We start from the raw sequence: 57,671 nt of genomic DNA, 5'->3' as shown, positions 1-57,671 counted from the left end.
TATAACAGGGATAATATCTTCCAGTGAATCAAACTCTTTAGTAAACATGTTTTGTTCATGTACCTTCATCCAGTTGAGATTACCTTTTAATGTATTTATTTCACCATTGTGTGCAACTGTCCTAAATGGTTGAGCTAGATCCCAACTTGGAGCAGTATTTGTTGAAAATCTTTGATGAAATATGGCATATCTTGATTCAAATTTTTTATTTTTTAAATCTGGGTAAAAACTAGTTAGAAATTTTGCTAGAAACATCCCTTTATAAATTATTGACTTTGAGCTAAATGAGCATATATATAGATCTTTTAGGTGTTTAGATAAAGCTATTTTTTCAATTTTTCTTCTACATGCATAAAGCTTTTTTTCTAGAGTTTTATCTTGGGTTCTCTTATCTTTGTGTGAAAATAAGATTTGTGTAATTTCTGGCTTTACTCTTTCTGCTTTTTCACCTAAGACAGAAATGTCTACTGGTACGTGTCTCCAACCATAAATATTAAAATGGTTCTTAGTTAAAACACTCTCAACAATAGTTCTACAGTTTTCTTGTGCAGCATAATCATTTCTTGGAAGAAAAATCATACCAACACATATATCAGTATTTGTAGGTTTATGTCCCATAGCTTGGACTTTTTCAATGAAAAAGTTCTGTGGGATTTCTATATGTATGCCAGCACCATCACCTGTTTTACCATCAGCATCTATTGCGCCTCGGTGCCATACCGCTTTTAGTGCATCTATTGCATATTCAACAACTTGTCTAGATTTTTTGCCATCAATTGTAGCAACTAAACCAATACCACAAGCATCATGTTCCATTTGATCTTGATAAATATTATTGCTTCGTAATAATTCTAAATTTTTATTTCTTAGTTTCACAACTATATGCCTTATTTTCTAATGATTCTAGATAGTTAAGTATTGATATAGCAGCATCTCTGCCATCTTTGATAGCCCATACAACTAGTGAAGACCCTCTAACAATATCTCCTGCTGCAAATACTCCAGGTATCGAGCTTTGCATTGTTTTAGTATCAATTTTTATTGTTCCTTTAGAAGTTACTTGCAGTCTATCTTGGTCAAAAAGCTTAGGTATATCCTCAGGATCAAAACCAAGTGCTTTAATAACCATGTCTGTTTTTAATATGGCTTTTGAATTTTTTATGGCTATAGGTGATCTTCTACCATCTTTGTCAGGTTGTCCTAACTCCATTCTTTCAATAATCAAACCGTTAACATTTTTATCACCCAAAAACTCTTTAGGGTTAGATAACCAAATAAATTCTACACCTTCTTCCATAGCATTAATAACTTCTGTAGAAGACCCAGGCATATTTAAGCGGTCTCTTCGATATATACATTTAACAGATTTTGCCTCTTGTCTAATAGCAGTTCTCAAACAATCCATAGCAGTATCACCACCACCTATTACAACAACGTCTTTATTCTTGGCATTATGCATGCTTTTATTAGAAAACTTATCATCACCCAAGTTTATTTTATTTGAGTTTATTAAGAAATTTAAAGCAGGAATTATACCTTCTAAGTTATTTCCACCTATATCAATATCTTTCGTTTTATAGACTCCTGTTGCTATCAAAACAGCATCATGTTTATTTCTTAGTTCATCAAATCCAATATCAGTACCTATGTTTGTATTATTAATAAATGTTACTCCACTGTTTTCTAAAAGCTTAATCCTTCTTCCAACAACTTCTTTCTCTAACTTAAAGTTTGGTATTCCATAAACTAATAATTCTCCAGAACGATTATATCTATCGTATATTGTTACCTGAAAGCCATGTTTTCTAAGTTCTTCTGCACAAACTAAACCTGAGGGTCCAGCACCAATAATACCAACACTTTGAGATCTTTCTTTAGATACCTTTATTGGTTTTACCCAATTTTTACTCCATGCAGTTTCTGTTATAAATTTTTCTATAGAGCCTATGGTTACTGTACCATGTCCAGATTGTTGGATTACACAGTTGCCTTCACAGAGTCTATCTTGAGGACAAACTCTACCACAGATTTCAGGAAAATTATTTGTTGCTTGAGAGAGTTGGTAAGCTTCTTCTAATCTATCTTCAGCTGCTAATTTTAGCCAGTCTGGGATATTGTTTCCTAGAGGACAGTTAACTTGACAAAAGGGTACACCACATTGAGAACATCTGCTTGCTTGTTCTTGAGCTTTTTTAATTACAAATTCTTTATATATTTCGTTAGAATCTTTTTTTCTCTCTGTACTTTTACGTTTTCTTGGCCATTCTTGATTGATATGAGTAAACTTGAGCATTATAAGTAATTAAACACCTCTCAATGAGATCCATAATTTTAAATAGTATATAAACAAAAAAAATAATGAAAGTGAATTTACTGCAATTAATTTTACTTTTAAATGAAAGTATTTATTTTTATAAAGCCAAAGTGTTCTATAAAATATGTTCACGTTTACAATATTTTTATATTAAATGAAAAATAGCAGAGATACTTTATTTAATTTTTAATTAAAATACTTTAGTATAAAGTAGATTTATAAATCGATGATTAAATTTATGAGGTAATTCTATAGAATGTATAAAATACTAAATTTCTATACTAAAGAAGAAGTTTCTACTGATAACTTTGTTTTTGCTGGAGAAAATGAGCCTTGGGAAATCCAAATGGATATTGATAAAGTAAGTAAAAAAATCAATAAAGATTACTTTACTCAAGCATCTCCATGCTTATCTAAATATATACCATTTATGCCAATCAAGTACCCTTCAAGTTTTGTATCTTTAAGAGAGGCGCCAACGCCATTATTAAGAAGTAAAATTATAGGTAAAGAGTTAGGCATTAATCTTTATTTTAAAGTAGAAGGAAAAAATCCTACAGGATCATTTAAAGATAGAGGATCTGCTGTAGATATTACTGTTGCTAAAGAATTGGGAGCAAAAGGTATAGTTTTAGCTTCAACAGGTAATATGGCAGCTTCTTGCGCTTGTTATGCAGCAGCAGCAAAAATGCCATGTTTCATAATAGTGCCAGAAGGTGTTGCGACTTCTAAGTTAGCTCAAGTAATGTCTTATGGTGGTAAAATAGTTCAGGTAAAAGGAAGTTATAATGATGCAGCAAAATTAGCTTTTGATATTGCAAAATCTAAAGATTTTTTCCTTGCTGGAGATTATGCTTTTAGGGTGGAGGGACAAAAGACTGCTGCTTTTGAATTGGTAGATCAATTACTTTTCCAAGTTCCTGATGAGGTGATAGTGCCAATAGGTTGTGGTACTAATATGACAGCGTACTATAAAGGTTTCTCCGAGTATAAAGAATTAGGTTTCATTAATTCATTACCAAAACTTACAGGTGTTCAATCTACCGGAGCAGACACTCTAGCTAGAGCATATCAGAAAAATCAAAATAGGGTTGAGCCATTAAAAGCGGCTAATACAATTGCTACAGCAATAGCTGTACCATATCCTATAGATGGTGATAAGGCTATAGATGCTATTTATAGTACCGGTGGAGAATCAACAGCTGTTACAGATATGAAAATGCTTGAAGCTCAATACTTATTATCTACAAAAGAGGGACTATTCGTTGAGTTAGCTTCAGCATCAACTATTGCTCATTTACTTAAAAAGCATAAGGAAGGAAAACTTCAAAAAGGTAGCACAGTAATTTGTGTACTTTCAGGAGAAGGACTTAAAGATCCAAGTGTTGTGCTTAAATCAGCAATTCAGCCTCCAATTATTTATCCTACAGAAAATGATTTTGATAGGCTGTATGATAGTCACTTTTTCGATAATAAAACGATGTTGTTTATCGAACAAAATGAAGTGGTGTTTGATAGTTTGCCTTCTCTTGAAGAAGTGAAGAAAACATTAGGTGAGCTATTTGGAGCTAATTATGATGAGGCATTTTTAACTAAAGTTAGAGAGTTGATTGAGAGATTCTTAGTTAAAGGGAAATCTATCAGTATTTCTGATATTCAGGATATTATCCAAGATGCTACAGAGATGGTAGATGCTGTTAGTAAAAACATTCTTGATGTACAATCGTTTAAAGTTAATGTTGAACTTGATCAAAAATCTGTGGCAGAAGTTACAGTTAAAATAGCAGATCAGCTATACTTTGCTTCAAGTTCGGGTGTTGGTCCAGTTGATGCTGTTTTAAATGCTTTATGTAGAGCATGTCCTAGTGATATTGTTTATAATTTAACAGATTATAAAGTTAAGATACGTGGACAAGGTGCTGATGCAGTTGTTTACGTTGAAATGAGTCTAGAAAAAGAAGGGATAAAAAGTATCGGTAAAGCTGTGTCTCCTGATATAATACAGGCGTCTGTTGAAGCATTTATTGATGCATATAATATTGCTTATGCATAATATATCTGAGGTGGAAGATTATGAAAAAAGTATTAAATAAATATAGTAGTCGTCTTACAGAAGATAAGTCTCAAGGTGCTTCTCAAGCTATGCTTTATGGAACAGGCATGGATGATAATGATATGCATAAACCACAAATTGGTATTGCTAGTGTATGGTATGAAGGTAATACATGTAATATGCACTTAAATCAGTTAGCCCAGTTTGTAAAAAATAGTGTTGAGAAAGATAATCTAAAAGGAATGAGATTTAATACTATCGGAGTTAGTGATGGTATTTCAATGGGTACAGATGGTATGAGTTATTCATTACAGTCTAGGGATCTTATCGCAGATTCAATAGAAACTGTAATGTCTGCTCATTGGTATGATGGGCTAGTTTCTATACCAGGTTGTGACAAAAATATGCCAGGATGTATGATGGCTTTAGGCAGACTTAATAGACCTGGATTTGTGATTTATGGTGGTACTATTCAAGCAGGGATTATGCGCGGTAAACCAATTGATATAGTTACAGCATTCCAAAGTTATGGAGCATGTATATCTGGTCAAATCACAGAACAAGAGCGTCAAGAAACTATCAAAAAAGCATGTCCTGGTGCTGGCGCTTGTGGTGGTATGTATACTGCAAATACTATGGCATGTGCTATTGAGGCATTAGGTATGAGTTTGCCATATAGCTCATCAACTCCTGCAACGTCACCAGAAAAAATACAAGAATGTGATAAAGCTGGTGAAACTATTAGAAATCTTTTAGCGTTAGATATTAAACCTAGAGACATTATGGCTCGTAAAGCTTTTGAAAATGCTATGGTATTAATCACGGTTATGGGCGGCTCTACAAATGCGGTACTTCACTTATTAGCTATAGCAAGCTCAGTAGGAGTTGATCTTAGTATAGATGATTTCCAAGAGATAGCTAATAAAACTCCAGTATTAGCAGATTTTAAGCCTAGTGGCAAATATGTGATGGCTGATCTGCATGCTATAGGCGGTACTCCAGCTGTAATGAAAATGTTGCTAAGAGAAGGTATGTTACATGGTGATTGCCTAACAGTTACAGGAAAAACCTTAGCAGAGAATCTTGAGAATTTGGCAGATTTATCAGAAGATAATGCTATTATTCAGAGTTTAGATAATCCTATTAAGAAAACTGGACATTTACAGATTTTAAAGGGTAACGTAGCTCCAGAAGGATCCGTAGCTAAAATTACTGGTAAAGAAGGTGAAATTTTTAAAGGTATTGCAAATGTCTTTGATTCAGAAGAAGAAATGGTTGCTGCAGTAGAAGCTGGTAAAGTTAAAAAAGGTGATGTAATAGTTATTCGTTATGAAGGTCCAAAAGGTGGTCCAGGGATGCCGGAAATGCTAAAACCTACTTCTCTAATAATGGGTGCAGGATTAGGGCAAGACGTTGCTTTGATTACAGATGGCCGTTTTTCTGGTGGATCACATGGTTTTATTGTTGGTCATATTGCCCCAGAGGCTTTTGATGGTGGTATGTTAGCTTTAATCGAAAATGGTGACAAGATCACTATTGATGCGATTGATAATGTTATTGATGTTGATTTATCAGTAGCAGAAATAGCAAAAAGAAAATTAAATTGGCAAAAACCAAAAGAAAAAGCATCTAGAGGAACTCTTAAAAAATACATAAAAACTGTATCATCAGCTTCTACAGGTTGTGTAACTGATTTAGACTAGATTTAGGTTAGTTTTTCATATTATCTATAAAAAACTTCAATAAAATTATTTTTTCTATTTAAATATAGCAGATCCATGACTATAATGGATTAAATATTTAATTTGAATAAGATAAAAATGATATATTGAAAGGAGAGTGCTAAAGTATGAAAATAACTGGCTCTCAAGCCATAGTGAAATCACTTCAAGCAGAAGGCGTAGATTGTATATTTGGATATCCTGGTGGAGCTATTATGCCCACTTATGATGCTCTTCATGAATCAAAAGATCAAGTCCACCATGTTTTAGTTAGACACGAGCAAGGTGCAGTTCATGCTGCAGTAGGTTATGCTAGAGCTACTGAAAAAGTTGGTGTTGCTATTGCAACATCTGGTCCTGGTGCAACAAATCTCATTACTGGTATAGCAGATGCTCAGATAGATTCTGTTCCTATTGTATGTATTACCGGCCAAGTTTTTAGTACACTATTAGGTACAGATGCTTTCCAAGAAGCTGATATCATAGGTATGTCAGTTGCGGCAACTAAATGGAATTATCAAATAACTGATCCTAATGAAATTCCAGAAGTTTTTAAGAAAGCTTTTGAAATAGCTGCAAATGGCAGACCTGGTGCCGTGTTGATTGATGTTACTAAAGATGCTCAAGTAGGTATGATGGATTATAAAGATGCCGTTGGTGATAAGCATGGCAAATGGCTTCATAAACCAACTATAAATATGGATGATATCCTTAAAGCATCTGAGTATATTAATAATGCTAAAAAACCTATAATGATAACTGGTCATGGTGTAATGTTATCAGGAGCAGAAGAAGCAGTTTTAAAAGTTGCTGAAAAGGGTAATATAGCTGTAGTTAGTACTTTATTGGGACTATCAGCATTTCCATATAATCATGAGTTATATAAAGGTATGCTTGGGATGCATGGTAATTATGCAGCGAATATACTTTGTAATGAAGCTGATGTGGTAATTGCTGTTGGAATGAGATTTGATGATAGAGTTACGGGAGATCTTGGTCATTATTTACCAAATGCTAAAATTATACATATTGAAATAGATCCTTCTGAGATCAATAAAAATGTCAAAGCAGATATTGGGATAAATGCTGATGCGAAAGAAGCATTGACTTGTTTATTGCCGTATATAGCAAATAATTCTCATCAAGAATGGCATGATGTATTTACATCTGAGCACCAAAAAGAAGTTAAAGCTATTATTGAAAATGAAACAAATCCAGCTTCTGGTGAAATCAAAATGGCAGAGGTAATAAGTTTACTATCTAAAGCTACAGATGGTAGAGCTATTGTTGTATCTGATGTTGGACAGCATCAAATGATAACAGCAAGATATTATCAGTTCTTAGAAACAAACTCTCATATTAGTTCTGGAGGATTAGGAACTATGGGATTTGCTTTGCCTGCAGCGATTGGGGCAAAAATGGGTGTTCAAGATAAAAGAACAGTTGTCGCGGTAATAGGTGATGGTGGCTTTCAGATGAATATTCAAGAGTTAGCCGTGCTAAACCAAGAAGGGATTAATGTCAAAATTTTAATTTTAAATAACTGTTTCTTGGGAATGGTACGCCAGTGGCAAGAATTATTTTTTGAAAGTAGGTATTCTTATACAGAAATATCTTCACCTGACTTTGTTAAAGTTGCTGAAGCTTATGGTATTGAAGCTGAAAGAGTTAAGGAAAGAAAAGATCTTAAGGATGCTTTAACTAGATTTCTTAATTCAGATAGTTCATACTTACTTGAGGTAATGGTTGAAAATCAAGAAAATGTTTTTCCGATGGTACCTGCTGGAGAATCAATTAGTAATACTAAATTAGGGATAGAGGAGTAGCGCTATGAATGAAAATATATACTTTATAACAATGAATACTGAAAATACCCTTTGCGTGCTACAAAGAATTTCTTCTGTTCTTTCACGTAATCGTGTAAACATTGAGCAGTTAACTGTATTTGAAACAGCTAACAAAGGAATTTCTCATTTTAATCTTGTTGTTCATGGGACTCAAGATAAGATAGAAAAAATAGTTAAAAAGCTAGCTAATGTTATTGAAGTGCTAGATATTAATATAACAAATTGCATACCTATGCAAGGCGCAGTTATTAGTGAAATTCCTCAAAATGTTAAAACAGCAAATCATAGAAAAGCTGCTTAAAACTAAAGTTATATAAAGGTTATTATCTAAAAGGCATATTAAATTTGTAATGTGAACTTAGTCAATCTACTCTTTTCATCAAAACCGTCTTGGCATAACCGATTATCTAGGATAGCTTTATGATGGAATTAATAAATTTCCTATCTAAAATGTAATTTTACATCAGGGACGAGTTTCTGAGGTGACGACTTAAAATCTATATTCTTTTTTAATTATTTCTATCCATTTTTTTGCTGCTCTAGATAAGATACGACTTTTCTTATAATCAATAACTAATGGCATCTTATTTTTATGAGGTTTGCCTATTGTTTTTAATGTATGATCAATTGCTTTTTCTGGTAACAAACTATAACCAAGACCTTCGCTAACAAATTGTCGGATAGTGTCAAAAGATTTTACTTCTTTATCTAATTCTTTATTCAACGAATATTTTTGTAAGCATTCTTTAACAATCTCATCAAAAATAGTTATAGTTTCAGCGCCAATAAACTCAATTTCTCGTAAACTTTTAATAGAGCTAAATTTTTTGGAGATAATGTTTATATTCGAAGATACTACAAAGTATACAAACTCATCTGAAATAACATGAATTTTTAAATCAGGATCAACGATTTTTGGATGAATCATGAGTCCTAGTTCAACATTATTTTTTAAAATTAACTGAGTAACTGATCATACCCTCCTATTTGGGACACTTAGGTGTTAAGAAAAGGAGACAAGATGAGATATACAAAAGAGTTTAAAGATGAAGCTGTTAAATTATGTTTACAACCAGATGCAAATAGACGAGAAATAGCAGATAATTTAGGGGTTAAATATAAAACCATTTGCAGTTGGATATCCAAAGCCATGTCAAACCCTCAGAAAGAAATAAAGATAGATTATAAAACGCAGTACCAGCAACTATCTTTTGAAAATACTGATTTGAAGAAAAAACTCAAACAGGCAGAAACAGAGCGTAAAATACTAAAAAAGGCAGCAGCGTACTTTGCAAAGCAAAATCTGTAAGGTACGCCTTTATTAAGGAGCATTATAAAGTTATGCCAGTAACAACACTATGTAAATCTTTGAATGTGAGCACATCTTCATATTACAGATGGATTCATAAACCTATAGGTAAAAGGCAATATAATGATGCTGAACTAGATGATGCTATTTTAATGAACATAAATCTAGATATGGAAGTATTAGGATATACAAAGAGTAAACTGTCCCTATTATTCAATACCACTTTATAAAATATTTTTATTCCTTGCTTTTATGCAGCATCTAAAATACCAGAATATACTTCATCAGGAGTCATATATCCAATACTAGAATGTAGTCTTTCATTGTTGTAAATATCAATATATTCTTTGATACCTACTTTAGCCTCTTTCATAGTTATATATGATGCCGGATAAACATTTTCATATTTCAGTGTTCTCCAAAATCTCTCAATTGCAATATTATCTATAGATCTTCCTTTAGCATCCATAGATTTATTTATTTTATTATCAGATAATATTTTAATATGCTCTTTTGCTGTATATTGAGTTCCTTGATCAGAGTTAAAGATATCAGGTTTACCATATTTAAATAACGCTTCTTTTAACACACTAGTTGTTAGATGTGTATCCATAGTATTAGAAATCTTCCAAGCTAGTATTTTCTTGCTATGCCAATCTATTATGGCTACTAAATATGCATACCCACATTCTAGTCTAATATACGTGATATCAGCACTCCATACCTTATTAGCTTTATCTATAACAACCTGATTCGTCTCATTTTTAAATACATTAAGTAAGTATGGATATTTCTTGTCTTGCTTATTAATGACAGTTGTCTTTTTTTTAGGATACAATGCCTTAATACCCATGAATTACATAGCACTTTTGATTAGCTTCCTTCCAACTAGAAATCCTAATCTATTTAGCAACTTTACTAGCCTTCTCGTACCATAATATGGATGTTTAGTATGTATCAAATCTATTGCATTTAATAGTCTAATATCATCATTACTACTAAATTTTGATATTGGTGTATAATAGTACACACTCTTAGATACAGATAATAGTTTAAGCTGATTATTTAAAGATAATTCTAGCTTAGTATCTACAGAGTTTACTCTATCATTTGATGATACCAAGCTTTTTAGCTTTCCCATTAAAAAATCCCTCTCTACTATTACCTCGACTAGTTTTTTACTTGTTGCATCTTTATCTTTTCTAAGCTCATCTATTTCCTGCTTATACTCCTTAACAACAGAGCTTTTATCAAATGCTAAGCAAGCATTAGATAAAAATTGCTGCTTCCAATTATGCACGTTTTTAGGAAGTAAATCATACTTACTTGCTATCTCATTAACTGTCATATTGCCTTCTAGCAATTCTATAATTACTTTAGCTTTAAAATCAGCTGTATACGTTACTCTTTTTTTACTCATTTATCTATTTCCTAATTTATCTAGTTAAGATAAACATCTAGGAATAAAAATCTTTCTAAAATCAGTAGCTTTTTCTGGGGACATTATAGAGCTTAAAGATATGGGTTGGAAAGTTACTCAAAAACGTATGAAATTACTTGGTTTACATGCTAAAGCGGCTCGTAAGCATAAGAAAACTACAGATTCTAACCACAACAAACATGTTTATGATAATTTATTAGAACAAAACTTCACTGCTTTATCTGTAAATCATAGGTGGGTTACAGATATAACTTATGTACCTACACAAGAGGGGTGGCTGTATCTTTGTGTGATTATAGATTTATTCTCAAGATCAGTTATTGGTTGGGCAATGGATTCTAGGATGAAAGCGGATTTAGTTTGTAATTCTTTAAATATGGCATTATTTAGAAGAAATTTTCCTAGTGGTGTGATTATACACTCTGATAAAGGGTCACAGTACTTGTAGCAAACAATATCAAGACATTAGCTACTATCAAGTATGAGCTCTAAAGGATGCTGTTACGATAATGCTGCTTGTGAAAGTTTCTTTGGAACTTTAAAAGTAGAGTTAGTACATGATGAAAGCTATAAAACTAGAGAAGAAGCTAAACTATCAATATTTGAATATATTGAAGCTTACTATAATACAAAAAGGAGACATTCTACAATAAATTATATGACTCCATATCAATTTGAATATATAATGGAAAATGACGTAGTAAACTGTCCCAAATTGACGGGGTAGATCATTATAAAGATATAACTTTTTATGGTTCTGTTGAATCTATTAATTAAGCTCTAAAAAAAGCAATAATATAATCTTTAATTATGTGTGATCTGAGTCCATATACATTAAATGATTCATCTTTAGGCTTTATTTTTTACACTCTAAACCAATAAATGACGATATTGTAATATTTGGTAATGGATCTAATACAGAGTTAATTTCAGAAAATAATAAGTTCATGAACCTTTTTAAAAAGTATTACAAAGAAAGTCATTTTTAATTAAATTTATTCTTACTCAAAACTTCTATACTTTTTACCTATGTAAGCTTCAGCAGCCATATATAGAAATCCATAAGTCAGAAGAATCAAGATATGAAATAAATAGAAATATAATAGTTCCAAGTATAGAGCCAAAAATAATAAATATAAACATAGTATTATCAATCTGTAACTAATAGATCTCTTTTAAAAAAAAGTATAATGTAGATGATATTTCACCAATAACTGTCTTAAACTTATTTGTTTTAAGAGCAAGCACGGAAGGTAACCCACTACTAAATAATAGAGCTGATAAAGTTATTAACTTATCTCCGCAGATAGTATTATTTGCTTATTTTAAAGATTATTATAAGAGTACTTGTCTAGCTTACCTTCTTCAAAAAACTTTCAATAAACTCAATTCTTTGCTCAGCAGTTTTAGTAATTTTAGTAATTAATAAATCTTGCTCTTTTGTAAGTCTAAAGTCGGCAGGTTGGGATTGTATTAGTTTTATTATTTTTTGAGGTTCAAATTTTGTCGTATCAGAGAAGCTAATCTTTCCTGAAGTAGAAAACATTTTAATTTGACTGATTCCTAGTGAGATTGCATCGATTTTCATATGTGCAACTTTTAGAAGATATATAACCTCTACAGGTAGCCTACCAAAACGATCTATAAGCTCGATTTTGATATTTATAAGATCTTTATGATCAGCTTTTGAAATACGTTTATAAATATTTAATCGAGAGTTTACATCATAGATATAATAATCAGGAATTAGTATAGGAATATTAAGCTCAACTTCACAAACTGTTGAATTAATTACTTCTTCAATATTGAGTTTTTTGCCAGCTTTTAAATTAGCAATAGTTTTATCTAAGAGATCCATGTAAAGATTTAGACCAATACCATTAATATTACCACTTTGTTCTTTACCTAAAATCTCACCAGCACCACGAATTTCTAAATCATGGTTAGCTAGTGTAAATCCACCACCTAGAGATTCTGTTCTACCGATAGCTTCTAATCTCTTAACCGCATCTCTAGTTATACTAGCTTCATTAGGAATAAGCATATAAGCATAAGCTTGATGGTGAGCTCTGCCAACCCTACCTCTGAGTTGATGAAGTTGTGCTAGACCTAAATTATTTGCATTTTCTATAATTAAAGTATTTGCATTAGGAATATCAATACCTGTCTCAATAATTGTTGTACAAAGTAAAATATGATATTTATTATGCTTAAAATTAAACATTATTTTTTGAATTTCTCTTTCACTCATTTGGCCATGTGCTATAGCTATTCTTAGACGAGGAAATAATTCTTGAAGAATTTCTTTTTTCTTTTGTATGGTTTCAACTTTATTATATAGATAGAATATTTGTCCACCACGAATAGTTTCACGACTTACAGCTTCACGAATAATATTATTATCATATTCTTTGACAAAAGTTTTAACTGATAAACGTTTAGCAGGAGGAGAGGCTATAATTGATAAATCTCTCAAAGCAGAAAATGTCATACTCAAACTACGAGGTATTGGTGTAGCAGACATTGTTAAAATATCTATTTCAGCTTTTAGTGACTTTAGTTTTTCCTTTTGTGCAACACCAAAGCGATGCTCTTCATCTATAATCAGTAAACCTAAGTTTTTAAAATCTATTTTTGATGATATTAGTTTATGTGTACCAATAATTATATCAACATTACCTTTTTTAAGGTTATTAAAAAGTTGTTCTTGAGCTTTGGGTGTTTTTGAGCGAGTTATAACTTCTATATTCACAGCTATATTGGCAAATCTATCTTTGAAGCTATTGTAATGCTGTTGCGCTAAGATAGTCGTAGGTACCAGTATTACAACTTGTTTTTGGTTTTGTGTTGCTAGATATGCTGCTCGCATAGCAATTTCAGTTTTACCAAATCCGACATCGCCACAAATTAATCTATCCATAGGTTTAGCTGAAATCATATCTTTAAAAACATCATTGATTGCTAGGAGTTGATCAGGAGTTTCTTCGTAAGGAAAGTCAGCACAAAATCTTAGATAGTCTTCTTCATCTAGAGAGTTGCTAAAGCCTTGGCGGATCTCTCTTTTAGCATATATTTCTAAAAGGTTTGCTGCAACATCAATAATTTTTTTGATAGTTTTTTCTTTTTGTTTTCTCCATTTATCTGAACCTAGCTTATTTAAAGCTATTTTTTCAGTAAGAGAGGAGTTATAGATTGAGATCAAATTTAGTGATGTTATTGGCACATAAATTTTGGCATCATTTGCATACAAAAGTAGGATAAACTCATCTTTTTTTCTATTTAATTCAATATTCTCCAAACCTTCATATCTACCTATACCATGATCAATATGTACAACATGCATACCAGGTTTTAAATCTGTTAGATCCTTTAGATCAACAGTAGGGTGATGATCGTGTTCAGAGATTTTCACAGTATTTTGAATATGCTCTGGAAATAAATCTGCTTCTGTAATCAAAGCGATTGTATTACCTATAATTACACCTTCTTGAAAAGGTGAAACTATTAAGCAAAATTTATTATCAAGTTTAAGAGCATCATCAAAACTTTTGGCAATTTTTATATTTAAGTGCAATTTATTTAAATGTTCTAAAAGGACTTCAGCACGGCCATTTGAATCAGTAGAAAAAACTATTTTTTCAAACTTAGATCTATTTATGAATTGCTGCAAATCTCTAAATGGGTTAGCAAGCTTATAGTTTGCAGATACCTTATCTAGATGGTTTACTTTTAAAGTTTTTGATTTAGATTTTGTTTGCTGAAACCATTTTATATGTTGGTATTTTTCATAAATATTTTTAATTTCTTTCTGTGAGAAAAAAAGTTCTTGATAGTGCAGTATTGGTCTATCAATATCGTGCTTAAGCTCATCGTATCTAAATCTAACTTCTTCAGTAAAAGCTTCAATAGAGTTACTAATATTATGGATTAAGTGAATATTTGCAGATTTTGGCAGATAATCAAAAATACTTGTAAGTTCGATATAAAATAGCGGCAGATAAAATTCTATACCACTAAAGTATTCTCTATTCTCTATGTATGTTGCAATAGTTGAGTTAATAGCACTCTTACCACAAAATGATTCAAGTTTTTCTAAAGCTAAGTTAGTATTTTGATTATCATATATTAATTCATGCGATGGCATAATGTTGATTGATTTTATCTCTTTACCAGAGCGCTGAGTTTCTGTATCAAGCTCTTTGATAGTATCAATCTCATCATCAAATAAATCTATTCGATAAGCTATCTTTGAACCAACTGGAAATATATCAATAATACTACCACGAATACTAAATTCACTTTTTTCAAATACGTTGTTTACTAGGGTATATCCCGCTTCGGTTAGAAGCATTTTTTGCCTAGTGATATCTAAAACCTGGCCAGTTTTAAGTATAAGACTATGCTCTTTTATAAATTTGGCTGGAGCTAGCTTTCGTAGAGTATTTGAAATACTGGTGATAACAATAGTATTTTTAGGATTTTGTGTAAGTTTATGTAAGATTTCTTGGCGTCTAGATATAATGTCCATAGCTGCTGAGAATCTATCATATGGGAGTATTTCTAGATTAGGAAAATATAAAACTTCTATTTTTGAATTTTTATTTAGATATTTTAACTCGTCATATATCTTATGTGCTTGTTGAGAATCTTCAGCAATTATTAGGTTAAATTCATTATTTTGTTTTAGATATTCATTAAATAAAATACTAAAAGATGATCCATAAGCATTAGATACGATACTATCTTTTGCAGATATCTGATTATTGAACATTAGAGATTAGATTAAAAAAAATATAAGATAAATGATAATATAAATTAGTCCCTATCACCAGCAACTGCACCAAAGATTTGTAATAGAGTTATAAAGATATTAAATAATGAAACATAAAGGTTTACAGTAGCTAGGATATAGTTAGTTTCTTCACCTCTAACAATAGCATTTGTTTGCCATAAGATAAATCCACCGGAGATAAAAGCAAATACTAATGATATTACAAATCCTAAAGCAGGTATTTGTAAGAAAATATTTAAAACCAAAGCAACAATAGCAACAATAGCTCCTATTGCACAGAATGAACCAACCCTGTTAAAGTTTCTAGCTGGACTCATAGAGATAGCTGATAAACCTAAGAATATAAGTCCAGTAGTGCCAAACGCCATCATTATTAACTCAGCACCATTTTTGAACTGTTGGATGTATAAGTTTAGTATTGGACCTAGTGAATATCCTAGTAGTCCTGTTAATGCAAAAGTTAAAACGATACCCCAAGGTGAGTTTTTCGTTGCATTAATGCCAAATAATAGACCAATATAGACTACTAACATTAAAATAGGGTTCATCATTGCAGCACCTGTATGCATAGCAACAAAAGCCGTAAAGGCACTAAACAATAAGGTCATTGATAGTAGCAAATACGTATTTCTAAGAACTTTGTTGGCTCTTAGAGCAGACTCTTGCGATAGTGAGTCTATTACACGAGTATTATTTTCGAAGTTATTCATTTTTTCTCCTTTTAACTTGTCTCTTATCACAGTATAAATAAAATCTAACCAAACATGAATTATATCATAAATCTATAATCTTAAATATGGAGAGTAATAATAATTTTTCAAGTAATTGTTTTTAAATACTAATATAAATGTCGTATAGAAATGATACAAATATTAATGATGAGAATATTAAGTAAAGAAGTGTTGTTGTAATAACTTCATTTTTACCACCAGCTAATATTTTTCCAAGAGAAAAATAAATAGGAACTATTAAGACATTTAAAACTAAAGCCAATAGTGTTGCAAATACAAGCATTAGGTTGCTAATTAATCGATCACCGGCAAAAATACCAATAAAAATCATAAATACTCTAATAATTTCTATATATAGCATGGTCTTAATCAAACGAGTATTGATAATGGATTCTATTTTTAATGTTATAAGATTAAATCTCCAGCCAGCATAGATCAGTAGACACATAAGATACTCTGCAATTAAAAATAGACAAGTGCTTATTGCAGAGTTTAGATATGCGGGATTTATTGAATTTATCAAATTTTCATATTTTAGAAAATTAAGATAAATCACTTTATTTACAATTATAAGGGCTAAGCTAAAATATATATATTTAAGAAGCCGAACTCCATTTTCTTTGTTATTTGAAATTGTCAAAACATGCAAATAGATTAGTGATAATGGTAGTATAATTAGGTTAAAGCCACTAAAGATCTTGAGATTTAGGAACAGGTAAAAAAGTATAAGTGAAAATATGAAAAATATTGTAAGAACACCATAAAAACTGATACTAACTCTTTCAGTTTGGTTTGTCAGAGATGTATTTAATCTATAACTATTTTTTAAAAAAAACACTAATAAAAATATAGCTATAGCTAGGTAAAATATTTTGAAATAGAAAAGGTTTTTAAGGATGATAAAGTATATTGCAGTACCTGTAGCAATACCTAACAGCGCACTTGAGTATATTCCAATAAAACCATATAAGCGACGTAGATCAGTTTTTAGATAAAAAGAGCTGAGGTTAAAGATTAAATTTACTAGAACTGTAGCAATTCCAATCCATAGGGCAGTAGAACTAAAAAGAATCATATTATGAACAAAAGATAATGCAGTGGCAATTATTATGAATTGTAAGCCATGAACTATTGATTTAGTTGAGCCAAAAAAGTAATTACTAATGCAGCCAAAAATTCCAGCAAAAAATATTACAAAAAGGTGATCATTACGATTATAAAAGAAATCAATTTTACCATACTGACTTAGAATTGTTATCGAAGGTGCTATAGCTAAACATAAACAAAAAACCATAAAGGCTATAATATGTAAACCTCCAGGTTGTTTAAAATGAATATTTACTTTTGAAATGTTTATGTTTTTTTTCATATTATTTAAGTAGTAACTTTTGTAGTTTTATCAGGTATTCACTTTCATTAGGGATAGTATTGTATTTTTGAGATTTCCACATCTCTTCAGCTAAATAGTCTATCATAAGATGATGGACTTTATGCTCATTGTTATTATATTTGTTAATTAGTTTTTGATAAGTTTCGTTTATACCTGATGGGCAGTTAGTTTGAATTTGCTCTATAATAGCTAAATGCAGACTTATATGTAAGAAAGGGTTAATCTGTCCTATTTCTGGGGAATAGTCTTTATCAATATTATTAAGACTAATCTCTTTGTGATACTCAGGATGAAGTTCTATTATTCTAGCTATTTGTTCTTCGATTGCTGTTAGAGGTTGTTTACTTTGAAACTTACCCCAGCTGTCAATAAAAAGTTTACGTAGTTGAAGTCTATCTTGAGAAAAAATCATAAGTATTTTTCCTTATCTTTAAACTCACAATATTTATATATAATGCAGTTTCTACATTTTGGTCTTTGAGCTGTACATATATATCTACCATGTAATATTATCCAGTGATGGGCATCTTGAAGATATTCTTTAGGTATTACTCGAAGAAGCCTTTTTTCAACTTCATTAACATTTTTACCTTTTGCAAGAGGAATACGATTTGCTAATCTAAAAATATGAGTGTCAACAGCCATAGTAGGTCTACCAAAGGCAGTATTTAATACTACATTTGCTGTTTTTCTACCAACACCTGCCAAAGAGATTAAATCGTCAAAATCATGAGGAACTTGACTATCAAACTTTTCGATAAGATCTTTACATGTCGCTATAACATTTTTAGCTTTAGTTTTATAAAGTCCGATAGATTTTATATATTTAGCTAGTTTTTGCTCACCTAGAGAATATATTTTCTCGGGAGTATTAGCGATTTTATATAAAATTTCTGTTGCTTTATTAACACTAACATCTGTAGCTTGTGCAGATAAAATTACTGCTATTAAAAGTTCAAAATTACTAGTATATTCAAGCTCTGTAGTTGGGTTTGGATCATTTTGCTTCCAAGTTTCAAAGATTTGGATTCTTTTTTGCTTATTCATCTACACTTGGCTTTTTCTTTTTATTTCTAAATTTAGCTAATGAAGCTGCAATATATGCTTTTTTATCCATTTCTTGAGCTGTGGCAATATTTTTATAAATATCTCGCTGTTTAGATTTTGATTGTTCAATTCGTTGTTTATGAAAGTCATATCGATTACGATAGTAATCTTTTTGAGTATCATATTCATCAACGGATAAGTTTATTGGCTGCTTCTCTTCTGCAATGTTTACTAATGAAATACAATCCATAGGGCATGGCTCAATACATAGTTCACAACCTGTGCATTCTGGTTCAATGACGGTATGCATTAGTTTTTTTGTTCCAGAAATTGCATCAACAGGACAAGCCAGTAAGCATTTTTCACAACCAATACACATTGATTCATCAATCTTTGCAACAGCTCGTGGTTTTTCTTGTCCTAATGAAATATCAAGAGATATTTCAGATTTGTTTAATAGCTTAGATAGTTCTTTTAAAGTTTTTTGTCCACCTGTAATGCACTTATTATGTTTTTCACCATTAGTTATAGCTTTTGCATAACTATAGCAATCTTCATAAGTACATTTTTGGCATTGTGTCTGTGGCAATGCTTTATTAATTGAATTTACTGATATAATCATATTAATATAATTCTATGTTTGTTTTATTTTCTATATTTTTTATGTAATTAGCTATATTACCGGGTATTTCAATAAGTCCCTTCGACATTGTTAAAATGAAAAAAATTGGAAAAATATTAATGTCATCCCAAGAGAAGCTTCCACCATTAATGAAAGGAACTTTTATATAAGAGTCAATTTTTTCTAATAGTCCATTTATAGCTTTAATTGAGTCATGGGGAGGATTTCTTAGTAGAGATTCCATATTCCCAATATATTGAGATTTCTTATTTATAAAGTAATCTTTAGCGCTTTGAGTAGGAAAATCACATTCATTTTTTGGATGATGTGGCATACGAGGGTATACGACTCTACGATAATGAGGTGCTAGATCAGATACATATTTTTTAACAATATTATCTATAGTTGATGCAGTTATTTTAAAATTCTGTAATTTAGCTATGTATTTACAAATATCATCACTTTCTTTAATAAAGCTTCCATCATCTTTTTCCAAGAATGGTACTTGCTTAGAACCAATTCTATCTATATGAGATTTTTCATCATCATTTGCTAGAAATATTATTTCATAGTCTAGTTTGCTTAAATCTGCTACTAATCTTACTTTTATACAATAAGGACAATGATGGTACAAATATATTTTCATAACAAATCATTTGTATATTTTATGTCTAGGAGTAATTATATCATTTATTAAGATGTTTAGGACAACAATACGAAGTTAAAAAAATTAAATTTTGTTAATTTGTGTTTTATTTTTACCTAAAAAAATATTAATATAGAATTTATTATCTTTAGGAAACACTATGTTTAAAGATCTAAAATCTAAACAAAGTTTTACAATCGCAGCTATTACATTTTGGGGTCAGTTTGCAACTTATAGCCTTATATCTATTCTAATATTATATTTGACTAAATCAACAGCGAACTATGGTTTAGGTTTTTCTGAGCATCAAGCTTACTCTTTTCAAGGAGTTAGTCAGGCTATGGGATATGCTATACTTATGATAGGTGGATATATTGCAGATAAGTATTTGGGATTAAGAAGAGCAATACTTGTCGGTAGTTTACTTATGGCATTTAGCTATTTACTTATTTTCTTAAGTGGTTTTTTTGTTAAATATACAAATGAGTTTTTTATTTTCTCTTACGCTCTGATTCCTGCTAGCACATCCTTATTTTTAGGAACATCATCAGGTATGGTATCTAAAATATACAGTACAGATTTTAAAGCAGCTAAAGGAGCTATGACTTCATTTTATATAGCTATAAATCTGGGAAGTTTAATAGCATTTACAGTTTCACCAATACTAATAGGCTATAAATATGGGGCTTTAGCAATTTTAGCGATAGTTTTTGTTGGTAAGACTATAGCTGCTTTAAATTTTTATTATCGTTTTGAGATGTATGATAATATTGTTAATAAGATTGATAAAAGGCCTCTGCCATATAAATCAAAACTTATAGTAATTTCATATTTAGTAGTTGCCTATGTGTTGACACTTATATTTTATCAAATTCCAAATCAGGCTAATGTTATATTAGCTACTATTAGTATTGTTTGTTTATTGGCTTTTTTATTAAGGACAGTAACAGGGTTAAAAGCAGAAGTAAGAATTAAACAAGTTATAGGGTTATTTCTAATTGTAATTGCCGTAGTATTTTTTGTTGTTTATAATCAGATGGGTTCAACATTAATACTTCTAGCTAAAAATAATTCTGACTTGAACCTTTTAGATCTAACAGTAAAACCAGCAAGTTATAACTTAATAAATCCAATTATAATAATATTTGGTGGAATGGCATTAATTAAAATTTATCCACTCATACCAAGATTTTACATACCATATCAATTTGCTGTTGGAGTGTTATTAGCAGCTATTTCTATGCTAATTTTATATTATGCTTTTTATAATACTTCAACAGGTATTATAAACGGTAATTATATAGGACTTACTTTTGTTTTATCTTCAATAGCAGAACTATTTGTAAGTGCTATTGGTTTAAGCATGATTGGAATATATTGTGATTCTAAAACTATGGGATTTGCAATGGGAGCTTGGTATATCGCAATGTCATTATCTAATTCAATAACAGGTTTAGTAAACCAGGTTGTTGCCTTACCAAAAGATGGGGTATCAGTTCTTACAAGCGCCTCAATATATCAAAATTATTTTCTAGATATGGGAACTGTAATATTAGTAATTGGCTTTGTTATATGTGTTATGACATTTGCAATGGTAAAATTTATGAGAAATAGAAATATAGATTTTGTATAAGCTTTTATATAGCTGTAGGAGATTTGAAAGTTCTTTTAGCAGCTTCTTGATCAAGCAAGTATAGGCCGCTATCTTTAACAAGTTTAATTTTATTAATCATATCACAAACAGTAGCTTCTTCTTCCACTTGCTCATCAACAAACCATTGTAGGAAGTTTTTAGTTGAATGTTCTTTTTCTTCTAAAGCAAGATCCATTAAGTCATAAAATTTCTTTGTAACTTCTATTTCATGCTCAAGTGTTTTTTCGAATGCATCAAGTAGAGATTTGAACTCATTTTGAGGCGCTGCGATAGCTCTTATTTTTATACGGCCATTTTTATCATTTACGAATCTCATAATTTTTTTAGCATGAAAAACTTCTTCTTCATACTGAGCCATAAACCAATTAGTAAAACCGCCTAATCCTAGATCTTCAGTATATCCTGCCATAGCTAAATATATATTTGCAGATTCAAGTTCATAGTTAAGTTGTTCATTTAGTGCGTTTAACAATTTTTTTGATATCATAATTACTCGTTCCTTATTTTTGTATATCCATACAAGAGTATAATGATTTTTTATTATATGTTCAAACTTATTGCTGAATAATATTTACTATATAGTATAATATCAAACTAAATATTTATAATTAGTACTTAATATTTTATAATGTACTAAAAATTATAGTCCTATCAAATATTCTGTAAATATTATGAAAGAAATATCTAGTATAAAAATAAAGGTTGAAAGTGGCAATAAGTATACAACTGATCATGGCTTCCACGCTGTAAAAGATGGTATTAGAAATAAAAAAGAAAACTCTGTACAAGTACGTAAGCCAGAATGGTTAAAAGTACAAAGGCAAGATTCTAAAGAATATCAAAAGGTAAAATCTATTACAAAAAAGCATAAATTAGCTACAGTTTGTGAAGAGGCCAAATGTCCTAATATAAATGAGTGTTGGTCACATGGCACAGCAACAATTATGCTAATGGGTGCTGTGTGTACTAGGGCTTGTAAGTTTTGCTCTGTTGATACAGGAAATCCCAAAGGATGGCTTGATAAAGATGAACCTGAAAATACAGCAGAAAGTGTTAAATTAATGAATCTAGAATATGTGGTGCTTACATCAGTAGATCGTGACGATTTAGAAGATGGAGGTGCTGGACACTATGCAGAGACCATTATAGCTATAAAAAATGTTGATGAAAATATTAAAGTAGAAGCTTTGACTCCAGATTTTGCCGGAGTTAAAGAGAATGTTGATAAAATTATCAATACTAAGGTGGATGTGATCGCTCAAAACATAGAGACTGTCGAACGCTTGACTCATCCAGTACGTGACCCTAGAGCTGGATATATGCAGACATTAGACTTTTTGAGATATGTCAAAGAAAAGTCACCTAAAGTTTTAACTAAAACTAGTATTATGGTTGGACTTGGAGAGACTGATGAAGAAATTTATCAAACAATGGATGATGTTAGAAAGGCTGGAGTAGATATAATAACTCTAGGACAATATATGCAGCCAACCAGACATCACTTAAGTGTAGAGAGATTTGTAACTCCACAACAGTTTGAAGAATATCGTAAGATTGGTTTAGAAAAAGGCTTCTTAGAAGTAGCATCTGGACCAATGGTTAGATCAAGTTACAGAGCAGACAGAGTTTTTAAAAGAAATAATCTAGATTTGTAAAATCAAAATAAATAAAGGTGAAATAAAATGGCAAAAGTAGCGGTAGTATTATCTGGATGTGGATATCTTGATGGTTCAGAAATATACGAAACTGTATTGACTATATTAGCTTTAGAAAAAAATGCTTTAGAGTGGCAAGGAGTCGCTTTAAATAAAAATCAAAAACATGTAATTAATCACTTACATCAGTCTGTTGATAATAAAGCATCTCTACGTAACATACTAGAAGAGTCTGCTCGTATAACAAGAGGAAATGTTATAGATATAGCAGAAGCTGATAGTGATGATTATGATGCAGTGATTTTTCCTGGAGGATTTGGGGCTGCAAAGAACATTATGGATTTTGCTTTTGTAGGGGATGAAAGTTATAAGATGGATGAAGAAGTTTTAACTTTTGCAAGAGCATTTTATTTAGCAGATAAGCCCGCAGGTTATATATGTATAGCACCATTGATGATACCTTTGGTATATCCAGAAGGTACAAAAGTTACTGTTGGTACAGATCCAAATACTTTAGCTATTTTAGAGAAAAAAGGTGCTGAGGCTGTACTTATGGATGCAACTGATATTTGTGTTGATGAAGGTGTTAAAGTAATATCAACTCCTGCTTATATGTGTGCTAAAAGTATGTTAGAAGCATCACAAGGTATTGAGAAGTTGGTAGAAAAAATAGTTAGTTATATTTAAGTGTTAATAAAGGTATAAAAATGGCAGGTCATAGTAAATGGGCTAATATTAAGCATAAAAAAGCAAAAGAAGATGCAAAACGAGGCAAAATCTTTACTAAATTAATCAGAGAAATTACTGTTGCAGCAAGACTTGGAGGTGGCGATAAAGATTCTAATCCAAGGCTTAGGGCAGCAATAGCCATGGCTTTGGCAAACAATATGAACAAAGATACTATTGAACGCGCTGTACTTAAAGGTGCTGGCGGTGATGATAGCGATAATGTTGAAGAAGTACGCTACGAAGGGTATGGTCCAAGTGGCGTAGCTATAATGGTTGATTGTATGACAGATAATCGTAATCGTACGGTTGGTGAGGTTCGTCACGCTTTTTCAAAGAGTGGTGGTAATTTAGGTACAGATGGCTCAGTAGCATATATGTTTACTAAAAGAGGTGTTATATCTTTTGCACCAGAAATTGATGAGGATCAGCTTATGGAAGTGGCACTAGAAGTTGGTGCTGAAGATGTTATTACACATGACGATGGCAGTATTGATGTAATCACGGATACTCAAGATTTTTCAGATGTTCAAGAAGCTTTAATTGAGAAAGGTTTTAATTCTGAGAGTGCAGAAGTTACATTTGATGCTGAGACAAAAGCGGAATTAGATGTTGAAACTGCTGAAAAAGTTATGAACTTAATTGATAAATTAGAAGATCTTGATGATGTGCAAAATGTATATTCGAATGCTAATTTCACTCAAAAGTTAATGGAACAACTTAGTTAATTTATGCTTTTTGATAATCTTATTAAAACTAATATTAAGGCTAATTTAATAAGTATTAGAGCTTATCAAGATAGCGATTTTAATGACCTACATAATTGTTTTGATAGTGAACAACTCAAATGGTTTCCTGAAGACTATGTTGATTTTGAGGATTATAAATCACAGAAATTGTCCTTGCAAGAGGATAGGAAATTAATAATGTTAAGCTTAATAGATAATCTAGATGATAAAATCTTTGGTATAACATGTCTATTTAATATTGATGATTTTCATAAGAATCTTGAAGTGGGTATGACTTGGATTGATAAACAATACCAAGGAACAGGATATAATTTATTATTTAAATATTATCTTTTTAAATTTTTAATAGAAGAGATTAAGTTAAATAGAGTTTACTTAAAGACTGATTCAAATAATTTAAAATCTTTTCATGCAATGAATGGTGTTGGGTTAAACTATGAAGTAAAACTACTTTCTCATATGTTAGTAAAAAATGGCACTAGGCTTAGAGATTCAGAACTTTTTAGTGTTACATGTAAAACATGGGAGAATATAAAGAGTTATATGATTAAAAAGTTAGATAAAAAATTTGAAGATTTTGTATGGTAATACTTGGTATTGACCCAGGCTCAAGAATAACAGGGTTTGGGGTTATAAAGGTTCAAGCTAATAAAATATATTATGTTGCTAGTGGTTGTATTCGTATTACAGAAACAGCAACAGCTAGACGACTAAAGCAAATTGCTGATGGTATAACGGGGGTTATAGATATATATGCCCCAACTGAATCAGCAATAGAGCAAATTTTTATGTATCAAAATCCTATGGGAGCTATAAAACTAGGTCAAGCTAGAGGTGTGGCGATGTGTACTTTAGCAATAAATAATTTAGAAGTCAGTGAATATTCGGCAAAACAAATTAAGCAATCGGTTGTTGGAACTGGAGGTGCTGCTAAATCTCAAGTTCAACATATGGTGCAGTCTCTATTAGGACTAAGTAAGAAACCACCTGAAGATGCAGCAGATGCTCTTGCAATTGCAATATGTCACTATCATAGTAGTAGATCTTTAGCAAAAATTTCTGGAGCAAGCAGAGTAGCTCAAAAAAGAATTAAATAAATTGAAAATAAATAGTTGATTCTGACCTAAGGTAATACTTTAACATTTCGATATTATATAGTATTTGAGATTCCGCTGATAGGTGGAAGAGATTACTACACATCAAAAGTCCTAATAAAAAATAAACTAATAAACTAATAAACAAAATATTTGTTTATATACTCTTCAGTGCTTATAATTGCGTTATTAAAATAAAAATTAGTTTATTATGAATTCAAAATATTATCTTAGAGCTTGCACAATATGGCTTATTGGAGCTATGTTTTTCTTTTATGAATTTTTCTTGAGGGTACTGCCAAATTCTTTGCATCAAGATATTGTTAATAGTTTTCATGCTACAGCTTTTAGTTTTTCTTTATTTGGAGGGGCTTTTTATTTATGTTATTCGCTATTACAAGTACCTGTTGGTTTTATTTTTGATAAGTTTGGAATTAAAAAATCATTGTTTTTTGCTGCTATAACCTGTTCACTAGGAGCTTTATTTTTCTCAATTACACCTAACTTAGGTATTGCAATTTTTGCAAGATGCTTAATGGGAGTTGGGGCTGCTTTTGGCTTTTTAGGTCTACTAATAATATCGACACAATGGTTTCCTATGCGATATATAGGAATTCTTTCTGGTTCAACTCAGATATTAGGTACAATGGGGCCAATTTTAGCAGGGGGCCCATTATTATTCTTTGTTAGCTACCTAAATAGCTGGAGACTAGTTATATTTATTGCTGCTGTTATAGGAATCATATTATCAGTCTTGATTATACTTATTGTTAAAGAAAGCCCTAAAAATAGTCAAACTTTAAGTAAAAATGAATTTACAAGTGATATAAAAGATAATTTATTAAACAAAAAATTAAATACTATTTATCTATATGCGTTTTTTGTTTATTGTACTATACCTACTTTAGGTGCTATTTGGGGTGTGACATTATTAGAAAGTAAAGGTCTTAGTGTAACTCAAGCCTCTTATACGATTGCTTTTCTTTGGTTTGGATTAGGGATAGGAAGTCCCGCTTTTGGCTTTATGTATGATAAGCTTAAACACAGGATAAATATTTTAGCAGTAGTTTCTCTACTTGGCTTAATTTGTGTTTCTTTATTGCTTATTTTACAGCTAAATGAGACCTTAAGTATGGTTTTATTATTCTTGATAGGTTGTGCAGCAGCAGGCCAAACACTTTCATTTACAGTTATAGCTAGTTATAGAGCAGAGAAGCCAAAGTCTATATTTTTTGGTATTAATAATACTGTAGTAATGTTGTCAGGCTTTGTTGTACCGATTATTGTTGGTTTATTAGTTCATAGTTTTGATTTAGATATTTCTATGGCATTAATGATTCTTCCAATAGCTTTTTTGATCTCATTAATAGTTAGTTTAAGATTATCAACAGTTAAAAAAGATTAGGGAACAATATCTATGATAAGTTTTATAAAAGGTGTATTGATTGAGAAAGATCCCTCAGCTTTATTGATAGATGTGAATGGAATAGGTTATGAGGTCTTTGTACCTATGACTACATTTTATTCATTAAGTGAAATGGGAACAACTATAAACTTGTATACTCATTTTGTAGTTAGAGAAGATGCTCAGCAGTTGTATGGCTTTAAATCAAAAGTAGATAAGAAAGTTTTTCAAGAATTAATAAAAGTAAGTGGTATAGGGGCTAGAACTGCATTAGCTATTCTTTCAGGAATGGATTCTAAGACTCTTTTACATTGTATCGAAAATAAAGATTATGGACTATTGGCCACTGTACCAGGTATTGGTAAGAAAACAGCAGAACGTTTGGTTGTTGAGATATACGACAAGTTATTAAAAATGGCTAATGAAATCTATGGTCAGTCAGATAACTTCACTACAGCTAATGTTGAGTTACATTCTAATAAAACTCCAACACTGGCAGCTATATCAAACTCTATATTTAATGAGTCTGTTGACGCATTATTAGCTTTAGGGTATAAACAAAAAGATGCTGAAAAAATGATTCGTGGCTCAATTAGCGATGCTAAAACAGCAGCAGAAGCCATTCGTAAAGCTTTACAAGGATCTATTAAATCAAAACGATAATAGAAAAATTAAAAGCCACAGAGATAATATTCAGCTGGAGATATTAAAATGAGATATTTTTTAATTGGTTGGATATATATTATTTATGAATATGCACTTAGGCTATCAGACAGTGTTATTTTAATTAATCTACAAGATGAATATCATTTATCATCTAATCACTTAGCGTCTTTATCATCAGCTTATTATTTTGCGTATATCGGTTTGATGATTCCAGCAAGTATCTTAATTGATCGCTTCGGTTTATTTAAAACATGGGTAGCAGCTATGGGTATTCTAATTATTAGTTGTGTGATGTTTGCTTTTGCTCCTAATTTAGAAATATTAATTATTGCCAGGATTCTTATGGGTATTGGCTCAGCTTTTGCAATAATTGGAATCTTTGCTTTATCTGTTGAGAATGTTAAGCATTCAGGGACTCTTATTGGGTTAACTATGTTGATGGCAATGATCGGTGCATTAATAGGTCAAGGTCCTTGGTTGCAGCTGACGAAGTATTTAGGAGATTGGCGAGAGACATATCTTCTTGCAGCTGTATTTGGCATGGTTTTAGTATGTGTTTGGAGTGTATTTTGTAGGGATGCAAAAAGTTTAACAGAGACAAAGAGTTTATCTAATATTTTGGGAGATCTTAAATGTCTAATAAAATCACCATTATTTTGGATTGTGGCAATATTTATGGGGTGTTTAAGTACGCCACAAACTGCATTTTTGGCATTGTGGGGACCAATATATCTACAAAAAGTTTATGATATTGATGCAACTCAGGCAGCATATTTAGTTTCAATAATTACAATAGGAGGTCTTTTTGGAGCTATATTTTTTGGCTGGTTGAGTGATAAATTAGTAAATATTAAGCACTTATTAGTTTTGTGTGGTTTTGTAACTGCAGGGCTATTTATGCTTTTAATTGATGGGACATTTAGTTCAGAAGTCATTCTCATATTTGTTTTATTTTTAATAGGGGCTATTACAAATGCAAATACTATGATTTTTGCTTTTCTTGGACGTAAGTTTAATAATTTTCCAAAGGCATCTGTACAAGGTTCAGCCAATACTTTGAATATGGGAGGTGGGCCAGTAATGCAGATATTAATTGGTTTAATAATGAGCTTACAAACATCTAATATTACAAATCAACTTAGCCTACCTGTTATGAAAAACTCAATGTACGCTATACCAATAGCATTAGCTATATTTTCGTTAATTCTTATAGTTTTGCCTAAAGAGAAATTCATTACTATTAAATCTTAAAAGTTTCATAAAGTCCTATATATTTATATCTTTCTAAGATATAAAATATTAAAGTTAATATTTTAAGTTTAAATAAGGGTATAAATGGCTTTTCTAATAGGGCTAATAGTATTGGCTATAGTTTTAATTATAGTATTATTTTTGCTTTTGAGTAAAAAATCAAAGCAAGTTGAAGATATTCTCCAGGATTATGAGAAGTATAAAGACTCAACCCAGAATGAATTAATAAAATTGCGTGGTAAAAATGTTACTTTTGATACGCTTTTAGATCAGGAAAAACAAAAAAATTCTGAGTTAAAACAAGATAGTATTTTACGTATAGATGAGCTAAAGCAAGAGATCAAAGAAGAAAGAAAGAAATCTTATAGTTATATAGAAGAAATCAAAAACTATAAGTCACAAGTATCAATGCTTGAAACTCAGCTTAAAGAACAAAATAATGCGATGCAAGATAAGCTGGAGTTGTTACAAAATAGTGAAACTAAGCTAAAAACAGAATTTGAAAATCTAGCAAATAAGATCTTTGAAGATAATTCAAAAAAACTTAATGAGCGTAATCAAGAGAGTCTAAATAGTGTTCTAAATCCTGTACGTGAACAGTTAAAAGATTTCAAACAAAAAGTAGAAGATGTTTATGATAAAGAATCTACGGCTAGAGGAGCTTTACAGAATGAGCTAAAAACTCTTAAAGAGCTAAATCAAAAGATGACCACCGAGGCTCATAACCTAACAAATGCTCTTAGAAGTAGTACAAAGCAGCAGGGTATTTGGGGAGAAATGGTGCTTGAAAATGTTCTTGAGAAATCTGGCCTTAGAGAAGGGCTAGAATATATTCGGGAAAAGCATACTACAGATGAAGAGGGTAAAGCATATCGCCCTGATGTGGTTGTTAAGTTGCCAGATAGTAGAGATATAATTATAGATGCTAAGACTTCGCTATTTGCATACAATGATTATATGGCTGCAGATGAAGAACAAAAACAAGTTCACTTGAAAGCACATATTAGATCTATACGTGAACATATCAAAGGTCTTGCAAATAAAAGCTATGAAAATCTAAAAGATATAAATTCGTTAGATTTTATATTTATGTTTATTCCTATAGAAGGGGCTTTATTATTAGCCTTAGATAATGATACTAATCTTTATGATGAAGCATTTAAGCAGAAGATAATCCTAGTTAGTCCTACAACTTTATTGGTAGCATTAAGAGCTGTTGAGAATACTTGGCGCTATGAGAAGCAAGCACAGAGTATTACGGATATATATAGTAGGGCAGAGGAGCTTTATAAGAAGTTTGTCGGCTTTGTTGATGATTTAGAAAAGGTTGGTAAATCTATAAATGACGCCAATAAATCTTATGAAAATGCTTTTAGTAAGCTAAAAACAGGTCGAGGTAATCTAATTGGTCAGGTTGAAAAACTGAAATTAACCTCAAATATAAAACCTAAAAAAGAGCTTGATAATGATTTGGTTGAGAATGCTATGAGTGATGGTGAGTAGAAAAAATGAAACTTTTAAAAAAACACATTCTTTTATAAAATCATTCTGGGAATATTTAGGCCAATCTCAAGATAAAAACTTTCGTATGCTACATATAGTTGTAGGTATAGCAGTTATTTTTCAGATTATAGATAGTAATTTTATGCATGTTAAATTTGGACTTAATGTCTGGGCATATACACATATGTTTTGTGGATTATCTTTATCCGTTTTAAGTGTGCTTTTAGTTATTATGGCTCTTGATAAAAGGGGATTACGTTATTATTTTCCTTACTTATATAATGATTACTCAGCAATCAAAGTAGATCTATCAGAGTTGTGTAAATTTAGATTACCAAACTCTAGAAGTGGTAGTCTTGCTGCAATAGTACAAGGTCTTGGCTTACTTGCATTAACTTTAGCATGGGTCTCTGGGTTTTTCTGGTTTACAGCTTGGAATTGGCAGTCACCTTATATGCATGATTTAGAAGAGATACATAAGACATTAGTCGATCCTGTAGAAATATATATTTATGCTCATGCATTTATGGGTATTTTACATTATGTTTTACAGAGATATTTTCCAAAATTTATTAGTAATATTAAAGAATAATTTAAATAGAGATTACTTAGCCCAGTAAAAACATCCACATTGGTAGAGTAATTATAGATAGAATAGTTGATACTAGATATAGGCTAGTTGCTTCATCTGGGATTGCACGCCATTGTAATGCAAATATAGTAGCTATTGTTGCCGTTGGCATAGCCACTAGATAGACCAGATCTTTAGCATAGTTTCCAGTGATACCAAATAAGATTACAATTCCCCAGGCAATGAAACCACTAACTAAACTCTTCATTATTATATTAAAAATAAACATTTTACTTAGATGAAGTTTAATCCCATACAGGGCTAAGCCAACTGTAAATAGTGACATAAATACACAAGCCTTTGAAGCATGATCTATAGAATTTGTAACTGGTTTTGGTATTATAGTATATATATTTAATAGGCTAATGATTGCTCCTAAAACAATAGCTAAGAACATAGGTTTTTTAAGAGATTTTGATAAGGCATAAAGTATAATTACTTTTTTTGACTGAGTTGATCCGGAGTAGAGTTCCAAAAGAAATATAGTTAGAGGAATAAGGGTTAGTGATATTACAAAGTTAGCTTTAGCTACAGATATAAGAGCTGTTGAGCCAATTATACTTATAAAGAATGGAATTCCCATACCACCCATATCTGTGAAAGTGTTTATCATAGCTTGCATAACACTATTTTTTTTAGATTCTTTGAAAATTAAAATGCTTGCACTAAAACAAATAGTCCAAATGATAGCAATGGAAATTAGAAAAGCAGACATCCAACTAATATCAAATATTTGTTCTGGTCTTGCTGTAGCTGTTTGCATAAATAGCAAAGCTGGAAATACATATACAGTGACGATTTTTGCACAAGTTTTATGAGCGTTTTCACCAACTAATTTTAAGTAGCCAGTTAGCCAACCAAAAAATATAATAATAAATATAGGTAATATTGAGTCTACAATTTGTACAAGCATTATTTAAAAAGTAAAAGTGTTTAATTTAGTAGATATTAAGCTTTTTAAGATAGAATTGCTACGGTTTTATTGCTATTAATGGCTCTAAAAAATCATCAATAGTACAATGATTCTCTATAGGATGACGTAATCTTTTCTCTTTGTTAATTTCATAGTGATTATTTCTTCCAATTTTTGTAATAGTTAAGTACGCTGTTTCGGTTAGGTCGCTAAGTATATTTAGGACCGCTCTTTCAGTAATCCCAATCTTGATTGCTATATCTCTAATAGTGATATTTGGATTATTATTAATAAGACATAACACGTGTGAGTGGTTTGTTAAAAAAGTCCAACTGTGATTTTTTTTTGTAGTCATTTCAGTAATTATTTATTTATCTTTGTTTATTATACTGGAGTATATGCTAAAGATGAATGGTGAAGTACGATTTATGGTTCACCTTTTTTATTTAGTTTAAATGATATTATCTGGTTTGGTAACATTTTTACCATTAGGTTGGGTTAGGATTAGATACTCGTTACTTACTTCCTAAGTATAAATATTGGTATGTATACTTTAATTTCATGTTTAATATAATCTGCATAATATTTTTGTAAAGTCTTTTCTCAAAAAATATAATATGTTTATAATCTAAGTAAGTATTTAAAATAGTTAGGCAAGTAAATGTTCATATGAATATAATTGATTCACATATACATTTTTGGGATCTTAAAAATGGTTATAATAACTGGGTTAAAGATACAAATCTACCAAATCTAGTAATACCAGAAGATTTAAATGCGGATGCTTTTGTACATATCGAAGCACATAATGAAATATCTGATCCTTTATGTGAGTATAAATGGCTTAAATCAGAATTTATAGATAGAAATATTAAAGTAATTGCTTTTGCTGATTTTACTTTAGATTTACCTAGCTTTGAAAAAAAGATTATAACTTTAAAGAAATATAAAAATATTGTAGGTGTTCGCCAGATTATGTCCAAAACATCTAAATCTAGTTATAGTCCCTTTTGTAAAAATATTCCAGGTGACTTGGGGGATAAATTAAGAGTATTGAAACAAAACAATTTGGTGTTTGAAGCTCAAATGTATCCAGAGCAATTTTTAGCTATTCTAGATAGTGTAGATAGTTCTCAAGTTACAATGTCCATAGAGCATTTTGGCTTACCAATATTCTCAGATAATGAGAGTCTAGATAAATGGTATAATCTAATAAAAGAATGTACAAAAAACAACAATTGGAAACTTAAACTATCAGGGTTTGATTTAAACAATTATTTTTTACATATTAATAAAGCATTAGATTTTGTTTTTGAAAATATAAAGGATACTCAATTATGCTATGGGTCAAATTTCCCAGTTTCGCATCAAAATGATTATAGTTTTTGGCATAATTTTTTATATAAATACATCAATGATGATAAGATATCTGAAAATGTTTTTAAAAATGTAGCACAAGAAGTTTATTTTAATAATAAAGGTTGAATTATGAAAATAGTAGCAGTAGAAATATTTGATATTTATTGTGACAAAAGACCTGCTTGGTCACCAGTATTTATAAAAGTAATTACAGATGAAGGTATTACAGGGGTTGGAGAAGCTGGGCTTGCTTATGATTTAGGGCATTCAGCAGCAGCAAATATGATTAGAGAATTTGCCCAAGAGATGGTGATTGGTATAGATCCATTTGAGAGTGAAAAATTATGGGATAGAATGTTACGTGAGAGTTTCTGGGGACTTGGAGGAGGCCCTGTTATATACGCAGCGATGAGTGCTATTGATATTGCCTTATGGGATATTAAGGGAAAAGCTCTTGGAGTACCTGTATATAAACTACTTGGTGGTAAAACCAATAAGAAGCTTAGAACTTATGCTAGCCAACTTCAGTTTGATTGGGATGAATGTGAGCGTAAGACATTATTTAAACCAGAAGACTATGCTAAAGCTACAGAGAAAGTTGTTGCAGAAGGATATGATGCGATTAAAGTTGACCCTATGATGTTTGATCATAAAGGTGAAACTCTTTATGATTGTACGTTACCATTTCGCAGAGATCATTTAAATTTGATCCGTGAAAGAATGCAGGCTATTCGAGATGTACTTGGTGAGAATGGAGATATCATCTTTGAGTGTCATAGCTTACCTAGTTTAATTTCAGCATTACAATTAGGTGAAATAGCAGAAGATTTTAATTGTTTGTACTTTGAAGAGCCTGTTAATTATCTAAATAGTAAGTTGCATGAACCTCTAAAAGATAAGCTGCGTGTACCAATAGCTGCAGGCGAAAGGCTATATTTAAGGCATGGTGTTAGAGAGTATATAGAGAAGCAAACTATAGATATCTTACAGCCAGATATTGGGCTATGTGGTGGCTTTACAGAAGCTAAGAAAATCTGTGATTATGTAGATATGTACGATGTTAAAGTTCAAGCCCATGTCTGTGGTGGGCCTATAGCTACAGCGGTGAGCTTACATTTAGAGACAGCAATTCCAAATTTTATAATTCATGAACATCATACTTATGCTCTTAAGGATTTTAATAGAGAGCTTTGTGTTCAAGATCTACAACCAATTGATGGATATTTTGAAGCTCCAAATACTCCAGGTCTTGGTATAGAAATAAATGAAAAAGCTCTTTCTAAGAAAACAAATAAAGTAATTGTAAAATAAATCATCTATATCTTTTAGTTATTCTTTTAAATACTTCAAATTCTATGTGGCAAGTATTTATATGTTTAAATTGCTTGGATGTCTTTTGGCAGGTCTCTTGGGGAATTGGTTTGATCTTTTGACCACTAGATAATGTTTTTACTTCTAATTCTATGGATTGCTCGAAATAGTAATGCTTATATATAGCTTTTTCAATTGATTCAGCAGTTGTTATTATCCCATGATTATCAAGTATCATCATTGTATTTTTTGCGCCAAGACTATTTGCAATTGCTTTACCTTCATTATCTAAAGCTAATCCATCGTAGTGATGATATGATATATCATCATAGAATCTTAATGATTGTTGATTAGTAAATTGCATGCCACATTCTAATGATGATAATATAACTCCATATTTACTATGTGTATGAATGATAGCGTTTATATCTTGTCTAGCTTTATATGTTTCCAAGTGGATATTAGCTGCTTGAGGCATTACCTTGTAACCATTATCTGAGATAATTTCTCCATTAGGAGTGACAGTAACTATATTTTTTTTAGTAACTTTATCAAAGGAAATATCATGAGGAGTTATAAGAATATCACCATCAGGTAATCTTGCAGATATATGAGTAGCTAGTAGATCATCCCAACCATAGTTATGAATTACATGGTGACACACAGCGAGTTTTTTTCTTAATTTTTTTTCTATAGACATATGTATTTAAATATTTCTAGTAATTAATTTAGTATAGTCATTAAAATATAAGATATGAAGAAAATAATAATGGCTAAAACTCTTTTTTTAAAATATTTGTTTCTAATATAAAATGCTGAATATTTTATTTTATTATAAAAGCTACCCAGTTAAGAAGAAGAGTGCTTGGATTCCATATGAATAGCGTAGCTATATATAATAACTAGAATGCAAAAAGAATCCCATTAAGATTATACAAATATCATCACGTAAAGAAGTTTTATAATACCCCATGAAATTTTAACAACAATTTTGAGAATTTAGTTCCTAAAGTAGCTAAACTATAAATGAGCAATTTAGGATAAATGTAAATGAGTAATAAGAGAAAAATATATACCGTTGAATTTAAGACTAAAGTTGTCTTGGAAGTATTGGGGAAAGATCAAACAATCACACAGTTATCAGTAAAATATAATATTACGCCCAAAAACATAAATAATTGAAAAACAGCCTTTTTAGAAAATGCTGAGTTGGCAATGGATCCATCCAAATCAGTATCACAATATAAAAAAGACAATGCAAAGCTTCAAACCAAGATAGATCAGTATTCTAAGAAGGTTGGACAACTAACAATTGAGAAGGAATTTCTTGAGGGAAAGCTCGTAAGCTTGGGATTATCTGATAGAAAAGCGATGATTGATCCTAAGCATAAATTATCTGTTGTAAAACAAAGTTGCTTATTAGAAGTTTCTAGAGCTGGTTTATATTACAAGCCTGTGGTTAACGAACATAAAGAAGAAGTAAAAGCAAAGCTTATACAGATACAAGATGAGATATACAAAAGAGTTTAAAGATGAAGCTGTTAAATTATGTTTACAACCAGATGCAAATAGACGAGAAATAGCAGATAACTTAGGGGTTAAATATAAAACCATTTGCAGTTGGATATCCAAAGCCATGTCAAACCCTCAGAAAGAAATAAAGATAGATTATAAAACGCAGTACCAGCAACTATCTTTTGAAAATACTGATTTGAAGAAAAAACTCAAACAGGCAGAAACAGAGCGTGAAATACTAAAAAAGGCAGCAGCGTACTTTGCAAAGCAAAATCTGTAAGGTACGCCTTTATTAAGGAGCATTATAAAGTTATGCCAGTAACAACACTATGTAAACCTTTGAATGTGAGCACATCTTCATATTACAGTTGGATTCATAAACCTATAGGTAAAAGGCAATATAATGATGCTGAACTAGATGATGCTATTTTAATGAACATAAATCTAGATATGGAAGTGTTAGGATATACAAAGAGCTTAAAGATATGGGTTGGAAAGTTACTCAACCTAGAGTATCTAAACGTATGAAATTACTTGGTTTACATGCTAAAGCGGCTCGTAAGCATAAGAAAACTACAGATTCTAACCACAACAAACATGTTTATGATAATTTATTAGAACAAAACTTCACTGCTTTATCTGTAAATCATAGGTGGGTTACAGATATAACTTATGTACCTACACAAGAGGGGTGGCTGTATCTTTGTGTGATTATAGATTTATTCTCAAGATCAGTTATTGGTTGGGCAATGGATTCTAGGATGAAAGCGGATTTAGTTTGTAATTCTTTAAATATGGCATTATTTAGAAGAAATTTTCCTAGTGGTGTGATTATACACTCTGATAAAGGGTCACAGTACTGTAGCAAACAATATCAAGACATTATTAAATAACACTGGCTACTATCAAGTATGAGCTCTAAAGGATGCTGTTACGATAATGCTGCTTGTGAAAGTTTCTTTGGAACTTTAAAAGTAGAGTTAGTACATGATGAAAGCTATAAAACTAGAGAAGAAGCTAAACTATCAATATTTGAATATATTGAAGCTTACTATAATACAAAAAGGAGACATTCTACAATAAATTATATGACTCCATATCAATTTGAATATATAATGGAAAATGAAGTAGTAAACTGTCCTAAATTGACGGGGTAGATCAAAATTCCTTTTATTTCCATTTTGGGTAAAGATGAAGAAATGAGGGTTTTTGCAGCTTTAGTGATCTGCTCTGGTATGGCTACTTTAACAGAGTTACTTGAGTTATCCTCTGCTTTAGGTGCGTTTGTTGGTGGGATGATAGTGGCAACTGTAGAGGAGACTGAGTGGGTAAGTCACAGTTTATCAACAGTTAAAACTATTTTTATGGCGTTGTTCTTCATCTCTATAGGAATGTTGATAGATCTTAAGTTATTTTGGGATCATATCTTAATGTTTTTGCTATTTTTATTATTGATTTTTACACTTAATACAACAATAAATACATTAATTTTTAAGGCTTTAAAACAGAGGTTAGATGAGGCGCTAATAGGAGGTGCAATGCTATCTCAAATTGGAGAGTTTAGTTTTGTACTAATTTCTATGGGATATGTCTCTGGCATATTAGATATAAATATATATCAATATAGCATTACTCTAATATCATTATCTTTATTATTTTGCCCACTATGGATTAGTAGTATAAATTTTTATACGAGAAATTTTATAAAAAGAAGAGAGGATAAATTTTATTTTAGAAGTTCTTTTAATATAATTAGGATGTATCTTTTTTAGTATATAAGTATAATATTTCGCACAATTAACTTTAGGATTAGCTATACATGCTTAGCTAGTATTTTTTATTGGTTAAATTAATTTTGGGAATAATGATGAAAGTTCTTGGTTTTGCAGCATCTAATAGTAAAAACTCAATAAATAATAAGTTAGTAGAATTTATTTTATCAAATATTGATAATGATAAAGAATTACTAAATATTATAGATTATAAAATGCCTATATATTCTATAGATTATGAAACAGATGTAGGTATACCGCCTCAAGCTCAAGACTTTCTCAATAAATTAGCAGAATTTGATTTAATATTAATTTCTCATGCTGAGCATAATGGTAACTATAGTGTTTTTTATAAAAAATTGCTCGATTGGTGTTCTCGTATATCAAGAGATATTTTTCAGAGTAAAGAGCTTGTTTTATTGGCAACATCTCCTGGTGGTATGGGAGGTAAGAATGTTTTAGAAATAGCTAGGAAGTCAGCATTGATATTTAATGGTGAGTTATGTTTTTCAATGTCTATACCTAATTTTTATGAAAATTTTAAAAATGATAAGTTATCAAATAGTGACCTTAAACAGCAACTTTTTAAGAATTTAAAAGATCTAGGAATTAATCTTTTAAGTATTTAGTTTTAAATAATAGTAATTTCTTATATTCTCTTATATAGGTAGATAAATTTATAAAATATATAAAAGAATGAAAGTTACAAAATATAGTTTAGTGGTAGGTTGGAGTATCTGGTCTATTGCAGTAGTTTTTTATGGACTAGATTATTTTCAACATACTGCACCGAGCGTTTTAATAAAACCTATAGCTTCAGATATGGGAGTAGGTATTGAAAATATCGCTTATATAATGAGTATATATTTTCCTATTTATGCTATATCTCAAGTTCCCGCAGGAATTCTTTTAGATAGGTATGGTTCAAGGCTAATGTTATCAGTATCATGTTTGATAATGAGCTTGGGAATTCTTTTATTTGTATACAACCCTAGTTTATACACAATGTTTATTGGTAGAGTTTTTATAGCTATAGGATCAGCAGTAGCTTTTATTGGCACATTAAAAGTAGCTTCAGATGTATTGCCAGAGAAATTCTTTCCTATAGCTGTAGGGCTTACAAATACAATAGGTGTTCTTGGAGGGATATTTGGTCAAGTTTTATTAGTATATTTAGTTGAGGTTTATAAATGGCAATTAGCTCTAGTAGCAATAGGATATTTTGGTATTTTATGGAGCATTATTATTGTGGTTTTTTTAAAATATTCAAGTAATCCTAATGATTCTATCAAGAATAAATCTAAATATTTAAATTTCTCTAGTAGTTTAAAGCTTTTACTAAATAAGAAACTTTGGTTATTAGCAATATATGCAGGTTTAATGGTCGGTATAGTAGTTAACTCATTTTCAGAACTATATGATGTGCTATTTTTAGAACAAGCATACCGATTATCAGAGCATACAGCAGCTCATGTTAGTATGATGTTGTTTGTAGGAATAGCCGTAGGTGGCCCATCTCATGGGTTTATAGCAGGTTTATTTGGTGAGAAAAGAGTATGGATGTTTATTTGTAATATAATTACCATATTAGCATTTTCCTCAATAGTAATTTTCCCAAGACTTATATCTGACGGGTCTCTATATATAATGTTTTTTATAATAGGTTTTTGTGTATCTAGTATGCTGTTAGCATTTTCTGTTGTTGAGGAAATATTTCCTACACAAATAAAAGCAACGGCTTTAGCTATAGTTAATATGGTTATAGGTTTATGTGGAGCAGTGTTTCAGTACCTTATAAGTTATATTAGCGTATATCTAAATGGAGGAGCACTACAAGCAAATATAAATATAAAAGTCTTTGATAAAGCTTTTGTTTATTTAATAGTACCATTGCTATTTAGTACTATTATAATTTTCATCCTTGTCTTAGACAAGTTTAAAACAAGACAAGTTTAAAACAAGACAAGTTTAAAACAAGACAAGTTTAAAACAAGACAAGTTAATTTGGATAATCTTGATGAGGCCTAAGGCTATTTTTTTAAGAAAATAACTTCTTTTATTGAGCGGCAGAATGTTTCTTTTATACAAAATATACTAATTAAAATACCTAAAGCTGTAAAAATAAGTAATAAGCTTAAGCTTGATTGATAGCTCTGTATGGTTATACTTTTACCTTGGTCAGAAAATAGGTCAAAAACTTCACTAATAATCGGTGAACCGATACCTACAGAAAACATAATTAAAAAGTTATTAACTCCAAGAGCAGCAGCTCTATAGTTAGAGTTTGATTGTTCAGCTATAATCGCAAAGCCAATGCTTTGCCCACTAGCACCAATACCTAAACAAATAAATGCTAAATACAATATAAATTTGTTAATCGGGAAGAATATTATTGTCACTAATGATACAAAGGTTAGACAAATTGCAAAAATCATTATAGGCTTTCTTCTTCTAATTCTATCTGATATTGCCCCAAGTCCAGGACAACCAATCCCATAACCAAGCCAAGCTAAAGTAATCAAATAAGATGCGAATTTAAAATCAAAACCATTAAGTTTTAAAAAACTTGTAGTAGCATTTTCAGATAAATACTCTATAGCTAAGTAGGTAGTAGCAGAAAACACTGCTATTAACCAAACTTGCTTGTTAGAAAAGATATTTTTTGTTTCAGTTACGATAGATTTAGGGCTGTCTAAGAAAATAAATCTATTTTTACTTGCACTAATTGCTGGATCATTATTTTTAACAATAAATACTGTCAATATAGCTAGTATTACACCTATAATTGCCAACACGATAAAGACATAACGCCAGTTTATTCCGCTTGCTTGAGATAATGATTCTAAAGGGCCAGCAGCTAACATTGGTCCCATAATTCCAATAAATTGAGAAAGACCTATAAATAGGCCTATGTGTTTATGTGGTAACCAATCATAAACTGCGATAAGTAAACATAAGAATCCAAAAGAAGCACCAAAACCTATCATTACTCTATATATAAGAGCAGTAGTAAAACTATTACATAATCCAAATAGACCAACACCTAGTGCACAGACTAGTATTGCTAAAGTAAGAGCTTTCTTAAGCCCGAGTTTATCCGTTATTATTCCTACTGGTATTTGCATTATTCCATATGTAAGTTGATAGGCTGTAGAACTTAAAATACTAAATGTAAGTATACTAAGATCTAAGTCTGTAATAATTTGATGCTCAAATGTGCCTAAGATAGTTCTAAGTAAAAACTCATACATAAAAAATACAGCACAAGTGAGCCATATGGATAATGCTAAAAAAGATAATTTATTATTCATCACTAAAATTTTCTTTTGTTATCTCTTCCCAATTTTCTATTTTAGCTTCTGCTTTTTCATCATCTTGAAAAGATGATACTTTAAAAACCTGATCACCTTCTTTAATCATAGGATAGTTATTGATACCAAGAACTATTCCGTCTATAGGAGATTTTAGATGAATACTGTCATCATTACCAAAAGGGTCAATAAGCTTACCTATTTTTTGACCTTCTTTGACTCTTGTGCCAAGCTCTATTTCAGTTCTTAATATTCCAGATTTATCAGAAACTGTCCATTCGGTATCTTCAGAAACAACTGGTTTAACTTGTTGAATAAACTTCTCATCCTCTAATAGTTTTAATTTTCGCATTACATTTTGAATACCTGCTATACCAACATTAATATCTTCTTCATTAAATTTATTTGCTTCACCAGCTTCATAGCAAATAAAAGGAATATGTAAGTCTTGATGGATTTTACGAACACTTGATTTATTCATATTTACAGCTGTTATTACAGGAGCTTGGAATGCTCTTGCCATAATTATTGAATCTTCATCTTCACTATTAAAATACACTTGAGGTAAAATTTCATTATTTGATCCACCTGCTTTAATTTGAATAGAGTAGTTTACTTTTTTAATAATTTCTTGGGTTACTCTATAAGCATAACGATGCATATAAGAGCCATATTCATCACCTGGGAATGCTTGATCTAGAGGGATTGAATGCTTCATAGAATGTACTAGCCCAAATATGTTCAATACAGGAATAGCAACAATAGTTCCATGCATTTTTTTAGGGTTTGTTCTTTCTAATAGTGAGTTAATGATTTCTATACTATTAAATTCATCACCATTAACCATACCAAAAACTAAGATACAAGGTCCTTCTTTGACACCGTTAAGAATTTTTATTGGAAGATACATTGGAGCGCAAGAATATTGACTAGGAAGTGGCATAGCTAGAGTAGCCATTTCACCAGGTTGAAATACTTTATCAAAAATTTTAAATTTCATAAATTATAGATACCATAAGACTAAATATTTATTTTGAGTAACAGGCCTGCAGTATAGCAAAGTATTGTTTTTAATTCAAAAGAGGTGTTTGAGCGATAGTATTTAAAGGTTCATAATGTAAAGTTCAGGAAAATATATTTCAAATTTAACAATTGCACCTTTCAATAGTAAAAAAAAACATTAAAATTAGTAGGTGTATATGTGTAATTTTGAAGGTTTTGATAAAATGTCTGAAGATTTGATGATTTTTAGTGGTAATGCTTCTAAAAAGCTTGCTTGTGAAGTGGCTAAAGAGTTAGGTGCAACATTAGGTAATGCTACTGTTGATAGATTTAAAGATGGTGAAATTCATGTTGTATTAAATGAAAATGTTCGTGGTAAAGATGTTTTTGTTATTCAGTCAACTTGTCCACCATCAGATAACTTAATGGAATTAATACTTCTAATTGATGCACTTAAAAGGTCTTCTGCTGAAAGAGTTACTGCTGTACTACCATATTTTGGTTATGCAAGACAAGATAGAAGATCAAAATCTGCTAGAGTTCCAATATCTGCTAAAGTTGTTGCTAATTTGCTCCAAGCTGTTGGTTTAGATAGAATTTTATCCGTAGATATTCACGCGGAACAAATTCAAGGTTTCTTTGATATTCCATTTGACAATGCTTTCGCTACAAAGATTTTCTTAGAATATGTACGTAATAATCCGGCTAAATATGAAAATATTAAAATAGTATCTCCTGATATGGGAGGAGTTGTTAGAGCTAGATCTGTTGCTAAAAACTTAGGTGTTGAAATAGCTGTAGTTGATAAAAGAAGACCTAAGCCAAACGTTGCTGAAGTTATGAATATTATTGGTGAAGTTGAAGGTAAGCATTGTATCCTTGTTGATGATATTATGGATACTGGTGGAACTATGTGTCAAGCAGCTAAAGCTTTAGTTGAAAAGGGTGGTGCTGCAAAAGTTTCGGCTTTTTGTGTTCACCCTTTACTTTCAGGAGATGTTATTAAAAATATACAAGATTCTGCTATTGAGGAACTTATTGTTACTGACTCTATTCCTCTTAAACCTCATGCAGAAGCTTGTAGTAGAGTTAAAGTTATATCATTAGCACCATTATTGGCTCAAATCGTAGAGAAAACAAATGGAGAGGAATCTGTAAGTGATATATTTAGAACTGACGGTCTAGTTGATTAATTACTTGAATTAGTAACTGTAATCTAATACAATAGCACGGTTAATCTAGGGTCGCATAGGTTAACAAGCTTATTTACTAAAGAAATATAAATAAACAAAAGGAATCTAACAATGGCAAATTTCATTTTAAAAGCAGAAAGAAGAGATGATTTAGGTACTGGTGCGAGCCGCCGTCTAAGAAGAGCTGGTAAAATCCCAGCTGTTATATATGGTGGTGACAAAGAAGCTATATCTGTAGTTATGGATCATGATAAGGTATTACACTCTACAGAAGATAAAGCATTTTTCTCAAGCGAGATAATTTTAGAAATTAATGGACAAGAAGAAAAAGTAATAATCAAAGCTTTACAGAGACATCCGTACAAAGTCAAGTTAGTTCATGCTGACTTTATGAGGGTGTAAATTTTATAATTATTTATCTTTAATCTTCTTTTTTGAAAGAAATCTTGTGTTAGAATAAGTTTTACTTATTAGTTCATAATTAAAAATATGAGTACTTATTCTGTAGTTATTATCTTATTTATTTTAGTTTGTATATCAGCTTTCTTTTCAAGTTCTGAAACTGCGATGATGGCTTTGAATAAATATAAATTAAAACATTTAGCAAAAAAAAACCATAAAGGTGCAAAGAGAAGCTTATCCTTGGTTCGAAATCCTGAGAAGCTGTTGGTTGCTATTCTTATTGGTAATACTTTTGCTAATATTTTTGCTGGAACTGTTATCTCATCTTATTCAGAAGATCATTTTGGAGATTTTGGTTTATTAATTTCAACAATTATTGTAACAATATTAGTATTAGTATTTGGTGAAATAATTCCAAAATCATTTGCTGCTGTATATCCACAAAGATTAGCATTTCCTTTTTCTTTGCCACTTAGACTGATTATGTTGGCTTTATATCCTGTTGTTATTTTTTTGAGTACAATTTCAAAACTGACGTTAAAAATTTTTGGAGTTAAAATAGAGCCTGTAAATAATGAGTCTTTGGATAAAGAAGAAATTCATACAGTCGTACATGAGTCAAATGCTAAACTAGGAGCTAAGAATAAGAATATGCTTTTAGGTGTTTTAGAATTAGATAAAATACTAGTTCAAGAAGTAATGACTCATTTTAATAAAATAGAATATATTGATTTAAATAACTCAATAGATAAGATTTTAGTAAGAGTCTCAAAGATTAAATCATTAAATATAATTCTTTGTGAAAGCGGTGTAAATAATATAATAGGAACTATTAAACTAAAGGATATAACTAATTTATTAATAGCTTCAAAAAAAACAAATATAACAAAATCTAATCTACGTAAAATTGCCCAACAACCTTATTTTATTCCGGAGACTGTTTCTTTACAAACTCAACTAATGAATTTTCAAAAAAAGAGTAAACGTTTTGCTGTAGTTGTTGATGAATATGGTGATGTAACAGGGGTAGTAACTATTGAAGATATTATGGAGGAGATTGTTGGAGAATTCTCGGATAGGTTTGATGTAAATAATAATATTCGTAAAATTGATGAAACTAGCTATTTAATAGGAGGTAGTGCAACTCTTAGAGAGATAAACCGCCACATTGGCATTGAATTTGAGAGCGAAGATGCTAAAACATTATCAGGTCTTATTATTGAAGAAATTGAAAATTTACCATCTGGGCCATGTTGTATTAAATATGGAAATACTCTTCTTGAAATAACAAATATTATAGATAATAAAATTATTTCAATAAAATTAAATATTCTTTAGAAAAAGTATTTTAAAAAGAAGTTTTAAATCCTGTAAAACCTGGACCTAAACTAATTTCTGTATTGTCAGATACATCAGTGTTTATTACTCCTGGGCTATAATCGGTAGTTTTTTTGATATTATCATGGCTAATATTTTCGTCATCAATGTGATCATATTTATTTTTTAAGTGGTGAATATTTAAAGTAAGTATTATACTCTTTAGATAATAATTATTGATATTTTCAATATAAGAACAATTACCTAATTTAAAATTACTTAGTAATAGTGATCTACCCCGTCAATTTGGGACAGTTTACTACTTCATTTTCCATTATATATTCAAATTGATATGGAGTCATATAATTTATTGTAGAATGTCTCCTTTTTGTATTATAGTAAGCTTCAATATATTCAAATATTGATAGTTTAGCTTCTTCTCTAGTTTTATATCTTTCATCATGTACTAACTCTACTTTTAAAGTTCCAAAGAAACTTTCACAAGCAGCATTATCGTAACAGCATCCTTTAGAGCTCATACTTGATAGTAGCCAGTGTTCTTTAATAATGTCTTGATATTGTTTGCTACAGTACTGTGACCCTTTATCAGAGTGTATAATCACACCACTAGGAAAATTTCTTCTAAATAATGCCATATTTAAAGAATTACAAACTAAATCCGCTTTCATCCTAGAATCCATTGCCCAACCAATAACTGATCTTGAGAATAAATCTATAATCACACAAAGATACAGCCACCCCTCTTGTGTAGGTACATAAGTTATATCTGTAACCCACCTATGATTTACAGATAAAGCAGTGAAGTTTTGTTCTAATAAATTATCATAAACATGTTTGTTGTGGTTAGAATCTGTAGTTTTCTTATGCTTACGAGCCGCTTTAGCATGTAAACCAAGTAATTTCATACGTTTAGATACTCTAGGTTGAGTAACTTTCCAACCCATATCTTTAAGCTCTTTGTATATCCTAACACTTCCATATCTAGATTTATGTTCATTAAAATAGCATCATCTAGTTCAGCATCATTATATTGCCTTTTACCTATAGGTTTATGAATCCATCTGTAATATGAAGATGTGCTCACATTCAAAGATTTACATAGTGTTGTTACTGGCATAACTTTATAATGCTCCTTAATAAAGGCGTACCTTACAGATTTTGCTTTGCAAAGTACGCTGCTGACTTTTTTAGTATTTCACGCTCTGTTTCTGCCTGTTTGAGTTTTTTCTTCAAATCAGTATTTTCAAAAGATAGTTGCTGGTACTGCGTTTTATAATCTATCTTTATTTCTTTCTGAGGGTTTGACATGGCTTTGGATATCCAACTGCAAATGGTTTTATATTTAACCCCTAAGTTATCTGCTATTTCTCGTCTATTTGCATCTGGTTGTAAACATAATTTAACAGCTTCATCTTTAAACTCTTTTGTATATCTCATCTTGTCTCCTTTTCTTAATACCTAAGTGTCCCAAATAGGAGGGTATGATCATAATTGAAAATATTGTTTAATTTATTGGGGTAGTATATTGATAGTTTGGTAGAGTAAATGAAATGTTACATCCAGTAATTAGAATAATTGATGATAAGACAAAAGTGTAAATATTGATTATTTTCTTTAGCATTTTATAGTTAGGTAACTATACATTAAATCTAAAATTTACAACATCGCCATCTTTCATTATGTAGTCTTTGCCTTCTAAACGGGCTTTTCCTGCTTCTTTTGCACCTTTTTCACCTTTAAATTGGATATAATCATCATATGAGATAACCTCAGCACGAATAAAGCCTTTTTCAAAATCTGTGTGAATGACACCGGCTGCTTGTGGAGCAGTGGCACCAATAGGTATAGTCCAAGCCCTAACTTCTTTAACACCAGCAGTTAGGTAAGTATGAAGATTTAAAAGAGTGTAACCAGCTTTAATAACTCTATCAAGTCCAGTTTCTGTAAGCCCCATATCTGCCAAGAACTCTAGTTTTTCATCAGGTTCTAACTGGGAAATTTCTTGTTCCATAGCTGCACAAACTGGCACAACATTTGAATTTTCAGATTTAGCATACTCTGTAACTTTATCTAGAAAAGGATTGTTTTCAAAGCCATTATCATTAACGTTGGCAATATATAGTACAGGCTTACTAGTTAGTAGAGGAGTTTGTTTTAACCATTTAGTCTCATCTTCAGTTAGCTCAAATGTTCTAGCAGGATGCTCTAACTCTAAATGCTCTTTTAACTTTGTGTAGAACTCAGCTTTAGTTAGAGCTTCTTTATTTCCTGATTTTTTCATTTTTGCAAATCTTTGAATTGCTTTATCACAAGATTCAATATCTGCTAATATTAATTCCATATTGATAGTATTAATATCATCAATAGGATCAACTTGACCACTTACATGAATGATATTATCATCTTCAAAACATCTTACTACATGAGCTATAGCATCAGTTTCACGAATATTAGCTAAAAATTTATTACCAAGTCCTTCACCCTTGCTTGCTCCTGCAACAAGACCAGCAATATCTACAAACTCCATTGTTGTTGGTAATATTTTCTCTGGGTTAACGATCTTAGCAAGTTCATTAAGTCTTTGGTCAGGTACTGAAACAATACCAACATTTGGATCAATTGTACAAAAAGGGTAGTTTTCAGCATCAATACCTGCTTCTGTTAAAGCATTAAAAAGAGTTGATTTTCCTACATTTGGTAATCCAACAATACCACATTTAAATCCCATTAGTTTAGTCCTTTATGTTTTTATCTCAAAAAAAGAATGTAGGAACAAGTAGAAATTTGTCCTTACAGTATATTAATTACAATATAGTAGATTATTATTGAACCATTCCATAATGTAATGCTTATTTTGTATGAAGCCTTTGCATGGCAGGCTCAAGTTTGTAGTTCATTATATCATCTAAAACATATATAGCATTATTAATAGATTCATCTATCAAATTTTTCTGTTGGACAGAAGGATTTGATAAGACATAGTTTGAAACTTTTGATTTATGCCCAGGGTGACCAATACCTATTCTTAGACGCAAATAATTATTAGTACCTAAATGTTGATGAATGCTTCTAAGGCCATTATGCCCGCCATGCCCACCATCTTTTTTAAGGCGAATCTGTCCACAGTCTATATCTAATTCGTCATGGATAACAAGTATTTCTTCAGGTTTGATTTTATAGAAATTAGCTACTTTACTAACTGCAAGACCACTGTTATTCATATATGTTGTTGGAAACACTAATAAAACATTACTATGAGCTAAACTAACTTTAGCAATATTTGAATTAAGTTTTGAATTTGAACTAAAACTTTCATTTTGTTCTTTGGCTATTTCTGTGATAAGCCATTCACCAACATTATGACGAGTATTTTCATATTCTTTGCCTATATTTCCTAGGCCAACTATCATTTTTATCTTAGGCATTTTTTTTACTATTAAAGTTATCAAAAAGTATTTTAGCTACTTCTCGTATGACCTTATTATTAGGTTTTGCATTTTTATTTGGCTGGGTATAGAAAATAGCCATAATGATTGCTTTATCATTATTAGGCCAAATAATAGCTACATCATTTGTTGAACCATAATCACAAGTTCCAGTTTTATCACCAATTTTCCAATCTTTTGGAAGTTCTGCAGCTATACGATTACTTCCAGTATTATTTTCTTCTAACCATTTTTTAAATAGAGTTCGATGTTTTTTATCAAGAATATTTTTACTAAAAGCAATCTTATTTAAATCTCTAACTATTATTTTGGGAGTAGTTTTATTTAAATTATTATTTAGACTAATATCGTTAATTTTAGGCTCTAAAGCTGTGATTTTCGTAGCGTGATCTTTTAAAGATAAAATGAAAGTGCTTAGTTTCTTTAAGCCTCCTAGTTTATCTATGAGAAGGTTTGTTGCTGTGTTATCACTTAAAATAGAAGCTTTACAAAGTTGTCTAACTGTTATTTCTTTGCCAATGTGTTTTTTAGTGATAGGAGAATACCCAACTATTTGATTTCCTGAAATTCTAATTTTTTCATCTAATAAATTACTATCAGCCATACTTTCTTTAAGAATAGCACCAACTACAAGAAATTTATAAATACTACATATAGGAAAATAAAAAGTTTCATTATGAGAGAAGTTTTGCCCATTATTACGATTTATAGTGTAAACACCAACCTTACCACCATAATGGCTTTCTATTTTATGTATATTATTTGATATATTAATATTTCTATTAGACGTTGCAAAAGCTAAATTTACGATTAAAAGGGTGAGTAAACTAAAAATTATTTTATTCATATAAGATAAACCTAAAATTGGTTTGATGTTAGAAGCAAAAATTCATTAATTTTTTTGATATTATCATTTTTTGCAATTTCTGCATCTGTCAATGGTAATTTATTTCCTCCAGAAATCTTTAAGGCATCTTGAGGAGTTTTGTATAAAATAGTAGGAAATCCTTGAATATATTTAGATAATTTCATGTTATCTTTTGCTTTTTCATTAGCACTAGTCTTATCTTTATCATAAGTTTTTGTTTTATGATATCTAATTAGAGCTTGTAAAGGGTCTTTAGAGTTAAATAAGCTTTTAACTATCGCTGGACTATTATGCAATGCACCAAGAGGAATCCAACGAACAGCTAATTGACCAGATTTTATAGCAGGTTGAGTAGCTTCAAAAAGGCGATTACAATAGCTACAGCTTGGATCAATTACAGCATAAAACTTATGAGGGGCATTATTACTACCTTGTTGAATATATGAAGCATATTTTTTTATATTTAAGTATAGTTCATTTGCCTTAGGACTTGATGTAAAGTAATTTGTATAAATTTGGTTCAGATTTGTTAGTTTATTTTCTCTTCTATCCCAAACTAAAAGTTGACCATTTACAATTACACTACCATCCTCACTTGTAAATGTAACGGTGCGTTTACTTGGATTTTTTTTATCCTGAAGAATATATGCCTCAAGATGAAGACCAGTATCGAATGATTTGATAACCTTATATTGTGGAAATGCTTGCTCAACAATATATAAGCCTTGTTTATTTCCAGATAATGATTTGTTTAGACTAGTAGTACTAAATATATATAATATGAGTACTATAATAACGATAACTAAAGTTAAAATAGAGAAATCTTTCTTTTGCATCTAAGAGTTCTTACTGAATATTGATTAGCATAATGTGATTATACCATACATAAATATTATCTTTAGTTAGTAGGTAGAAAAATGTAGCTAAAATTATAGCTGGTCCAAAGGGTATTATATTCGTCCTGCGTGCCACTAGATTCACAATGATTGCAATGATTATTCCAAATAGACAACTAGCAAATATAGTATATAAAAGTATCGGATAACCAAACCAAGCTCCTATTGCTGCTAAGAGTTTAAAATCACCGTAACCAAAGCCTTCTTTACCAGTAAAAAATTGATATATCCAGAAGACACTCCATAGTGAAAGATATCCTATTATAGCACCCCAGATGGATAGTTCTAAAGTTGTAAAGACACCGTAATAATTAAATATTATTCCTATCCATAAAAGTGTTAACGTAAAAGAACCAGGTAGTATCTTATGTTTGGCATCTATAAAAAATAATGGGATAAAAAAAACACTTAAAAGAATAAGAGCTAAACTTTGTATGTTAAATCCAAAGTAATAAAATATACCAACAAAAGTAATTGCCGTAATAAATTCAACTAAAGGGTATTCAAAGGATATTTTTTCATGACAGAAATAGCATTTTCCCCTTAAAATGAGCCAACCTAAAATAGGAATATTATGGCGATATTTTAGTTTATTATTCCATTTTGGACATTTTGGACATTTTGGACATTTTGATGGAGTTAATAAACTAAAGTTTTCACAAGGCTCTTCTGGTAAATTTAATATTTCCCGAGCAATAGCTTTCTCTTCAGAAAAAAGTTTATTTGGAACTCTATAAATTACTACATTCAAAAAACTACCAATAGCAGCTCCAAATAGAAAAATAAAAAGAAATACTATATAAATATCATAATGCATAAATTTTATTTACTATCTTTTTTATTTACTACACCATTCTTAGGTCTTAGCTTATTTACACCATCAATAGCTGCAATACGATAGGCCTCAGCCATAGTAGGGTAGTTAAAAGTTGTATTTAAAAAATATTTTATTGAATTGTGTTTACCTGGCATAGATTTAATAGCTTGTCCAATATGGATAATTTCAGATACTCTATGGCCAAAAGTATGGATTCCAAGAATTTCAAAAGTTTCTTTATGAAATAGTATTTTTAGCATACCTGTTACGCTATTTGATATTTGAGCACGAGCTAAATCTTTAAAGTATGCGCGGCCAACTTCATAAGGGATATTTTCCTTAGTTAATTGCTCCTCTGTTTTCCCAATACAACTAATTTCAGGACGAGTATAAATTCCAGTTGGAATATCTTCAACTAGCTTATCATTACATGAGCCATCTATGATATGCGTTGCAGCAAATCTACCTTGGTTAAAAGCAGATGATGCTAAAGATGGAAAACCAATTACGTCACCAACCGCGTAGATATTTTCTTGTGTAGTTTGGTAATTGTCATTTATTTGAACAAGTCCTCTTTGAGGATTATATTCAACACCAATTTTATCTAGATTTAATCCTTCTGTATTACCAGCTCGACCTAAAGCAAATAAAACATAGTCAGATTCTATAATCCTACCAGAGTTAAGAGTGATAATTACCTTATCTCCCCTAGCTTTAATACTTTTATATGTCTCATTATGAATTAGATGTATTTTTTGATTAACTGTAAAGTGGTTAGTAAGAGTTTCGATAATTTCATTATCTAGAAAAGACATTAGCTTATCTCTAGTATTTATAAGATTCACTTGAATATTAAGTGTTCCTAATATAGATGCATATTCGCAACCGATTACACCAGCACCATAAATTGTAATAGACTTAATTTGCTTGTCTTTTAGCTCTAAGAGTTTATCGCTATTTAGAATTCTAGGATGTGTGAAGTCTATATCGTTAGGGTGGTATGGACGAGATCCTGTAGATAAGATAAATTTCTTAGCAGTAATAATTTCTGTAGAACCATTTTTGCGTGAAATTTTTATTTTATGTTTATCAAGAAAACTAGCAAAACCATAAAATACATCAATTTCATTTTCAGCATAACGATTTTTTTTAATTTCTCTTTGTTTTAAAACAATTTCAAAGGATGTATCAAGCATTTCAGGAAAATCATAATGTTTGTCATTATGCCAAATTTCACGTGAAAGTTGTCTTAAAGCTTTACTTGGAATTGTACCCCAGTTATTACAGCCACCACCAATGGCATCATCTTCAATAATGGCTACTTTTTGGCCATTCCTTGTTGCTTTCATAGCGGCACCTTCTCCACCAGGGCCACTACCTATAATAATAATGTCATAATTGTATTCCATGGTTTAACTCCACACCAAGTTTGCATCTAGAATTTATAAACAAAATAATAACATAGTATAAGCGTATATTAAGTATAATTTGATTAAATTATTTATATTTTATAAGCATTTCGGTAATTTTTTTAGTAGGTGATACTATTTGATCTACACCTATGTTGTTAGCTATGCTAATACTTTCATTTTTATCTAACTTAATAGATATTTTAGGTTGAGCTTCTTTATGAAGTTCTTTCAAAACTTCTTTTATAGCTAATAAAGTCAAAATATTATCAGAGTCTTTTTCATTAAGGATAAAAATACTTTTTGCAGCAGCTATATTTGCTTTTTTGAGAGCATCATAATCATATGATTCAGCATCTATAAAGTGTTTTTTTGTTCTACATCTATATTCACAAACTTCTGTAGATAATTTTTTTCAATAACTACAAGGTTATCAATATCAGATTCTAAATAATCTTTTATTAAACATTTAGTAATTTCTGTATAACCACAAATTATGATATGACCTTTCATAAAAAGAACTCCATCTTTTTGTTTAAATTTTTCAGTAATTTTACCAATAATACTACCTGCTGATACGGTTATAATTGTTGCAAATAGTCCAATACCCATAATCATAATAGATACTGTAAAAAGTTTTGCTTCTTCTGTTAGTGGATGTATATCTCTATATCCAACAGTACTAAATGTGACTATGGTAAAGTAGATAGCATCTGAGATAGTTTTTATACCATCAAATTGATCTTTTAAATAATAAAGTCCTATAACACTATAGCCAATGGCCAATAAAAATGTGATTGCTAAAACAAACTGATAAAAAGTAAGTTTTTTTGAGTTTTTTTTATCAAAAGTTTTTCTAAAAGTTATTAATAGAATGATTTCTATAATATGTGTAAAGAATGCAATATTATATGAAATATTTCTATCTTGGATATAATCACCAACTATCGATAAACAAATGAAAATAACAGCTAAAAACCAAAAAGATCTTTTTCTAAGATAAATGCCTCGAGCAATTATTATCATGAAATACCCAAGGATAAGAGGTAAAAATACTCCTAATCCAGTATTGTATTTCATGCCAATATCGTACAGATCTGAGGGAATGTTTGTATCTAGATTAATTGAAAAAATTCTATTAATGATTGGTATAGCAACTGCTAATATAGTAATAAAACCATTTAATGTTAGAGTTATAGAAATGAAAAGAGGTATATATTTTGAGTATTTTTTTCTAAGAGTCATTAACAAAATATCTAGCTAGCATGGGTTAATTGATAAAATTATAAAATATAGATTAGATAAAATATAGATTAGATAAAATATAGATTAGATAAAATATAGATTAGATAAAATATAGTTAATATGTTCTATATATTTAACTTCTAGACATAAATTTTATTAATTAGTGTGAGTTTTCTTTGATATACGCTTCAAATTATTTAAAGAAAATACTCAATCAATCTAAATTCTATGATTTCCCGTAGCTTACTACGTTTAGATTATAACTTTGAGTGATGGAATATTTTCGTAATACCTCACCTGTTTACAGCGGAGATAGAAAATATAACTTAAAATATTTTATTGTTTGCTAGGCATTTTTTAGTTCCTTTTCATTTTTCAAAACCAATAAACTACATTTGGAACTCTCTTTTAATTATTGTAAACTTCCAGAATGTAATACTAGCAATATATAAGAACAGAATACGTATCAAGAAAATAATTGTAATAGATGCTGGTTTTGTAGGTATTAACTTTCTTAGTAAAATAGCTAAACAAAGCAAGAAAAAATATCAGATAGAATTCTTTGATAAAAATAACCATCATGTTTTTCAACCAATGTTGTATCAGGCAGCTACTACTTTTATACCTCTTAATAATGTTGTGGTGCCAATTAGAAAGCTAGTATCACAGAGTAATATTAAGTTCAATATGGAGGAGGTTATAGATATTTTGCCTAATCAGCAGATAATTAAAACATCAAAAAACTCATATTTTTATGATTATTTAAACTGTCCCTGTTATTCAATACCACTTTATAAAATATTTTTATTCCTTGCTTTTATGCAGCATCTAAAATACCAGAATATACTTCATCAGGAGTCATATATCCAATACTAGAATGTAGTCTTTCATTGTTGTAAATATCAATATATTCTTTGATACCTACTTTAGCCTCTTTCATAGTTATATATGATGCCGGATAAACATTTTCATATTTCAGTGTTCTCCAAAATCTCTCAATTGCAATATTATCTATAGATCTTCCTTTAGCATCCATAGATATATTTATTTTATTATCAGATAATATTTTAATATGCTCTTTTGCTGTATATTGAGTTCCTTGATCAGAGTTAAAGATATCAGGTTTACCATATTTAAATAACGCTTCTTTTAACACACTAGTTGTTAGATGTGTATCCATAGTATTAGAAATCTTCCAAGCTAGTGTTTTCTTGCTATGCCAATCTATTATGGCTACTAAATATGCATACCTACATTCTAGTCTAATATACGTGATATCAGCACTCCATACCTTATTAGCTTTATCTATAACAACCTGATTCGTCTCATTTTTAAATACATTAAGTAAGTATGGATATTTCTTGTGTTGCTTATTAATGACAGTTGTCTTTTTTTTAGGATACAATGCCTTAATACCCATGAATTCCATAGCACTTTTGATTAGCTTCCTTCCAACTAGAAATCCTAATCTATTTAGCAACTTTACTAGCCTTCTCGTACCATAATATGGATGTTTAGTATGTATCAAATCTATTGCATTTAATAGTCTAATATCATCATTACTACTAAATTTTGATATTGGTGTATAATAGTACACACTCTTAGATACAGATAATAGTTTAAGCTGATTATTTAAAGATAATTCTAGCTTAGTATCTACAGAGTTTACTCTATCATTTGATGATACCAAGCTTTTTAGCTTTCCCATTAAAAAATCCCTCTCTACTATTACCTCGCCTAGTTCTTTACTTGTTGCATCTTTATCTTTTCTAAGCTCATCTATTTCCTGCTTATACTCCTTAACAACAGAGCTTTTATCAAATGCTAAGCAAGCATTAGATAAAAATTGCTGCTTCCAATTATGCACGTTTTTAGGAAGTAAATCATACTTACTTGCTATCTCATTAACTGTCATATCGCCTTCTAGCAATTCTATAATTACTTTAGCTTTAAAATCAGCTGTATACGTTACTCTTTTTTTACTCATTTATCTATTTCCTAATTTATCTAGTTAACTTTAACATCTAGGAATAAAAATCTTTCTAAAATCAGTAGCTTTTTCTGGGGACATTATAAAATAATGAGACAGCCTTTATTAAGCAAGGTGAAAGATATTCCTTATAATCAATCAACAGCATCAGGTGCAGCATCTATTGCTTTCCAAGAGGCTGTTTTAGAACTTCAAGTAACTCCTCAAATTGCTCCAGATGGCAATATAGTTATGGATCTACTAGTAACAAAAAATAGTGTCAACCCAACAACAGCTACAGGAGCTGGTAATCCTCCTGCAATTAACAAAAGAGAAATAACTACCAAAATAATGACAAAAAATGGTCAAACAGTAGTTATAGGTGGCATATATGAGAAAAAACAAAGTGAGACCCGTAATAAAATTCCTATTTTAGGAGATATTCCTTATCTTGGGTATCTGTTTAGTTATACGAAAATAACAGATACAGATACAGAACTTTTAATATTTATAACACCAAAAATTATAGAAACAAAAATACAAAGATAATAGTATATAATAGTTGCAAAAATATAGATATTTAGGTATCTTATATAGCTATAATTTTTATATAAAAGGGGTGATTAGTAACTAACTATCACAGTGTATAATCAATTTATAATTTTGAGTCAAAAATGATAAGAACAAAAAATATTTTCTTAATAGGTCCCGTTGGTGCTGGAAAATCTACTATAGGTAAGCAGTTAGCTAAAGAATTAAAACTAGAATTTGTTGATTCTGATGAAACTATTGAAAAAAAGTGTGGTGTGGATATTAATTGGATCTTCGATTTAGAAGGCGAAGATGGTTTTAGAAATCGTGAAAGAGATGTTATTGCTGAGATTTTAACAGAAAAGCAAAATATAGTTTTAGCAACAGGTGGTGGAGCTATACTAGATTCAGATACAAGATCTTTACTCTCATCGCGAGGTAAGGTTGTTTATTTAGAAGCGACTATCGAGCAGCAACTAGAAAGAACAGCAAAAGATACTAAAAGGCCTTTATTAAGAGTTGATGATAAAAAGCCTGTTTTAGAAGAGTTAATGACTGAGAGAGAGCCTCTGTATAAAAGTATTGCAGATGTTGTTGTTGAAACAAATGGTGCAACGGTCAAAAATATCGTTAATAAGATATCTACATTTTTAGTAGAAGAAACAATCCTGTGATAGATAAATTACAAGTAATTCCAACATCTAGTGAAAAGTATGAAATAGCGATTGATTCTTCACTAGATTTTTCATACATAAATAAACATATAACCGATAAGCAAGTTCTTGTTGTAACAAATACTACTATAGAAAAGCTATATTTGAAAAATGTTTTGGATCATGTATCTAGAAAGACAAATGTGAGAACTTGTATTCTAGAAGATGGCGAACAATATAAATCGCAGCAAAGTTTGGATAAGATATTAACTTCTTTATTAGAAAATAGGTTTACTCGCTCTTCTACAGTACTTATTGCTCTTGGTGGTGGAGTAATCGGTGATATTACGGGGTTTGCAGCTGCAATTTATCAGCGTGGAGTTGATTTTATCCAAATACCGACTACTTTACTTTCTCAGGTTGATTCTTCTGTTGGGGGTAAAACAGCTATAAATCATACTTTTGGAAAAAATA

63 protein-coding genes and 4 pseudogenes (2 of these 67 cut by a window edge) are annotated in these 57,671 nt (G+C 30.5%); 37 read left to right on the top strand and 30 right to left on the bottom strand.

Features of this window, described 5'->3' with window-relative positions; genetic code table 11:
* Positions 1–816, bottom strand: a pseudogene (gene gltB, locus CDV26_RS13180) (glutamate synthase large subunit) (its annotated part extends 2,580 nt beyond the left edge of the window); the annotation flags it as partial.
* A 43-nt stretch (positions 817–859) separates the two neighbouring features.
* Entirely contained in the window at positions 860–2,293 is a 1,434-nt protein-coding gene (locus tag CDV26_RS07095) for an NAD(P)-dependent oxidoreductase (protein ID WP_088772686.1), read from the bottom strand.
* Positions 2,294–2,570: 277 nt separating this feature from the next.
* On the opposite strand from CDV26_RS07095, the gene thrC reads away from it, so the two are divergent.
* The 4 genes from thrC (at position 2,571) to CDV26_RS07075 (ending at position 8,236) form a co-directional block, all read left to right on the top strand.
* Positions 2,571–4,367, top strand: a complete 1,797-nt coding sequence (gene thrC, locus CDV26_RS13860) for a threonine synthase (protein WP_088772685.1) — start codon at positions 2,571–2,573, stop codon at positions 4,365–4,367.
* 20 nt (positions 4,368–4,387) lie between these two features.
* Positions 4,388–6,070 carry a dihydroxy-acid dehydratase gene (gene ilvD / locus CDV26_RS07085; protein ID WP_088772684.1) on the top strand — a complete coding sequence of 561 codons (1,683 nt, stop codon included), beginning with the start codon at positions 4,388–4,390 and terminating at the stop codon, positions 6,068–6,070.
* Between the two features lie 146 nt (positions 6,071–6,216).
* Complete coding sequence (gene ilvB / locus CDV26_RS07080) at positions 6,217–7,914, top strand: biosynthetic-type acetolactate synthase large subunit (RefSeq protein ID WP_088772683.1); 1,698 nt, start codon at positions 6,217–6,219, stop codon at positions 7,912–7,914.
* A gap of 4 nt (positions 7,915–7,918) precedes the next feature.
* Positions 7,919–8,236, top strand: a complete 318-nt coding sequence (locus CDV26_RS07075; protein WP_088772682.1) for an acetolactate synthase small subunit — start codon at positions 7,919–7,921, stop codon at positions 8,234–8,236.
* 189 nt (positions 8,237–8,425) lie between these two features.
* Here CDV26_RS07075 and CDV26_RS07070 read toward each other — a convergent pair whose 3' ends face one another.
* Positions 8,426–8,863: a LysR family transcriptional regulator substrate-binding protein gene (locus CDV26_RS07070; protein WP_088772681.1), complete on the bottom strand. Its 438-nt coding sequence runs from the start codon at positions 8,861–8,863 to the stop codon at positions 8,426–8,428.
* A 72-nt stretch (positions 8,864–8,935) separates the two neighbouring features.
* Here CDV26_RS07070 and CDV26_RS07065 point away from each other — a divergent pair, with 72 nt between their 5' ends.
* Both CDV26_RS07065 and CDV26_RS07060 read left to right on the top strand, forming a co-directional pair.
* Complete coding sequence (locus CDV26_RS07065; RefSeq protein WP_157671529.1) at positions 8,936–9,244, top strand: transposase; 309 nt, start codon at positions 8,936–8,938, stop codon at positions 9,242–9,244.
* Between the two features lie 32 nt (positions 9,245–9,276).
* Positions 9,277–9,474, top strand: a complete 198-nt coding sequence (locus tag CDV26_RS07060; RefSeq protein WP_088772679.1) for a hypothetical protein — start codon at positions 9,277–9,279, stop codon at positions 9,472–9,474.
* A 20-nt stretch (positions 9,475–9,494) separates the two neighbouring features.
* On the opposite strand, the gene CDV26_RS12155 is transcribed toward CDV26_RS07060, so the two are convergent.
* Positions 9,495–10,097, bottom strand: coding sequence for an IS3 family transposase (locus CDV26_RS12155; RefSeq protein WP_157671526.1), 603 nt, complete (start codon positions 10,095–10,097; stop codon positions 9,495–9,497).
* A gap of 3 nt (positions 10,098–10,100) precedes the next feature.
* A complete protein-coding gene (locus tag CDV26_RS12150; protein ID WP_157671522.1) occupies positions 10,101–10,664 on the bottom strand; it encodes a transposase in 564 nt (187 codons plus the stop codon).
* Positions 10,665–10,764: 100 nt separating this feature from the next.
* Here CDV26_RS12150 and CDV26_RS14035 point away from each other — a divergent pair, with 100 nt between their 5' ends.
* Both CDV26_RS14035 and CDV26_RS14030 read left to right on the top strand, forming a co-directional pair.
* Positions 10,765–11,133, top strand: a complete 369-nt coding sequence (locus tag CDV26_RS14035; RefSeq protein WP_088772678.1) for a DDE-type integrase/transposase/recombinase — start codon at positions 10,765–10,767, stop codon at positions 11,131–11,133.
* A 33-nt stretch (positions 11,134–11,166) separates the two neighbouring features.
* Entirely contained in the window at positions 11,167–11,412 is a 246-nt protein-coding gene (locus CDV26_RS14030) for an IS3 family transposase (RefSeq protein ID WP_088772677.1), read from the top strand.
* Between the two features lie 624 nt (positions 11,413–12,036).
* Here the strand turns inward: CDV26_RS14030 and mfd are convergent.
* The 7 genes from mfd to grxB all read right to left on the bottom strand — a co-directional run bounded on the left by mfd (position 12,037) and on the right by grxB (position 19,913).
* Positions 12,037–15,456, bottom strand: a complete 3,420-nt coding sequence (gene mfd, locus CDV26_RS07040; RefSeq protein ID WP_088772676.1) for a transcription-repair coupling factor — start codon at positions 15,454–15,456, stop codon at positions 12,037–12,039.
* 44 nt (positions 15,457–15,500) lie between these two features.
* Entirely contained in the window at positions 15,501–16,187 is a 687-nt protein-coding gene (locus CDV26_RS07035) for a Bax inhibitor-1/YccA family protein (RefSeq protein ID WP_088772675.1), read from the bottom strand.
* Positions 16,188–16,308: 121 nt separating this feature from the next.
* On the bottom strand, positions 16,309–17,577 hold the full coding sequence (locus tag CDV26_RS07030) for a hypothetical protein (RefSeq protein WP_088772674.1): 1,269 nt from the start codon (positions 17,575–17,577) through the stop codon (positions 16,309–16,311).
* A 1-nt stretch (position 17,578) separates the two neighbouring features.
* A complete protein-coding gene (locus CDV26_RS07025; protein WP_088772673.1) occupies positions 17,579–18,010 on the bottom strand; it encodes a DUF1841 family protein in 432 nt (143 codons plus the stop codon).
* Positions 18,007–18,645, bottom strand: a complete 639-nt coding sequence (gene nth, locus CDV26_RS07020) for an endonuclease III (RefSeq protein WP_088772672.1) — start codon at positions 18,643–18,645, stop codon at positions 18,007–18,009. The genes CDV26_RS07025 and nth overlap by 4 nt, the downstream gene beginning before the upstream one ends.
* The gene (locus tag CDV26_RS07015) at positions 18,638–19,267 is read right to left on the bottom strand and encodes an RnfABCDGE type electron transport complex subunit B (protein WP_088772671.1); all 630 of its coding nucleotides are present in this window, start codon (positions 19,265–19,267) and stop codon (positions 18,638–18,640) included. Before CDV26_RS07015 ends, nth begins: the two co-directional genes overlap by 8 nt.
* Before the next feature lies 1 nt (position 19,268).
* Entirely contained in the window at positions 19,269–19,913 is a 645-nt protein-coding gene (gene grxB, locus CDV26_RS07010) for a glutaredoxin 2 (protein ID WP_088772670.1), read from the bottom strand.
* 160 nt (positions 19,914–20,073) lie between these two features.
* On the opposite strand from grxB, the gene CDV26_RS07005 reads away from it, so the two are divergent.
* Positions 20,074–21,546, top strand: coding sequence for a peptide MFS transporter (locus tag CDV26_RS07005; RefSeq protein ID WP_088772669.1), 1,473 nt, complete (start codon positions 20,074–20,076; stop codon positions 21,544–21,546).
* Positions 21,547–21,550: 4 nt separating this feature from the next.
* Here CDV26_RS07005 and CDV26_RS07000 read toward each other — a convergent pair whose 3' ends face one another.
* Positions 21,551–22,054 (bottom strand): ferritin, encoded by a 504-nt coding sequence (locus CDV26_RS07000; RefSeq protein WP_088772668.1) that lies wholly within the window; start codon positions 22,052–22,054, stop codon positions 21,551–21,553.
* A gap of 184 nt (positions 22,055–22,238) precedes the next feature.
* On the opposite strand from CDV26_RS07000, the gene lipA reads away from it, so the two are divergent.
* From lipA to CDV26_RS06950, 10 genes are all read left to right on the top strand, one after another.
* On the top strand, positions 22,239–23,222 hold the full coding sequence (lipA, locus tag CDV26_RS06995; RefSeq protein ID WP_088772667.1) for a lipoyl synthase: 984 nt from the start codon (positions 22,239–22,241) through the stop codon (positions 23,220–23,222).
* A 27-nt stretch (positions 23,223–23,249) separates the two neighbouring features.
* Positions 23,250–23,909, top strand: coding sequence for an isoprenoid biosynthesis glyoxalase ElbB (elbB, locus tag CDV26_RS06990; RefSeq protein WP_088772666.1), 660 nt, complete (start codon positions 23,250–23,252; stop codon positions 23,907–23,909).
* Positions 23,910–23,929: 20 nt separating this feature from the next.
* Entirely contained in the window at positions 23,930–24,676 is a 747-nt protein-coding gene (locus CDV26_RS06985) for a YebC/PmpR family DNA-binding transcriptional regulator (RefSeq protein ID WP_088772665.1), read from the top strand.
* A gap of 3 nt (positions 24,677–24,679) precedes the next feature.
* Complete coding sequence (locus CDV26_RS06980; protein WP_088772664.1) at positions 24,680–25,285, top strand: GNAT family N-acetyltransferase; 606 nt, start codon at positions 24,680–24,682, stop codon at positions 25,283–25,285.
* On the top strand, positions 25,279–25,794 hold the full coding sequence (ruvC, locus tag CDV26_RS06975; RefSeq protein WP_088772663.1) for a crossover junction endodeoxyribonuclease RuvC: 516 nt from the start codon (positions 25,279–25,281) through the stop codon (positions 25,792–25,794). Before CDV26_RS06980 ends, ruvC begins: the two co-directional genes overlap by 7 nt.
* 208 nt (positions 25,795–26,002) lie before the next feature.
* Positions 26,003–27,196, top strand: coding sequence for an MFS transporter (locus CDV26_RS06970; protein WP_088772662.1), 1,194 nt, complete (start codon positions 26,003–26,005; stop codon positions 27,194–27,196).
* Positions 27,197–27,208: 12 nt separating this feature from the next.
* A complete protein-coding gene (gene ruvA, locus CDV26_RS06965; protein WP_088772661.1) occupies positions 27,209–27,859 on the top strand; it encodes a Holliday junction branch migration protein RuvA in 651 nt (216 codons plus the stop codon).
* A 48-nt stretch (positions 27,860–27,907) separates the two neighbouring features.
* The gene (locus CDV26_RS06960) at positions 27,908–29,113 is read left to right on the top strand and encodes an MFS transporter (RefSeq protein ID WP_088772660.1); all 1,206 of its coding nucleotides are present in this window, start codon (positions 27,908–27,910) and stop codon (positions 29,111–29,113) included.
* An 84-nt stretch (positions 29,114–29,197) separates the two neighbouring features.
* On the top strand, positions 29,198–30,616 hold the full coding sequence (rmuC, locus tag CDV26_RS06955; protein WP_088772659.1) for a DNA recombination protein RmuC: 1,419 nt from the start codon (positions 29,198–29,200) through the stop codon (positions 30,614–30,616).
* Positions 30,609–31,208, top strand: a complete 600-nt coding sequence (locus CDV26_RS06950) for a cytochrome b/b6 domain-containing protein (protein ID WP_245806409.1) — start codon at positions 30,609–30,611, stop codon at positions 31,206–31,208. The genes rmuC and CDV26_RS06950 overlap by 8 nt, the downstream gene beginning before the upstream one ends.
* A 16-nt stretch (positions 31,209–31,224) precedes the next feature.
* Here the strand turns inward: CDV26_RS06950 and CDV26_RS06945 are convergent, their stop codons facing one another.
* Together CDV26_RS06945 and CDV26_RS06940 are read right to left on the bottom strand one after the other, a co-directional pair.
* Positions 31,225–32,160: an AEC family transporter gene (locus tag CDV26_RS06945; protein WP_088772657.1), complete on the bottom strand. Its 936-nt coding sequence runs from the start codon at positions 32,158–32,160 to the stop codon at positions 31,225–31,227.
* Positions 32,161–32,218: 58 nt separating this feature from the next.
* On the bottom strand, positions 32,219–32,515 hold the full coding sequence (locus CDV26_RS06940; protein ID WP_088772656.1) for a helix-turn-helix transcriptional regulator: 297 nt from the start codon (positions 32,513–32,515) through the stop codon (positions 32,219–32,221).
* Between the two features lie 314 nt (positions 32,516–32,829).
* On the opposite strand from CDV26_RS06940, the gene CDV26_RS06935 reads away from it, so the two are divergent.
* On the top strand, positions 32,830–33,645 hold the full coding sequence (locus tag CDV26_RS06935) for an amidohydrolase family protein (RefSeq protein WP_088772655.1): 816 nt from the start codon (positions 32,830–32,832) through the stop codon (positions 33,643–33,645).
* 3 nt (positions 33,646–33,648) lie between these two features.
* Positions 33,649–34,830 carry a mandelate racemase/muconate lactonizing enzyme family protein gene (locus CDV26_RS06930; RefSeq protein WP_088772654.1) on the top strand — a complete coding sequence of 394 codons (1,182 nt, stop codon included), beginning with the start codon at positions 33,649–33,651 and terminating at the stop codon, positions 34,828–34,830.
* 1 nt (position 34,831) lies between these two features.
* Here the strand turns inward: CDV26_RS06930 and CDV26_RS06925 are convergent, their stop codons facing one another.
* Positions 34,832–35,530: a class II aldolase/adducin family protein gene (locus CDV26_RS06925; protein ID WP_088772653.1), complete on the bottom strand. Its 699-nt coding sequence runs from the start codon at positions 35,528–35,530 to the stop codon at positions 34,832–34,834.
* A gap of 350 nt (positions 35,531–35,880) precedes the next feature.
* Between CDV26_RS06925 and CDV26_RS13590 the strand changes: the two genes are divergently transcribed.
* From CDV26_RS13590 to CDV26_RS06890, 9 genes and pseudogenes are all read left to right on the top strand, one after another.
* The gene (locus CDV26_RS13590; protein WP_169709695.1) at positions 35,881–36,012 is read left to right on the top strand and encodes a transposase; all 132 of its coding nucleotides are present in this window, start codon (positions 35,881–35,883) and stop codon (positions 36,010–36,012) included.
* A 33-nt stretch (positions 36,013–36,045) separates the two neighbouring features.
* The gene (locus CDV26_RS06920; RefSeq protein ID WP_088772652.1) at positions 36,046–36,360 is read left to right on the top strand and encodes a hypothetical protein; all 315 of its coding nucleotides are present in this window, start codon (positions 36,046–36,048) and stop codon (positions 36,358–36,360) included.
* Positions 36,338–36,625, top strand: a complete 288-nt coding sequence (locus CDV26_RS06915) for a transposase (protein ID WP_088771627.1) — start codon at positions 36,338–36,340, stop codon at positions 36,623–36,625. Before CDV26_RS06920 ends, CDV26_RS06915 begins: the two co-directional genes overlap by 23 nt.
* Positions 36,626–36,657: 32 nt before the next feature.
* On the top strand, positions 36,658–36,873 hold the full coding sequence (locus tag CDV26_RS12145) for a hypothetical protein (RefSeq protein WP_088772111.1): 216 nt from the start codon (positions 36,658–36,660) through the stop codon (positions 36,871–36,873).
* Positions 36,831–37,238: an IS3 family transposase gene (locus CDV26_RS06910; protein ID WP_088772651.1), complete on the top strand. Its 408-nt coding sequence runs from the start codon at positions 36,831–36,833 to the stop codon at positions 37,236–37,238. The genes CDV26_RS12145 and CDV26_RS06910 overlap by 43 nt, the downstream gene beginning before the upstream one ends.
* A gap of 18 nt (positions 37,239–37,256) precedes the next feature.
* Complete coding sequence (locus tag CDV26_RS06905; RefSeq protein ID WP_088771625.1) at positions 37,257–37,502, top strand: IS3 family transposase; 246 nt, start codon at positions 37,257–37,259, stop codon at positions 37,500–37,502.
* Positions 37,503–38,117, top strand: a pseudogene (locus CDV26_RS06900) (cation:proton antiporter domain-containing protein); the annotation flags it as partial.
* Positions 38,118–38,212: 95 nt separating this feature from the next.
* On the top strand, positions 38,213–38,746 hold the full coding sequence (locus CDV26_RS06895) for an NADPH-dependent FMN reductase (protein ID WP_088772650.1): 534 nt from the start codon (positions 38,213–38,215) through the stop codon (positions 38,744–38,746).
* Between the two features lie 67 nt (positions 38,747–38,813).
* Positions 38,814–40,073 (top strand): MFS transporter, encoded by a 1,260-nt coding sequence (locus CDV26_RS06890; RefSeq protein WP_088772649.1) that lies wholly within the window; start codon positions 38,814–38,816, stop codon positions 40,071–40,073.
* 74 nt (positions 40,074–40,147) lie between these two features.
* Here the strand turns inward: CDV26_RS06890 and CDV26_RS06885 are convergent, their stop codons facing one another.
* The gene (locus tag CDV26_RS06885) at positions 40,148–41,428 is read right to left on the bottom strand and encodes an MFS transporter (RefSeq protein ID WP_088772648.1); all 1,281 of its coding nucleotides are present in this window, start codon (positions 41,426–41,428) and stop codon (positions 40,148–40,150) included.
* A complete protein-coding gene (locus CDV26_RS06880; protein ID WP_088772647.1) occupies positions 41,421–42,428 on the bottom strand; it encodes a succinylglutamate desuccinylase/aspartoacylase family protein in 1,008 nt (335 codons plus the stop codon). The genes CDV26_RS06885 and CDV26_RS06880 overlap by 8 nt, the downstream gene beginning before the upstream one ends.
* Positions 42,429–42,654: 226 nt before the next feature.
* Here CDV26_RS06880 and CDV26_RS06875 point away from each other — a divergent pair, with 226 nt between their 5' ends.
* The 3 genes from CDV26_RS06875 to CDV26_RS06865 all read left to right on the top strand — a co-directional run bounded on the left by CDV26_RS06875 (position 42,655) and on the right by CDV26_RS06865 (position 45,363).
* Entirely contained in the window at positions 42,655–43,623 is a 969-nt protein-coding gene (locus CDV26_RS06875) for a ribose-phosphate pyrophosphokinase (protein WP_088773471.1), read from the top strand.
* 111 nt (positions 43,624–43,734) lie between these two features.
* A complete protein-coding gene (gene rplY, locus CDV26_RS06870; RefSeq protein ID WP_088772646.1) occupies positions 43,735–44,025 on the top strand; it encodes a 50S ribosomal protein L25 in 291 nt (96 codons plus the stop codon).
* 87 nt (positions 44,026–44,112) lie between these two features.
* Entirely contained in the window at positions 44,113–45,363 is a 1,251-nt protein-coding gene (locus tag CDV26_RS06865) for an HlyC/CorC family transporter (RefSeq protein WP_088772645.1), read from the top strand.
* Between the two features lie 272 nt (positions 45,364–45,635).
* Here CDV26_RS06865 and CDV26_RS06860 read toward each other — a convergent pair whose 3' ends face one another.
* From CDV26_RS06860 to CDV26_RS06810, 11 genes are all read right to left on the bottom strand, one after another.
* Entirely contained in the window at positions 45,636–46,307 is a 672-nt protein-coding gene (locus tag CDV26_RS06860; protein WP_088773470.1) for an IS3 family transposase, read from the bottom strand.
* Complete coding sequence (locus CDV26_RS06855) at positions 46,265–46,480, bottom strand: hypothetical protein (RefSeq protein ID WP_088771820.1); 216 nt, start codon at positions 46,478–46,480, stop codon at positions 46,265–46,267. The genes CDV26_RS06860 and CDV26_RS06855 overlap by 43 nt, the downstream gene beginning before the upstream one ends.
* Before the next feature lie 32 nt (positions 46,481–46,512).
* A complete protein-coding gene (locus CDV26_RS06850; protein ID WP_088771550.1) occupies positions 46,513–46,800 on the bottom strand; it encodes a transposase in 288 nt (95 codons plus the stop codon).
* Between the two features lie 199 nt (positions 46,801–46,999).
* Positions 47,000–48,091 (bottom strand): redox-regulated ATPase YchF, encoded by a 1,092-nt coding sequence (gene ychF, locus CDV26_RS06845; protein ID WP_088772644.1) that lies wholly within the window; start codon positions 48,089–48,091, stop codon positions 47,000–47,002.
* Between the two features lie 121 nt (positions 48,092–48,212).
* Positions 48,213–48,788: an aminoacyl-tRNA hydrolase gene (gene pth / locus CDV26_RS06840; RefSeq protein ID WP_088773469.1), complete on the bottom strand. Its 576-nt coding sequence runs from the start codon at positions 48,786–48,788 to the stop codon at positions 48,213–48,215.
* Complete coding sequence (bla, locus tag CDV26_RS06835) at positions 48,781–49,656, bottom strand: class A beta-lactamase (protein ID WP_088772643.1); 876 nt, start codon at positions 49,654–49,656, stop codon at positions 48,781–48,783. The genes pth and bla overlap by 8 nt, the downstream gene beginning before the upstream one ends.
* A gap of 11 nt (positions 49,657–49,667) precedes the next feature.
* Positions 49,668–50,513: a DsbC family protein gene (locus tag CDV26_RS06830; RefSeq protein ID WP_088772642.1), complete on the bottom strand. Its 846-nt coding sequence runs from the start codon at positions 50,511–50,513 to the stop codon at positions 49,668–49,670.
* Between the two features lie 10 nt (positions 50,514–50,523).
* The gene (locus tag CDV26_RS06825) at positions 50,524–51,390 is read right to left on the bottom strand and encodes a prepilin peptidase (RefSeq protein WP_088772641.1); all 867 of its coding nucleotides are present in this window, start codon (positions 51,388–51,390) and stop codon (positions 50,524–50,526) included.
* Between the two features lie 5 nt (positions 51,391–51,395).
* Positions 51,396–52,799: a Si-specific NAD(P)(+) transhydrogenase gene (sthA, locus tag CDV26_RS06820; RefSeq protein WP_088772640.1), complete on the bottom strand. Its 1,404-nt coding sequence runs from the start codon at positions 52,797–52,799 to the stop codon at positions 51,396–51,398.
* Positions 52,800–52,887: 88 nt separating this feature from the next.
* Positions 52,888–53,115 carry a hypothetical protein gene (locus CDV26_RS13160; protein ID WP_245806564.1) on the bottom strand — a complete coding sequence of 76 codons (228 nt, stop codon included), beginning with the start codon at positions 53,113–53,115 and terminating at the stop codon, positions 52,888–52,890.
* 41 nt (positions 53,116–53,156) lie between these two features.
* Entirely contained in the window at positions 53,157–54,044 is an 888-nt protein-coding gene (locus tag CDV26_RS06810; RefSeq protein ID WP_088772638.1) for an ion channel, read from the bottom strand.
* A 465-nt stretch (positions 54,045–54,509) separates the two neighbouring features.
* On the opposite strand from CDV26_RS06810, the pseudogene CDV26_RS06805 reads away from it, so the two are divergent.
* Positions 54,510–54,809 (top strand): annotated as a pseudogene (locus tag CDV26_RS06805) (NAD(P)/FAD-dependent oxidoreductase); the annotation flags it as partial.
* A gap of 52 nt (positions 54,810–54,861) precedes the next feature.
* On the opposite strand, the gene CDV26_RS06800 reads toward CDV26_RS06805, so the two are convergent.
* On the bottom strand, positions 54,862–56,031 hold the full coding sequence (locus CDV26_RS06800) for an IS3 family transposase (RefSeq protein WP_088772637.1): 1,170 nt from the start codon (positions 56,029–56,031) through the stop codon (positions 54,862–54,864).
* Positions 56,032–56,120: 89 nt separating this feature from the next.
* On the opposite strand from CDV26_RS06800, the pseudogene CDV26_RS06795 reads away from it, so the two are divergent.
* The 3 genes and pseudogenes from CDV26_RS06795 to aroB form a co-directional block, all read left to right on the top strand.
* Positions 56,121–56,562 (top strand): annotated as a pseudogene (locus tag CDV26_RS06795) (type IV pilus secretin PilQ family protein); the annotation flags it as partial.
* Between the two features lie 125 nt (positions 56,563–56,687).
* Positions 56,688–57,218 (top strand): shikimate kinase AroK, encoded by a 531-nt coding sequence (gene aroK, locus CDV26_RS06790; RefSeq protein ID WP_088772636.1) that lies wholly within the window; start codon positions 56,688–56,690, stop codon positions 57,216–57,218.
* On the top strand, positions 57,215–57,671 hold the start of the coding sequence (gene aroB / locus CDV26_RS06785) for a 3-dehydroquinate synthase (RefSeq protein ID WP_088772635.1). The gene runs 617 nt beyond the window's last position; the window shows 457 of its 1,074 coding nt (coding positions 1–457); its start codon is at positions 57,215–57,217; its stop codon lies beyond the right edge, outside the window. Before aroK ends, aroB begins: the two co-directional genes overlap by 4 nt.

Source organism: Francisella halioticida, assembly GCF_002211785.1.
Lineage (GTDB): Bacteria > Pseudomonadota > Gammaproteobacteria > Francisellales > Francisellaceae > Francisella > Francisella halioticida.
This window is presented reverse-complemented; position numbering and strand designations above follow the sequence as displayed.

Excerpts from the sequence above, each read along its gene's own strand:
- CDV26_RS06860 (WP_088773470.1), bottom strand. The coding sequence starts at position 46,307 with ATGGGTTGGAAAGTTACTCAACCTAGAGTATCTAAACGTATGAAATTA.
- nth (WP_088772672.1), bottom strand. The coding sequence starts at position 18,645 with ATGAATAAGCAAAAAAGAATCCAAATCTTTGAAACTTGGAAGCAAAAT.
- thrC (WP_088772685.1), top strand. The coding sequence starts at position 2,571 with ATGTATAAAATACTAAATTTCTATACTAAAGAAGAAGTTTCTACTGAT.
- CDV26_RS07035 (WP_088772675.1), bottom strand. The coding sequence starts at position 16,187 with ATGAATAACTTCGAAAATAATACTCGTGTAATAGACTCACTATCGCAA.
- CDV26_RS07025 (WP_088772673.1), bottom strand. The coding sequence starts at position 18,010 with ATGATTTTTTCTCAAGATAGACTTCAACTACGTAAACTTTTTATTGAC.
- ilvB (WP_088772683.1), top strand. The coding sequence starts at position 6,217 with ATGAAAATAACTGGCTCTCAAGCCATAGTGAAATCACTTCAAGCAGAA.
- CDV26_RS07000 (WP_088772668.1), bottom strand. The coding sequence starts at position 22,054 with ATGATATCAAAAAAATTGTTAAACGCACTAAATGAACAACTTAACTAT.
- CDV26_RS06945 (WP_088772657.1), bottom strand. The coding sequence starts at position 32,160 with ATGCTTGTACAAATTGTAGACTCAATATTACCTATATTTATTATTATA.
- ychF (WP_088772644.1), bottom strand. The coding sequence starts at position 48,091 with ATGGGATTTAAATGTGGTATTGTTGGATTACCAAATGTAGGAAAATCA.
- CDV26_RS06830 (WP_088772642.1), bottom strand. The coding sequence starts at position 50,513 with ATGCAAAAGAAAGATTTCTCTATTTTAACTTTAGTTATCGTTATTATA.
- CDV26_RS06825 (WP_088772641.1), bottom strand. The coding sequence starts at position 51,390 with ATGCATTATGATATTTATATAGTATTTCTTTTTATTTTTCTATTTGGA.
- CDV26_RS14035 (WP_088772678.1), top strand. The coding sequence starts at position 10,765 with ATGGGTTGGAAAGTTACTCAAAAACGTATGAAATTACTTGGTTTACAT.
- CDV26_RS06855 (WP_088771820.1), bottom strand. The coding sequence starts at position 46,480 with ATGCCAGTAACAACACTATGTAAATCTTTGAATGTGAGCACATCTTCA.
- CDV26_RS14030 (WP_088772677.1), top strand. The coding sequence starts at position 11,167 with ATGAGCTCTAAAGGATGCTGTTACGATAATGCTGCTTGTGAAAGTTTC.
- CDV26_RS06985 (WP_088772665.1), top strand. The coding sequence starts at position 23,930 with ATGGCAGGTCATAGTAAATGGGCTAATATTAAGCATAAAAAAGCAAAA.
- CDV26_RS07015 (WP_088772671.1), bottom strand. The coding sequence starts at position 19,267 with ATGATTATATCAGTAAATTCAATTAATAAAGCATTGCCACAGACACAA.
- CDV26_RS06890 (WP_088772649.1), top strand. The coding sequence starts at position 38,814 with ATGAAAGTTACAAAATATAGTTTAGTGGTAGGTTGGAGTATCTGGTCT.
- CDV26_RS06910 (WP_088772651.1), top strand. The coding sequence starts at position 36,831 with ATGGGTTGGAAAGTTACTCAACCTAGAGTATCTAAACGTATGAAATTA.
- CDV26_RS07095 (WP_088772686.1), bottom strand. The coding sequence starts at position 2,293 with ATGCTCAAGTTTACTCATATCAATCAAGAATGGCCAAGAAAACGTAAA.
- CDV26_RS07005 (WP_088772669.1), top strand. The coding sequence starts at position 20,074 with ATGTTTAAAGATCTAAAATCTAAACAAAGTTTTACAATCGCAGCTATT.
- CDV26_RS06905 (WP_088771625.1), top strand. The coding sequence starts at position 37,257 with ATGAGCTCTAAAGGATGCTGTTACGATAATGCTGCTTGTGAAAGTTTC.
- ruvC (WP_088772663.1), top strand. The coding sequence starts at position 25,279 with ATGGTAATACTTGGTATTGACCCAGGCTCAAGAATAACAGGGTTTGGG.
- CDV26_RS06935 (WP_088772655.1), top strand. The coding sequence starts at position 32,830 with ATGAATATAATTGATTCACATATACATTTTTGGGATCTTAAAAATGGT.
- CDV26_RS06895 (WP_088772650.1), top strand. The coding sequence starts at position 38,213 with ATGAAAGTTCTTGGTTTTGCAGCATCTAATAGTAAAAACTCAATAAAT.
- ilvD (WP_088772684.1), top strand. The coding sequence starts at position 4,388 with ATGAAAAAAGTATTAAATAAATATAGTAGTCGTCTTACAGAAGATAAG.
- CDV26_RS12150 (WP_157671522.1), bottom strand. The coding sequence starts at position 10,664 with ATGAGTAAAAAAAGAGTAACGTATACAGCTGATTTTAAAGCTAAAGTA.
- CDV26_RS06865 (WP_088772645.1), top strand. The coding sequence starts at position 44,113 with ATGAGTACTTATTCTGTAGTTATTATCTTATTTATTTTAGTTTGTATA.
- CDV26_RS12145 (WP_088772111.1), top strand. The coding sequence starts at position 36,658 with ATGCCAGTAACAACACTATGTAAACCTTTGAATGTGAGCACATCTTCA.
- CDV26_RS07060 (WP_088772679.1), top strand. The coding sequence starts at position 9,277 with ATGCCAGTAACAACACTATGTAAATCTTTGAATGTGAGCACATCTTCA.
- elbB (WP_088772666.1), top strand. The coding sequence starts at position 23,250 with ATGGCAAAAGTAGCGGTAGTATTATCTGGATGTGGATATCTTGATGGT.
- sthA (WP_088772640.1), bottom strand. The coding sequence starts at position 52,799 with ATGGAATACAATTATGACATTATTATTATAGGTAGTGGCCCTGGTGGA.
- rmuC (WP_088772659.1), top strand. The coding sequence starts at position 29,198 with ATGGCTTTTCTAATAGGGCTAATAGTATTGGCTATAGTTTTAATTATA.
- CDV26_RS07075 (WP_088772682.1), top strand. The coding sequence starts at position 7,919 with ATGAATGAAAATATATACTTTATAACAATGAATACTGAAAATACCCTT.
- mfd (WP_088772676.1), bottom strand. The coding sequence starts at position 15,456 with ATGTTCAATAATCAGATATCTGCAAAAGATAGTATCGTATCTAATGCT.
- CDV26_RS06810 (WP_088772638.1), bottom strand. The coding sequence starts at position 54,044 with ATGACTCTTAGAAAAAAATACTCAAAATATATACCTCTTTTCATTTCT.
- aroK (WP_088772636.1), top strand. The coding sequence starts at position 56,688 with ATGATAAGAACAAAAAATATTTTCTTAATAGGTCCCGTTGGTGCTGGA.
- CDV26_RS13590 (WP_169709695.1), top strand. The coding sequence starts at position 35,881 with ATGAGTAATAAGAGAAAAATATATACCGTTGAATTTAAGACTAAAGTT.
- CDV26_RS07030 (WP_088772674.1), bottom strand. The coding sequence starts at position 17,577 with ATGAAAAAAAACATAAACATTTCAAAAGTAAATATTCATTTTAAACAA.
- CDV26_RS06800 (WP_088772637.1), bottom strand. The coding sequence starts at position 56,031 with ATGAGTAAAAAAAGAGTAACGTATACAGCTGATTTTAAAGCTAAAGTA.
- CDV26_RS07070 (WP_088772681.1), bottom strand. The coding sequence starts at position 8,863 with ATGATTCATCCAAAAATCGTTGATCCTGATTTAAAAATTCATGTTATT.
- grxB (WP_088772670.1), bottom strand. The coding sequence starts at position 19,913 with ATGAAAATATATTTGTACCATCATTGTCCTTATTGTATAAAAGTAAGA.
- CDV26_RS06925 (WP_088772653.1), bottom strand. The coding sequence starts at position 35,530 with ATGTCTATAGAAAAAAAATTAAGAAAAAAACTCGCTGTGTGTCACCAT.
- CDV26_RS06940 (WP_088772656.1), bottom strand. The coding sequence starts at position 32,515 with ATGACTACAAAAAAAAATCACAGTTGGACTTTTTTAACAAACCACTCA.
- CDV26_RS06970 (WP_088772662.1), top strand. The coding sequence starts at position 26,003 with ATGAATTCAAAATATTATCTTAGAGCTTGCACAATATGGCTTATTGGA.
- CDV26_RS06850 (WP_088771550.1), bottom strand. The coding sequence starts at position 46,800 with ATGAGATATACAAAAGAGTTTAAAGATGAAGCTGTTAAATTATGTTTA.
- CDV26_RS06875 (WP_088773471.1), top strand. The coding sequence starts at position 42,655 with ATGTCTGAAGATTTGATGATTTTTAGTGGTAATGCTTCTAAAAAGCTT.
- CDV26_RS06915 (WP_088771627.1), top strand. The coding sequence starts at position 36,338 with ATGAGATATACAAAAGAGTTTAAAGATGAAGCTGTTAAATTATGTTTA.
- ruvA (WP_088772661.1), top strand. The coding sequence starts at position 27,209 with ATGATAAGTTTTATAAAAGGTGTATTGATTGAGAAAGATCCCTCAGCT.
- CDV26_RS06980 (WP_088772664.1), top strand. The coding sequence starts at position 24,680 with ATGCTTTTTGATAATCTTATTAAAACTAATATTAAGGCTAATTTAATA.
- pth (WP_088773469.1), bottom strand. The coding sequence starts at position 48,788 with ATGCCTAAGATAAAAATGATAGTTGGCCTAGGAAATATAGGCAAAGAA.
- bla (WP_088772643.1), bottom strand. The coding sequence starts at position 49,656 with ATGAATAAAATAATTTTTAGTTTACTCACCCTTTTAATCGTAAATTTA.
- lipA (WP_088772667.1), top strand. The coding sequence starts at position 22,239 with ATGAAAGAAATATCTAGTATAAAAATAAAGGTTGAAAGTGGCAATAAG.
- CDV26_RS06880 (WP_088772647.1), bottom strand. The coding sequence starts at position 42,428 with ATGAAATTTAAAATTTTTGATAAAGTATTTCAACCTGGTGAAATGGCT.
- CDV26_RS06930 (WP_088772654.1), top strand. The coding sequence starts at position 33,649 with ATGAAAATAGTAGCAGTAGAAATATTTGATATTTATTGTGACAAAAGA.
- CDV26_RS06920 (WP_088772652.1), top strand. The coding sequence starts at position 36,046 with ATGGATCCATCCAAATCAGTATCACAATATAAAAAAGACAATGCAAAG.
- CDV26_RS06960 (WP_088772660.1), top strand. The coding sequence starts at position 27,908 with ATGAGATATTTTTTAATTGGTTGGATATATATTATTTATGAATATGCA.
- CDV26_RS06885 (WP_088772648.1), bottom strand. The coding sequence starts at position 41,428 with ATGAATAATAAATTATCTTTTTTAGCATTATCCATATGGCTCACTTGT.
- rplY (WP_088772646.1), top strand. The coding sequence starts at position 43,735 with ATGGCAAATTTCATTTTAAAAGCAGAAAGAAGAGATGATTTAGGTACT.
- CDV26_RS12155 (WP_157671526.1), bottom strand. The coding sequence starts at position 10,097 with ATGGGTATTAAGGCATTGTATCCTAAAAAAAAGACAACTGTCATTAAT.